At 54.1% G+C, this 57,671-nt stretch carries 50 protein-coding genes, 1 other RNA gene and 1 pseudogene (1 of these 52 running past the window's edge); 11 read left to right on the top strand and 41 right to left on the bottom strand.

From position 1 onward, the window contains the following. The 3 genes from HY272_09930 to HY272_09920 all read right to left on the bottom strand — a co-directional run. Window positions 1-3,035: the 5' portion of a hypothetical protein gene (locus HY272_09930; protein ID MBI3773004.1), read on the bottom strand. Its footprint begins 718 nt before the window's first position; the window shows 3,035 of its 3,753 coding nt (coding positions 1-3,035); its start codon is at window positions 3,033-3,035; its stop codon lies off the left edge, out of view. Window positions 3,036-4,321: 1,286 nt separating this feature from the next. Further along, window positions 4,322-4,612, bottom strand: a complete 291-nt coding sequence (locus HY272_09925) for a type II toxin-antitoxin system RelE/ParE family toxin (GenBank protein ID MBI3773003.1) — start codon at window positions 4,610-4,612, stop codon at window positions 4,322-4,324. Then, on the bottom strand, window positions 4,609-4,842 hold the full coding sequence (locus tag HY272_09920; protein MBI3773002.1) for an addiction module protein: 234 nt from the start codon (window positions 4,840-4,842) through the stop codon (window positions 4,609-4,611). Before HY272_09920 ends, HY272_09925 begins: the two co-directional genes overlap by 4 nt. A 587-nt stretch (window positions 4,843-5,429) precedes the next feature. Between HY272_09920 and HY272_09915 the strand changes: the two genes are divergently transcribed. Next, a complete protein-coding gene (locus HY272_09915) occupies window positions 5,430-5,675 on the top strand; it encodes a hypothetical protein (GenBank protein ID MBI3773001.1) in 246 nt (81 codons plus the stop codon). Window positions 5,676-5,718: 43 nt separating this feature from the next. Further along, a complete protein-coding gene (locus HY272_09910; protein MBI3773000.1) occupies window positions 5,719-6,090 on the top strand; it encodes a PIN domain-containing protein in 372 nt (123 codons plus the stop codon). 65 nt (window positions 6,091-6,155) lie between these two features. Here HY272_09910 and xth read toward each other — a convergent pair whose 3' ends face one another. Next, window positions 6,156-6,929, bottom strand: a complete 774-nt coding sequence (xth, locus tag HY272_09905; GenBank protein MBI3772999.1) for an exodeoxyribonuclease III — start codon at window positions 6,927-6,929, stop codon at window positions 6,156-6,158. Between the two features lie 88 nt (window positions 6,930-7,017). On the opposite strand from xth, the gene pyrE reads away from it, so the two are divergent. Next, entirely contained in the window at window positions 7,018-7,665 is a 648-nt protein-coding gene (gene pyrE, locus HY272_09900; GenBank protein ID MBI3772998.1) for an orotate phosphoribosyltransferase, read from the top strand. Window positions 7,666-7,770: 105 nt separating this feature from the next. Further along, entirely contained in the window at window positions 7,771-8,550 is a 780-nt protein-coding gene (locus tag HY272_09895; GenBank protein ID MBI3772997.1) for a sulfite exporter TauE/SafE family protein, read from the top strand. A gap of 113 nt (window positions 8,551-8,663) precedes the next feature. On the opposite strand, the gene HY272_09890 is transcribed toward HY272_09895, so the two are convergent. From HY272_09890 to coaBC, 5 genes are all read right to left on the bottom strand, one after another. After that, window positions 8,664-9,416 (bottom strand): sulfite exporter TauE/SafE family protein, encoded by a 753-nt coding sequence (locus tag HY272_09890; GenBank protein ID MBI3772996.1) that lies wholly within the window; start codon window positions 9,414-9,416, stop codon window positions 8,664-8,666. A 52-nt stretch (window positions 9,417-9,468) separates the two neighbouring features. Beyond that, window positions 9,469-10,362 carry an acetylglutamate kinase gene (gene argB, locus HY272_09885; GenBank protein ID MBI3772995.1) on the bottom strand — a complete coding sequence of 298 codons (894 nt, stop codon included), beginning with the start codon at window positions 10,360-10,362 and terminating at the stop codon, window positions 9,469-9,471. 21 nt (window positions 10,363-10,383) lie between these two features. Beyond that, a complete protein-coding gene (locus HY272_09880; protein MBI3772994.1) occupies window positions 10,384-11,775 on the bottom strand; it encodes a phosphomannomutase/phosphoglucomutase in 1,392 nt (463 codons plus the stop codon). 77 nt (window positions 11,776-11,852) lie between these two features. Next, window positions 11,853-12,308, bottom strand: coding sequence for a dUTP diphosphatase (gene dut, locus HY272_09875; GenBank protein MBI3772993.1), 456 nt, complete (start codon window positions 12,306-12,308; stop codon window positions 11,853-11,855). After that, window positions 12,280-13,569: a bifunctional phosphopantothenoylcysteine decarboxylase/phosphopantothenate--cysteine ligase CoaBC gene (coaBC, locus tag HY272_09870; protein ID MBI3772992.1), complete on the bottom strand. Its 1,290-nt coding sequence runs from the start codon at window positions 13,567-13,569 to the stop codon at window positions 12,280-12,282. The genes dut and coaBC overlap by 29 nt, the downstream gene beginning before the upstream one ends. A 24-nt stretch (window positions 13,570-13,593) precedes the next feature. Here coaBC and radC point away from each other — a divergent pair, with 24 nt between their 5' ends. The 3 genes from radC (at window position 13,594) to rpmG (ending at window position 14,980) form a co-directional block, all read left to right on the top strand. Continuing rightward, window positions 13,594-14,268, top strand: a complete 675-nt coding sequence (gene radC, locus HY272_09865; GenBank protein MBI3772991.1) for a DNA repair protein RadC — start codon at window positions 13,594-13,596, stop codon at window positions 14,266-14,268. 296 nt (window positions 14,269-14,564) lie between these two features. After that, window positions 14,565-14,801 carry a 50S ribosomal protein L28 gene (gene rpmB, locus HY272_09860; GenBank protein ID MBI3772990.1) on the top strand — a complete coding sequence of 79 codons (237 nt, stop codon included), beginning with the start codon at window positions 14,565-14,567 and terminating at the stop codon, window positions 14,799-14,801. 11 nt (window positions 14,802-14,812) lie between these two features. After that, entirely contained in the window at window positions 14,813-14,980 is a 168-nt protein-coding gene (rpmG, locus tag HY272_09855; protein ID MBI3772989.1) for a 50S ribosomal protein L33, read from the top strand. Window positions 14,981-15,238: 258 nt separating this feature from the next. On the opposite strand, the gene HY272_09850 is transcribed toward rpmG, so the two are convergent. The 9 genes and pseudogenes from HY272_09850 to HY272_09810 all read right to left on the bottom strand — a co-directional run bounded on the left by HY272_09850 (window position 15,239) and on the right by HY272_09810 (window position 28,181). Then, the gene (locus tag HY272_09850) at window positions 15,239-15,544 is read right to left on the bottom strand and encodes a hypothetical protein (protein MBI3772988.1); all 306 of its coding nucleotides are present in this window, start codon (window positions 15,542-15,544) and stop codon (window positions 15,239-15,241) included. A 554-nt stretch (window positions 15,545-16,098) separates the two neighbouring features. Beyond that, entirely contained in the window at window positions 16,099-16,515 is a 417-nt protein-coding gene (locus HY272_09845; protein MBI3772987.1) for a hypothetical protein, read from the bottom strand. Beyond that, the gene (locus HY272_09840; GenBank protein ID MBI3772986.1) at window positions 16,512-23,861 is read right to left on the bottom strand and encodes a type IV secretion protein Rhs; all 7,350 of its coding nucleotides are present in this window, start codon (window positions 23,859-23,861) and stop codon (window positions 16,512-16,514) included. The genes HY272_09845 and HY272_09840 overlap by 4 nt, the downstream gene beginning before the upstream one ends. A 103-nt stretch (window positions 23,862-23,964) precedes the next feature. Further along, window positions 23,965-25,707 carry a hypothetical protein gene (locus tag HY272_09835; protein MBI3772985.1) on the bottom strand — a complete coding sequence of 581 codons (1,743 nt, stop codon included), beginning with the start codon at window positions 25,705-25,707 and terminating at the stop codon, window positions 23,965-23,967. Window positions 25,708-25,739: 32 nt separating this feature from the next. Then, on the bottom strand, window positions 25,740-26,447 hold the full coding sequence (locus HY272_09830) for a hypothetical protein (GenBank protein ID MBI3772984.1): 708 nt from the start codon (window positions 26,445-26,447) through the stop codon (window positions 25,740-25,742). Between the two features lie 430 nt (window positions 26,448-26,877). Next, window positions 26,878-27,142 (bottom strand): annotated as a pseudogene (locus tag HY272_09825) (tyrosine-type recombinase/integrase). Window positions 27,143-27,394: 252 nt separating this feature from the next. After that, the gene (locus HY272_09820; protein MBI3772983.1) at window positions 27,395-27,610 is read right to left on the bottom strand and encodes a hypothetical protein; all 216 of its coding nucleotides are present in this window, start codon (window positions 27,608-27,610) and stop codon (window positions 27,395-27,397) included. Continuing rightward, the gene (locus HY272_09815) at window positions 27,583-27,774 is read right to left on the bottom strand and encodes a hypothetical protein (protein ID MBI3772982.1); all 192 of its coding nucleotides are present in this window, start codon (window positions 27,772-27,774) and stop codon (window positions 27,583-27,585) included. Before HY272_09815 ends, HY272_09820 begins: the two co-directional genes overlap by 28 nt. Window positions 27,775-27,854: 80 nt before the next feature. After that, complete coding sequence (locus tag HY272_09810; GenBank protein ID MBI3772981.1) at window positions 27,855-28,181, bottom strand: DUF883 family protein; 327 nt, start codon at window positions 28,179-28,181, stop codon at window positions 27,855-27,857. Window positions 28,182-28,579: 398 nt separating this feature from the next. On the opposite strand from HY272_09810, the gene HY272_09805 reads away from it, so the two are divergent. Continuing rightward, entirely contained in the window at window positions 28,580-29,101 is a 522-nt protein-coding gene (locus tag HY272_09805; protein ID MBI3772980.1) for a hypothetical protein, read from the top strand. A gap of 59 nt (window positions 29,102-29,160) precedes the next feature. Here HY272_09805 and HY272_09800 read toward each other — a convergent pair whose 3' ends face one another. Together HY272_09800 and HY272_09795 are read right to left on the bottom strand one after the other, a co-directional pair. After that, a complete protein-coding gene (locus HY272_09800) occupies window positions 29,161-29,730 on the bottom strand; it encodes a hypothetical protein (GenBank protein ID MBI3772979.1) in 570 nt (189 codons plus the stop codon). Between the two features lie 72 nt (window positions 29,731-29,802). Further along, the gene (locus HY272_09795) at window positions 29,803-30,978 is read right to left on the bottom strand and encodes a fatty acid desaturase (protein ID MBI3772978.1); all 1,176 of its coding nucleotides are present in this window, start codon (window positions 30,976-30,978) and stop codon (window positions 29,803-29,805) included. Between the two features lie 270 nt (window positions 30,979-31,248). Between HY272_09795 and HY272_09790 the strand changes: the two genes are divergently transcribed. Beyond that, window positions 31,249-31,761: a hypothetical protein gene (locus tag HY272_09790; GenBank protein MBI3772977.1), complete on the top strand. Its 513-nt coding sequence runs from the start codon at window positions 31,249-31,251 to the stop codon at window positions 31,759-31,761. An 18-nt stretch (window positions 31,762-31,779) separates the two neighbouring features. On the opposite strand, the gene argJ is transcribed toward HY272_09790, so the two are convergent. From argJ to HY272_09775, 3 genes are all read right to left on the bottom strand, one after another. Continuing rightward, window positions 31,780-32,997: a bifunctional glutamate N-acetyltransferase/amino-acid acetyltransferase ArgJ gene (argJ, locus tag HY272_09785; protein MBI3772976.1), complete on the bottom strand. Its 1,218-nt coding sequence runs from the start codon at window positions 32,995-32,997 to the stop codon at window positions 31,780-31,782. Between the two features lie 10 nt (window positions 32,998-33,007). Beyond that, window positions 33,008-35,713 (bottom strand): preprotein translocase subunit SecA, encoded by a 2,706-nt coding sequence (gene secA / locus HY272_09780; protein ID MBI3772975.1) that lies wholly within the window; start codon window positions 35,711-35,713, stop codon window positions 33,008-33,010. A gap of 199 nt (window positions 35,714-35,912) precedes the next feature. Then, window positions 35,913-36,863, bottom strand: a complete 951-nt coding sequence (locus HY272_09775) for a M23 family metallopeptidase (protein ID MBI3772974.1) — start codon at window positions 36,861-36,863, stop codon at window positions 35,913-35,915. Window positions 36,864-36,899: 36 nt separating this feature from the next. On the opposite strand from HY272_09775, the gene HY272_09770 reads away from it, so the two are divergent. Then, complete coding sequence (locus tag HY272_09770; protein ID MBI3772973.1) at window positions 36,900-37,340, top strand: DUF721 domain-containing protein; 441 nt, start codon at window positions 36,900-36,902, stop codon at window positions 37,338-37,340. A 188-nt stretch (window positions 37,341-37,528) separates the two neighbouring features. On the opposite strand, the gene HY272_09765 is transcribed toward HY272_09770, so the two are convergent. The 18 genes from HY272_09765 to rnpB form a co-directional block, all read right to left on the bottom strand. After that, complete coding sequence (locus HY272_09765; GenBank protein ID MBI3772972.1) at window positions 37,529-38,440, bottom strand: UDP-3-O-acyl-N-acetylglucosamine deacetylase; 912 nt, start codon at window positions 38,438-38,440, stop codon at window positions 37,529-37,531. Between the two features lie 282 nt (window positions 38,441-38,722). After that, on the bottom strand, window positions 38,723-39,919 hold the full coding sequence (ftsZ, locus tag HY272_09760) for a cell division protein FtsZ (protein ID MBI3772971.1): 1,197 nt from the start codon (window positions 39,917-39,919) through the stop codon (window positions 38,723-38,725). 57 nt (window positions 39,920-39,976) lie between these two features. Continuing rightward, entirely contained in the window at window positions 39,977-41,212 is a 1,236-nt protein-coding gene (gene ftsA, locus HY272_09755; GenBank protein ID MBI3772970.1) for a cell division protein FtsA, read from the bottom strand. A 39-nt stretch (window positions 41,213-41,251) separates the two neighbouring features. Further along, window positions 41,252-42,031: an FtsQ-type POTRA domain-containing protein gene (locus tag HY272_09750; GenBank protein ID MBI3772969.1), complete on the bottom strand. Its 780-nt coding sequence runs from the start codon at window positions 42,029-42,031 to the stop codon at window positions 41,252-41,254. Further along, a complete protein-coding gene (locus tag HY272_09745; protein MBI3772968.1) occupies window positions 42,028-42,963 on the bottom strand; it encodes a D-alanine--D-alanine ligase in 936 nt (311 codons plus the stop codon). Before HY272_09745 ends, HY272_09750 begins: the two co-directional genes overlap by 4 nt. 4 nt (window positions 42,964-42,967) lie before the next feature. After that, window positions 42,968-43,864: a UDP-N-acetylmuramate dehydrogenase gene (gene murB, locus HY272_09740; GenBank protein MBI3772967.1), complete on the bottom strand. Its 897-nt coding sequence runs from the start codon at window positions 43,862-43,864 to the stop codon at window positions 42,968-42,970. Continuing rightward, window positions 43,861-45,258 (bottom strand): UDP-N-acetylmuramate--L-alanine ligase, encoded by a 1,398-nt coding sequence (gene murC, locus HY272_09735; GenBank protein ID MBI3772966.1) that lies wholly within the window; start codon window positions 45,256-45,258, stop codon window positions 43,861-43,863. The genes murB and murC overlap by 4 nt, the downstream gene beginning before the upstream one ends. Window positions 45,259-45,265: 7 nt before the next feature. Beyond that, window positions 45,266-46,357, bottom strand: a complete 1,092-nt coding sequence (gene murG / locus HY272_09730) for an undecaprenyldiphospho-muramoylpentapeptide beta-N-acetylglucosaminyltransferase (protein MBI3772965.1) — start codon at window positions 46,355-46,357, stop codon at window positions 45,266-45,268. Continuing rightward, a complete protein-coding gene (gene ftsW / locus HY272_09725; GenBank protein MBI3772964.1) occupies window positions 46,354-47,514 on the bottom strand; it encodes a putative lipid II flippase FtsW in 1,161 nt (386 codons plus the stop codon). Before ftsW ends, murG begins: the two co-directional genes overlap by 4 nt. Window positions 47,515-47,546: 32 nt before the next feature. After that, complete coding sequence (locus HY272_09720) at window positions 47,547-48,884, bottom strand: UDP-N-acetylmuramoyl-L-alanine--D-glutamate ligase (GenBank protein MBI3772963.1); 1,338 nt, start codon at window positions 48,882-48,884, stop codon at window positions 47,547-47,549. A 45-nt stretch (window positions 48,885-48,929) separates the two neighbouring features. Further along, a complete protein-coding gene (locus HY272_09715; GenBank protein ID MBI3772962.1) occupies window positions 48,930-50,012 on the bottom strand; it encodes a phospho-N-acetylmuramoyl-pentapeptide-transferase in 1,083 nt (360 codons plus the stop codon). 1 nt (window position 50,013) lies between these two features. After that, complete coding sequence (murF, locus tag HY272_09710; protein MBI3772961.1) at window positions 50,014-51,453, bottom strand: UDP-N-acetylmuramoyl-tripeptide--D-alanyl-D-alanine ligase; 1,440 nt, start codon at window positions 51,451-51,453, stop codon at window positions 50,014-50,016. Next, complete coding sequence (locus tag HY272_09705) at window positions 51,450-52,931, bottom strand: UDP-N-acetylmuramoyl-L-alanyl-D-glutamate--2,6-diaminopimelate ligase (protein ID MBI3772960.1); 1,482 nt, start codon at window positions 52,929-52,931, stop codon at window positions 51,450-51,452. Before HY272_09705 ends, murF begins: the two co-directional genes overlap by 4 nt. Then, entirely contained in the window at window positions 52,931-54,694 is a 1,764-nt protein-coding gene (locus HY272_09700) for a penicillin-binding protein 2 (protein ID MBI3772959.1), read from the bottom strand. The genes HY272_09705 and HY272_09700 overlap by 1 nt, the downstream gene beginning before the upstream one ends. Then, window positions 54,691-54,996: a cell division protein FtsL gene (ftsL, locus tag HY272_09695; protein ID MBI3772958.1), complete on the bottom strand. Its 306-nt coding sequence runs from the start codon at window positions 54,994-54,996 to the stop codon at window positions 54,691-54,693. Before ftsL ends, HY272_09700 begins: the two co-directional genes overlap by 4 nt. Further along, window positions 54,996-55,898, bottom strand: a complete 903-nt coding sequence (gene rsmH, locus HY272_09690; protein MBI3772957.1) for a 16S rRNA (cytosine(1402)-N(4))-methyltransferase RsmH — start codon at window positions 55,896-55,898, stop codon at window positions 54,996-54,998. The genes ftsL and rsmH overlap by 1 nt, the downstream gene beginning before the upstream one ends. Before the next feature lie 35 nt (window positions 55,899-55,933). Further along, window positions 55,934-56,389 carry a division/cell wall cluster transcriptional repressor MraZ gene (mraZ, locus tag HY272_09685; GenBank protein ID MBI3772956.1) on the bottom strand — a complete coding sequence of 152 codons (456 nt, stop codon included), beginning with the start codon at window positions 56,387-56,389 and terminating at the stop codon, window positions 55,934-55,936. A 422-nt stretch (window positions 56,390-56,811) separates the two neighbouring features. After that, an RNA gene (rnpB, locus tag HY272_09680) (RNase P RNA component class A) lies at window positions 56,812-57,158 on the bottom strand. Between the two features lie 158 nt (window positions 57,159-57,316). On the opposite strand from rnpB, the gene HY272_09675 reads away from it, so the two are divergent. Further along, a partial coding sequence (locus HY272_09675) for a transposase (GenBank protein ID MBI3772955.1) occupies window positions 57,317-57,671 on the top strand: 355 nt, incomplete at its 3' end.

Genomic DNA, 57,671 nt, shown 5'->3' with positions numbered 1-57,671 from the left:
CGCGGTGTGTTGAGATGATCGGCGTAGAGGCGATAGACGACGTTGTTCTTCACGACAGCGACGGGCAAGTTACCCAGATAAATCGTTTCCTGGATCGGGGTGCCGGTTTGATCGTATTCGCCGATGAGTTGCCCTTGTTCGTCGTAGACAAACAATGTCTTGCCGCCTGCGGTTTGCAGCGCGGGGTTGATCTTGATGTTGATGCACACCAGATCCTGGACGTTGACCTGGCCGTCTTGATTGCAATCGGCGTCGTTGCTGGCAGGTGTGCCGAGGATGTGGTTCAAAATGGCGCTGTAGTCCTGGGCGTTAATTAGTCCGTCGCCGTTGGCATCACCTGCTGTTGTGTTGCCAGTGTCGATGCCGGGAATCGTTTTGGCGATGCGTTGGCCGAGGCCGTTGATCGTGTAGCTGACGCCGGTGTTGAGGCCGACGAGGCGGTTGCGGGCATCATAGTTGTAGCTGTGAACACCGTCGTTGGTGATGTTGCCGTTAGCATCAAACGTATAGGTCTTACCATTCGCGCTTTGCAGGCGATTGCTGGTGGCGGCGTTGGTGTAGCTGTTGGTAACGCCGTTGAGCGTGGCGCTGCTGCGGTTGCCGTTGGCGTCGTAACCGTAACTTTGCGCGCCGTAGACACCATTGGCGGTGGCGAGACGATACAAAGCATCGTAACCGTAGCTTTGATTGTTGGCAGCATTACCGGCGTCAGTGATCGTGCTGAGGTTGCCGGTGCTGGCGTAGCTCAGTTGTTGTGTCGCGTTGGCCAGCGTGTAGCTGGTGAGTTGGCCATCAAGATCATAGAGGCGGCTGACGTCCGTGGTGCTGTTGCTGCCCCAACTCCAGCCGGTGACGGGGCCAAAAGGAACGTAGCTGATGTTGCTGAGCAGTGGCTGGCCGTTGAGGCTGAGGCTGCTGGGTTTGCCGTTGCTGTAGCTATACCCGATGACGCTGGACGGATAGCTGATCTGGTCAAGCTGGCCTTGGGCGGTGTAGTGATAGGCGACGCTGAGGCTGATATTGCCCAGGGTTTGAGTCTTTTGGGTAACACGGCCGTGGGCATCGTATTGATAGGCGGTGCTGCCGCTGGGATCGGTGATGCTCGTCAGACGGCCGAGGGCGTTGATACCTTGATCGTAACTGTAGACGGTGGTGGTGGCATCACTGTACGTCGCCTGGGTCAGACGATTGAGCGCGTCGTAGTAATAGGTGGTGGTCTGACTCTTGGCGTCGGTCTGCGTGATGAGATTACCGGCGGCATCATAACCAAAGGCAGTGGCACCCGTATCGGGGCTGATCTGTTGCGTGAGATTGCCGAGGCCGTCGTAACTATAACGGGTGATGTTGCCGCGCGGATCGGTGACGCGGGTGAGCTGGTCCTGGGCGTTGTATTGGTATTGGGTGACGCCGCTCAAGGCATCGGTGACTTGCGTCAGACGATTCAGCGCATCGTAACCATTACGCGTGACATTGCTGGCGGGATCGGTGATTTGCGTCACGTTGCCGCTGGCGTCGTATTGATAGGCGGTGGTTTGATTCTGGGCACCTAAGGCTTGTGCCAGGCGGCTGAGGGCATCGAACACGCGGGAGCGGGTTTGGGTCAGGCTGTTGGTCGCGGTGGTGACATCTTCCTTCGTGCGATTGCCCATTAAGTCCAGCGTGTAGTGGATGCGGTTGCCGGCGGCGTCTTGAATGTCCGTCAGCCGATGCGCGGCATCGTAGGTGTAAGCGATGACGCTGTTGTCCGGCAGCGTGACGCTGAGCAATTGGCCGACACCATCGTATTGGAAGCCGGTGCTCTCGCCGCCGACGTTGCGACTCGTTAACCAGCCACGGGGTGAATAGGTCAGGGTGGTGACGAGGCCATTCGGATCGACGATGCGCAACGGACGGCCGGAGGCATCATAATTCGTGATCTGGGTGAGGTGGTTGAGGGCGTTGGTAACAGAGCTAACATTGCCCTGGGTATCATAGGTGTAGGTGGTGGTGTCGTTGACATCGGTGCGTGGGCCATTCACCGTCAATACCTGGCCGAAGGTGTTGTAGGTGTAAGTCGAGACGCGCGGTGAACCAACGAGCGTTGCGGCAAAGCCTTGGCTGCCGTTGCTATCAATCGTCGCTTGCTCGGTTTGGGTGAGCACGTTGCCGTTGGCGTCATGGGTATAGGTGGTGAGCTTCAAGGGTTCGGCGATAGCGGTGGGAAGCCGGAAGGTTGCGTGCCATTGGGTGTTGAGGGTACGGGCGTTGGCGGTGCCATACGCTTCGGTGCGCGCGGTTTCGAGATTGCGGGTGAGGTCGTAGGTGTAGGTGGTGACTGTGCCGTTGAAATCCGTTTTCGAGGCGATGTTGCCGTTGGGGTCGTAGGTGGTAGCCGAAGAGGCGGGACCACAGCCCGAACCACCGGGCTGCGACTGCCCAGTTTTTTTCACAACACCCAATATCGTTTGAAAACTGTAGGTGCGGGAGGTGTTTAGGGCATCCGTTACCGTGGTGGTGCCATCAGTGTTGTAAGCCAAACTGACCTTTTCTGTGCCACCAGCGTGTTCGCTGGAAATCGCGCGGCCTTGACTGTCATAGGCATAAGTAGCGAAACGATTGCCGTTTTCATCAATGATGCCGGTGAGTGCATGCGGGAAACTGGTATTTTCGTACAAGTAGGTACGTGTTTTGTTATCGGGATAAGCGACCGAGATTAAATTGTTGTTGACGCCGTAACCATAGATATAAACACCGCCCTCAGGATCAGTCATGGTTTGTATACGGTTTTGGGTATCGTAGGCAAAGGTAATCGCACGACTGAACGAATCGAAGACTTGGTAGAGGCGGTTTTGAGCGTCATATGTCAACGTCTGGGTTTCTCCAACTCGATTGGTAATTGAGAGGAGACGACCGCTGGCATCGTAGCTTTCGATGTCATTAGTATTAGTTGTTAACTGCCAGCCCGTTGTATTCCCGGTCAGATCACGGTATTCGGTGAGCTTGTCATTAATATCACTGTCCGCAATCCAGCGATCTCCTACCAATATATAAGACATCCCCATACCATCAGCTCTGGTAACGTAAGCAAAACTTGCGGAAGAATTGCGAAAGACTTTGATGGAACGATCATAGTTGTGTCGCCATAGCGACCCGAATGATCTGAATGCCCCTTGGGCATCGCTATGGTAGTACCGGGTAAATCGTGGCGATAACATAGATTCAACGCCCTGATAATCCGTCTCACTCTGGAATTTGTCCCCCATTCCAACATGAATAGGATTACCAATATAGCTACATGACGAACCAGAATAATTTTTGTTGCGGGGAGGAGTTGATGGGCTATAACTAATTGGGTAATAGTAATATGGGCCGTTCCCATAATTATAGTAACCCCACCAATAATTAGTCCAGCCTGCGGCGGGTTGAGCGCCGTCAGGCGCGTGTTTATAATAAACCACCCCTCCAAATGTATATGGAGATCCAGATGGGGATTGTGCTTTGAGAAGGGAGTTATCCCAACCCCAGGCGGCAGCTTCTTCTAATGTGAGAAAACCACATAAGCTTTCCCCCCCCAGATAAACCGCTTATTGCACAATAAGATCCCGCCGCGAAAGAAAGTTGTGGCGCCCACAACAAAATCGCCATGAATCCAACACCCAGGTAACTTTTACAGAAAAACCGGTTCCGAATTTGATCTATCGAAAGATATAACGATGCAATAAAGCCAAAACACTTCATTCGTCTCATCAAACCCTACCCATCTTCTTTAAACTTGTTATCCCTGCCTTGCATGACAGAGGCCACGGCGAGGGCTGAGCCCTCGATATTGAATGGCTACCAAAGCAATTACCATGCCATTTTTATAACAATATGGTTTATATGGCGTTTATTTTGCGCATCTGAATCCCCAGGTGAAAAGTGTAAAGTTTTCCGACACCTGAAAGGCTGAGAGGCCGAGTCTTGCACTCTGTTATTCAGCGCGCCCTTGAGTATTAAGGGGGACGAATTCGTAATATGCTGTTTTTTTAAGGAGTATGACCATGACGACCATAAAAATTACTTTGCCGGATCAATTGGCGCAGGAAGCGCAACGCGCCGGGCTGCTCACGCCCGAAGCGTTGGCCCAACTGCTGAAGGACGCATTCCGCCGATGAGCGACGAGGAAATCGTCGCCGAGGTCAAGGCGGTACGCGCTGAGCGCCGCACCCGTCAGGCCAACGCCGACGATGCGGATCGTTCTTGATACCAATGTGGTCGTCTCGGCGCTGATCTGGGGCGGCACGCCCTTCAAGCTGCTGCTGGCGACCACCGATGGTGACCTGGAAATTAGCCGGACACCCGGTTATACCCGAGCACTCCAATATCCGGGTTTTTGGTGACAATGCATGACTGCCACAACAAGCACATATTCGGGTTCCACGGTGTAAAGCACCGCATACGGAAATACCCGCGTGAGACAACGACGAACATCTTGGTGCAGAACCGGCCAGCGCCCGGGGTTTTCAATGATATTTTGAAGCGTTGCTTCGACATTTGAATAGAAACGAAGCCCCAGACCATGCTGGCATCGCTCGTAATAATGTGCAGCTTCCTCGAACTCGGCAAGCGCTTGGGGATGAAACTCAAACTTCATTTCTTGAGGGAATTTCGTACCTGCTCCAGGGCGGCCTCGCCAGAAATAGCGGGGATCTTCCCTTCACGAACCTCATCACGCCGACGGAGCGCCTCGGCAGCCCATAAATCACGAACATCCTCGTCCGCGAGAGGATCCAGGCTTTCTACCAAACGATCGGCAAGCAATGCCCGCGCCTCGCTCGGCAGCGATAAGACGGCTTCGGTCAGTTTTTCAACAGATATGGCCATAAATTACAAGATACGTCCCTTGGTTAAGATATGCAACTACAGCATAGGCAAAACAGCCTATTGATACGGCATTAATATATTTGAAGTCGCACCCTTGTCCCCAGCCCTCCCCCAAGCGGGAGAGGGAGTATCCGTACCGATCAAAGTTAAAACTTCATCAAGCCGGATCAATAGTTATTTATGGGTTTAGAACCGAGTGAACGTATTTAATCTTTAGGGCTGTCCTTCACGACAGAGGCCATGCCAAGAGCTTAGCCCTCGCAATTGGGGGGAGGGGGAGGAAAAGCAAAAGCAATTCCCATGCTAATTTTTATAACATCATGGTTTATATGGGGTTTGTTTGGTGCGACTGAATCCCCAGGTGAAAAGTGTAAAGTTTTCCGACACCTGAAAACCGGGGGTGCCACATTCCCTGTGTGCCGGTTTGTGCCCCGGAGCCCGTGGCGTCTTCTCCCTCTCCCGGCCCTCCGGGCCACCCTCTCCCACAGGTGGGAGAGGGAACAGGGGAATGGGCTCTTTTCATTGCACCTATTCTGTACGGGCTTTATCATGGTAAATATGAATTATCTTCTGTCAGGAGCACGGCCATGACAACCATAAAGATCACACTGCCGGACCAATTGGCGAAAGAGGCGCAACGCGCCGGGCTGCTATCGCAAAAGGCGCTGGAAAAATGGTTGCGCGAGCAGTTGCGGGCACAGCATCAGGATGAGTTCTTCACCGCATTGGAACGGATGGCTCAGAGCGAAGAGCCGCCTGCGATGTCACCGGAGGAAGTGGCTGAGGAGATACGCGCCATGCGCGCGGAACGCCGCGCCAAGACCAATAGCTGATGCGCCTGGTGCTCGATACCAATGTGGTCACCTCGGCCATGTTGTGGGGCGGCAATCCCTACCGGCTGTTGCTGGCGGGACGCGACAAACAGATCAAGCTATATACCAGCCTGCCACTGCTGGCAGAATTGACCGATATCCTGGGCCGACGCAAATTCGAGAAGAAGATAGCCGCCTCAATGCTCACCATCGATCAGTTAGTAGATCGCTATTCGGAGCTCGCCGCCGTGGTACACCCGCAACCCCTCTCGCGCCCGATCCCGATGATGATGTAGTCATCGCGACTGCCATCGCTGCCAAGGCGGACTGGGTCGTCACCGGGGACCACCCGTTGCTCACAGTGGCTGAGTATCAGAATGTCAGAATAATCGATGTGAATGAGGCGCTGCGCAGGATTGCGGCGAAGGAGATGTAAAGCGGGAACAAAATGCATACCACCCTGCTTAACTACAACATAGCAAAGCAATTCGTGAATCGCCCCTACAGCTTTCCTGAATAATCAATTATCAGCGGCGCATGATCGGAAAAACGCTCGTCTTTGTAGATCGCCGCCGCTTTCACTTTATCTTTCAATCCCGGTGTGATCACTTGGTAATCGATGCGCCAGCCCACGTTTTTATCCCATGCCTGACCACGATTTGACCACCAGGTGTATTGTTCCGAACGCGGCTCAACCACGCGAAACGCATCGACAAACCCCATCGGCCCGAACAATTGATCCAACCAGGCGCGCTCCTCCGGCAAGCAGCCGGAATTTTTCTGATTCGATTTGAAATTCTTGATATCAATTTCTTTGTGAACGATGTTCCAGTCGCCACAAATAATGTATTCGCGTTTTTTGCGGCGCATCGCTTCCAGTACCGGCGTGAAACGCGCCATAAAATCAAACTTCGCCGTCTGCCGGATATCGCCACTTGATCCCGATGGCAGATAGAGCGAGATCACGCTCAGATCACCAAAGTCGGCCTCGATGAATCGGCCTTCAGCATCGAAGTCCGGCCACCCCAACCCTTTGATCACACGATCCGGTTTTTTCCGGCAATAAAGCCCAACGCCGCTGTAACCCTTTTTCACCGCATCGTGAAAATAGGTGTGATAGCCCGGCGGGTGATAAACCTCGGGCGGCAACTGATCTTCCTGCGCCTTGGTCTCTTGCAGGCAAACCACGTCTGCGTCCTGCTTTAACATCCACTTGAAAAAACCCTTGCGCTCGGCGGCGCGGATACCGTTTAAATTGACGGAGATAATTCTCATAAATCCCTGCTATATTGGAAAAATTCTGGCTAGTGGTGGCCTAGATACATTAAAATTAGCCGCAACAACAATTCAATCCGGCCTGGCCATGCATATCTACCAACGCAAATTCCTTGATTTCATCATTGCCACCGATGTGCTGCGCTTCGGTGAATTCAAGCTCAAATCAGGACGCATCAGCCCCTATTTTTTCAACAGCGGCCTGTTCAACACCGGCGCCGCCATCGCCCAGCTTGGCCGCCATTACGCGACCACGATTATACAAGCCGGGGTCGAGTTCGACATGTTGTTTGGTCCTGCCTACAAGGGCATCCCGCTGGCGGTTACCACTGCCGTCGCACTTGCCGACCAGCATCAGCGCGATGTGCCGTATGCCTTTAACCGCAAAGAGGCCAAGGATCATGGCGAGGGCGGGGTCATCGTCGGTGCGCCCTTGCATGGACAAGTCCTGGTTATTGATGATGTGATCTCGGCCGGTACTTCGGTCCGCGAATCCATCGACCTGATCGAAGCCGCAGGGGCTGAAGTCGTCGGCGTGGTGATTGCCCTCGACCGCCAGGAACGCGGCAAGGGGCCGTTATCGGCCATCCAGGAAGTGAAACAGGACTACGACATCCCGGTATTCAGCATCGTCAATCTCGACGTTCTGCTGGAATACCTGGAAGACCACACCGACCTGCACGAGGCCAAGGAGCATATCCGGGCCTATTTGAAACAATACGGCGAGACCCCATAGTCTTTTTTGTTATAAAAATATAATCTAATATTACTTTTTCAAATAACGAATAGCCGTTATAGTGCGGAAAGTTTGTTTCAATCCGCAGAGATCGTAATGATAGATATCGAATGGGGTTACACCTTTGCCGGCCTGCTGGTGGGCTTCATCGTCGGCATGACCGGCGTCGGCGGTGGCTCGCTGATGACCCCGTTACTGATTTTTTTCTTTGGCATTAAGCCCGCCATTGCCGTCGGCACCGACCTGCTGTTCGCCGCCATTACCAAAAGCGGCGGCATTTTTGTCCACCAGCGTCGCGGCACCATCGAGTGGAAAATCGTCGGACTAATGAGTCTGGGCAGCCTGCCGATGGCGTTGGTCAGCGTCACGCTCCTCGATTGGCTCAAGGCCGAAACCGCTGCCGTCGCGCACCTCATCACCTTTACGCTGGGGGTCGCCTTGTTGCTCACGGCTACCGTGTTATTAATGCGCAGCCAACTGCATCGCCTCGGCAACGCATTAGGCCAGCGCTTTCCGAATCTCAGCAGCAAACGCAACTACGCCACCGTTGGCGCGGGTGCATTGCTGGGAATATTGGTGCCGCTGACCTCGGTCGGCGCGGGCGCGCTGGGTGCGGCGATGCTGACATTGCTTTATCCGTGGATGCCGACCAAACGCATCGTCGGCATTGATCTTGCCCATGCCGTGCCGCTGACGCTGATCGCCGGTCTGGGGCACATGCACCTCGGTACGGTAGATCTCACCTTGCTGGCATCGCTATTGATCGGTTCACTCCCCGGCATTTACCTCGGCAGCCACACCAGCACCAAGGTGCCGGATCATATCTTGCGCCCGGCGCTGGCCGGGATGTTGATCCTGATCGGCATGAAGTTCATCGTTGCCTGAAAAGAAATTCACCACAGAGGCACAGAGAACACGGAGATTTTTTTAGATTCATTTATCCCCTCACCCCAACCCTCTCCCTGAGGGAGAGGGCGTTTTTCAACAAGCTGAATTATTTAAAATAGTAATTTCAACCCCACCAACAAGGTCACAATCTCAAAACTGCGCTTGATCATGCGATTGCCTTTGACAATCGCAAAATGGGCGCCGAGATAACCGCCCACCACTGATCCGATCAGCAATGCCGGTAGCCAATCCCACCGAATTTCACCCAGCAGCCCCAGCGTCACTGCCCCGACCCCATTCCAGAACAGCCCTACCAATACCAGCGTATAGGCCACCGCCTGTTTGTAATCCAGACCGAACCAATGCACCAGCCATAAGGTGACAAACAATCCGGTACCCGAGGTCAGCGACCCATTCAACACGCCAATCAAACACAACACCAGTCCACCCACCAGATATCCGTGTCGATCGCGATGTCGTGTTTCCGCCACTAACCCAAGTTGCGGCGTAAAAAATGAGTACACACTCATACCGATCGTCAGCACCCCCAACGCCACCTGCGCGGCACGGTCCGGCACCTTGAGAATCACCGCCGCCCCAGCGATCACTCCGGGCAAGCCACTGGCCATGACAAAACCAGCGAATGGGAGATCGAGAGATTTCTCGCGCCAATGGCGTAATGTGGCGCCGACACCCAGCGCCACACTGGCCACTTTATGCGTCGCAAGCGCGATGCCGAATGGCAAGCCAAGAAAGATCAATGCGGGCAACTGAATCAGTCCTGCCCCACCTCCGGCCAGTGCCGAGAAGGCGTTAGCTGTCAGGGACACCAACAACAGCAAGAGCTGTTCACTCCAGTTCACCGCCACTCCAAATTACACATGAGAAGGCAATGAATAACAGCGACAGACACGTTCACGCCCGAATCAGCGTCCCTATTCCCTGATCGGTAAACAGCTCCAGCAACACGGCATGCTCGACGCGACCATCAATGATATGCACGGCACCAACACCATTCTGCGCCGCCTCAAGTGCGCAGCGCATCTTCGGCAACATACCGCCGTAAATCGTGCCATCGTCAATCAGACTCTGCACCTTCGCCGAATCCAGGCCGGACAGCACATTATCATTCTTATCCAGCACGCCCGGGATATTGGTCAACAAAATCAATTTCTCTGCCTTGAGCACTTCCGCCAGCTTGCCAGCCACCAAATCGGCGTTGATGTTGTAAGACTGACCATCTTCGCCCACACCCACAGGCGCAATCACCGGAATAAAATCGCTGCGGACGAGCATTTCGACAATGCCCGGATTAATAGCATCGACTTCACCGACATGACCGATATCAATAATCTCCGGCTCGCTCATTTCAGGTGAGTTACGGGTAAAGGTGAGCTTGCGCGCCCGCACCAGACCGCCGTCTTTACCGGTGAGCCCCACGGCTTTGCCGCCATGCCGATTAATGAGATTCACAATTTCTTTATTCACCAGACCGCCAAGCACCATTTCCACCACATCCATGGTCTCGCTATCGGTAACACGCATACCATTAATGAACTGGCTCTGCTTGCCAAACTTCTCCAGCACCTTGCCGATCTGCGGTCCGCCGCCATGCACCACCACCGGATTGATACCCACCAGCTTCATCAACACGATATCACGCGCAAATCCACGTTTAAGCCCCTCATCCACCATCGCATTGCCACCGTACTTGATCACAATGGTTTTGCCCGCAAAACGTTGTATGTAAGGCAATGCCTCCGTCAACACATGCGCCACATTCATGGCCGCAGCTTTATCCAGTGTCATAACTTCGTCCTTATAAAATCATTAAAACGGTAATTTCAGGGAAGAATCCAGTCCGGACAACACCTTCCGGAACAACTGCTTGATTCTTTCCAACGCTGCGGTGTTATCCGCTTCAAAGCGTAATGTCAGGCACGGCGTCGTGTTTGACGCGCGAACCAAGCCCCAGCCGTCGGCAAACTCTGCGCGCACGCCATCAATGGTGATCAACTCGGCATCAGGAAACTTCGCCTCTTTCTTTAAGCGCTCCATGAAAGCATAGTGCGCACCTTCTGCCAGATCCAGCCGCAACTCTGGCGTACTGATCGCATCCGGAATCAAGGCAAACACTTCTGCCGAAGAGCGATCCGAAGCGCTCAAGATCTCAAGCAGACGTGCCGCAGTGTAACAGGCGTCATCAAAACCAAACCAACGATCATTAAAGAAGACATGGCCGCTCATTTCGCCGGCCAGCAATGCTTTACTTTCCTTGAGTTTCGCCTTCAATACAGAATGACCCGACCGCCACATCAAAGGACGCCCGCCATACCCGGCAATCACACTCTGCAAATTACGACTACATTTCACATCATAAATAATTTGCGCGCCGGGATTCGATTTTAGAATCTCAATGGCATACAGCATCAACTGCCGGTCTGGCCAAATAATCTGCCCCCGCGAATCGATAACACCCAGGCGATCACCATCGCCGTCAAAGGCAAGCCCGACATCCACATGATTGCGTTTAACGGCAGCCATCAAATCACGCAGATTTTCAGGTTGGCTGGGATCAGGATGGTGATTCGGAAACTGGCCGTCGACATCGCAATAAAGGGCAATCACCTCACATCCAAGATTGCGCAACAATGCGAGTGCCAGCTCCCCTGACACGCCGTTACCGCAATCGACCACCACCTTCAGCGGCCGTTGCAAATGCACATCGGCACAGACGCGGGCAATATAATCGGCCACCAAATTTTGGGCACTTAAATTTCCAGCGCCTTCGGTAAAATCTTTCTTAACAATGCGTTGATACAGGCCTTGAATGTCATCCTCTGTCAGCGTGTCGCCCTTAAGTACCACCTTCAGCCCATTGTAGTCTGCCGGATTGTGACTACCCGTGACCATCACCCCGGAACGGGCACTCAAATAATGCGTTGCAAAGTAAAGCAACGGCGTCGGCGCCTGCCCCAGATTGATCACATTGCGGCCACTGGCGCGCAAACCTGCGATCAGGGCATCCGCCAATTGTGGGCTCGACAGGCGGCCATCACGCCCCACCACCAGCGTTTGTTCGCCTCGCTTCCATGCTTCGCTACCAATTGCACGACCGATGTCGTAGACAATCTCCGGAGTCAGCGTCTTACCAACAACACCTCGAATGTCATAGGCGAGAAATATTTCCTGCGACAACCCGCTGCACTTTCCTATAGACATATCATTCGTTTCTTCAACTGCGATAGCATCCTTATTTTTATGCGGAACATGAATTCACATTAATAACATGCCTTTTGTTAATGACGCCCAGTGTGTCCAAACCCACCCACACCGCGTTGACTGCTCTCGAAATCATCGACAACTTCAAAGGCTGCCTGCACCACCGGCACAAACACCATTTGCGCAATGCGCTCACCAATATTCACAGTGAACGGTTCCTTGCCGCGATTCCAGCATGACACCATCAACTGTCCTTGATAATCGGAATCGATCAAGCCGACGAGATTGCCGAGCACGATACCGTTTTTATGCCCCAATCCCGAACGCGGCAATAACACCGCCGCCAGACCTGGATCACCGATATGAATCGCGATACCGGTCGGGATCAACTGACATTCACCCGGGTTCAGTATCAATGGCGCTTCAACACAGGCACGCAAGTCCATCCCTGCCGAACCGCCCGTGGCGTATTGCGGCAACGGCAACTCTTTACCAATTCGTGAATCAAGAATTTTTACTTGGATTTTTGACATGATATCTCTCTGCAATGACTGTGATTAATTCCCGCGCCACGGTTTGTTTGTCCGCGCGTTCGATACGGCGTTGACCGCCATTCCAAAAAATCTCTAACGCATTATGCTCGGAATCAAAACCGGTCTCACCGCCCACCCAGTTGGCCGCGACCAGATCAAGTTTCTTGCGCGTTAATTTGTCGCGCGCATGTTTTTCCAATTCATTAGTTTCTGCCGCGAAGCCAACCACAAAACTTGGGCGTACTGCCGATTGTGCCACGGCGCTGACGATATCCACCGTCGGCGCCAATGCCAATTGCATCTCGCCAGTTTGTTTTTTGATCTTGTTCTCGGCAACCTGCTGTGGCCGATAATCTGCCACCGCCGCTGCCGCAATAAAAATCGCGCTGCCTGCAATCTCGGCCAACACCGCATCGTGCATCTGCGCCGCTGTTTCTACCGCCACACGACGCACGCCCTCCGGCACTGGCAAAGCCGTCGGCCCCGACACCAACACCACATCGGCACCCGCCGCCGCTGCTGCGGCAGCCACCGCATAGCCCATCTTGCCGGAACTGCGGTTGCTGATAAAACGCACGGGGTCGATCGCCTCGCGCGTCGGCCCGGCAGTCACCACCACCTTCAATCCGGCCAGCGGCCCGTGTTGCCACAATGCCGCCAATGCCTGCAGCAATTGTTCCGGCTCCAGCATCCGGCCCATGCCTATCTCGCCGCAGGCCTGTTCACCCGCCGCCGGGCCAAGTAGCCGCACGCCACGCTGTTGCAGAGTCGCGCAATTGGCCCGTGTCGCCGGGTGATCCCACATCACGCGATTCATCGCCGGCGCTACTAATAACGGTACCTCGCTCGCCAGACACACCGTGGTCAGCAAATCATCGGCCATGCCCTGCGCCAACCGGGCGATGACATTCGCCGTCGCGGGCACGATCAAAATCGCCTCCGCCCAGCGCGCCAGCTCGATATGGCCCATTCCCGCCTCGGCCGCCGGGTCCAGCAATTGGGTATGCACCGGCTTGCCGGACAGCGCCTGCAAGGTCAGCGGCGTGATGAACTGCATCGCCGACGGCGTCATCATCACCCGCACCTCAGCCCCGGCCTGGCGCAAACGGCGCACCAGCTCGGCACTCTTGTACGCCGCAACGCCGCCGCTCACCCCAATCAGGATGCGTCGCCCGCTCACGCCTTGGGTACTGATCTCAGACAAAAATAAGCCCCCCCTACTCGCCAATCCAAGCTCAATAAAATACCATTGCCGGACCATAATCGAAACGAAAAAGGCAAGGAAATGCCCATCACCGACTGGCCGGACGCCGAACGTCCCCGTGAAAAACTGCTGGAGCGTGGTCCCAGCTCACTTTCCGATGCTGAACTGCTCGCGATTTTCTTGCGCACCGGCATCCCCGGCAAGACCGCCGTCGACCTCGCCCGCGACCTGCTCGACGAATACGGTGGCCTGCGTGCCCTGCTCGAAGCCGACCGCAAGGGTTTCTGCCGCGCCAAAGGCCTCGGCGATGCCAAGTACGCGCAGCTGCAAGCCACGATGGAAATGGCTCGCCGTCACCTCGGCGAGACCCTGCAGCGCGGCGACGCCCTCAGCAACCCGGAAGACACGCGCCGCTACCTCAGCGCCAAGCTCCGCCACTACCCGCACGAAGTCTTCGCCTGCCTGTTTCTCGACACCCGCCTGCGGGTGATCCGTTTCGAAGAGCTATTCTTCGGCACCCTCGACGGCGCCAGCGTCCATCCGCGCGAAGTGGTGAAGAAAGCCCTCAGCCACAACGCCTCTGCCGTCATCCTTGCCCACAACCACCCCTCTGGCGTAGCCGAACCCAGCCAAGCCGACCTCAGCCTCACCCGCCGCCTCAAAGAGGCGCTGGCCTTGGTCGACATTCGGGTGCTGGATCACCTGATCATCGGCGACGGCCCCGCAACTTCTCTCGCCGAGCGGGGCTTGATGTAACTCATTGAATTATATGTAGGGTGGGTTAGCCAGCAAGGCTGGCGTAACCCACCAAGCCGTCGCCGCAGGCGACACAACCGAACCGATGCGCTTATCCCCTCCTCGCGCGCGAGGAGGGGTGCCGCAAGGGGTGCGAGTGCATGGATGCACGAGGTAGGACAACGCAGGAGCAGTTGCCGAGGGTGGGTCCAAATAAATATCAAACTTGCTCGCCCCGTCTAAATCTGGTATAAATTCGCGCTTTCCCCGCCACGGGAGTACGTGGCTATTTAAAAAGATTTTGTTGGAGAAGGTCCATGTCGAGAATCTGTCAGGTCACGGGCAAGCGCCCCCAGGTTGGAAACAACGTTTCCCACGCCAATAACAAAACCAAGCGCCGCTTCCTACCCAACCTTCATACCCACCGTTTCTGGGTTGAAGAAGAAGGCCGCTTTATCAAACTGTGTGTTTCTAACCACGGCCTGCGCATCATCGACAAGCAAGGTATCAAAACCGTGCTCGACGGCATCCGCGCCCGCGGCGAAAGCATTTAAGGAGATAACCCATGGCGAAGAGCGCACGCGAAAAGATCAAACTGGTGTCCAGTGCCGAAACCGGCCACTTCTACACCACCACCAAGAACAAACGGACCAAGCCCGAGAAGATGGAGATCATGAAATTCGATCCCGTCGTCCGCAAGCATGTTGTCTATAAAGAAGCCAAGATCAAGTAAGGCTTTCGTGCTTCAGGTTAAAAACGAGAAACCCGCCATTGGCGGGTTTTTTGTTTCTTGGCTGTAATGACTGCACGAAAACACAAAAGGTTATCTCTTTCGAACCTTAGTTTCCGCTCTCGACCCCATAGGAGACGGCCACAGTTGTGGAAAGCAGTCGTTTAAGTACTTTCGTGATCGAAACCTGTAACCCATGTCCTCAGACTTTTTTGTTACCCATCTTCCAGGCCGGTCACTACTAGTGTTTTTGTAAGATGACTATGCTCCTTTTCCATTTTGGCTGGCACCACTGAATTCAAACAGATTGCTCATCTGGGTGATGCGGGTTGCGGCTGTCGTAGTCGTAGGTGAGGGGCGGATGGTGTCTCGATCTACTGGCGGCGATTGGCGTATGCGTCGTAGAAATAGTATGGTGCAACTGGCTAGGGTAAAATCGGCGTTCCAGATGTAATGGGCGGTGACGCCGTTGGGTAACCATTTTTCCAGCAGCCGGCCACCGGCGTCGTAGCGATAAGAAACGGTGCCGTAGTGGGGGGCCCAGACTGGCGAGTCTGCCTGCGGCATCGTAGACGTAGTTGATTTCGTTGCCGTGGCTGTCTTTGAATTTATTGAGCAGGCCGCCGGGGCTGAAGTCGATGCTTTGTGACCGACGAACGGCGTTGGGTGCAAAGTTCTGGTTAAGGTCGCGCATCACCCTTCTCACCTTGTTTGCATCGGTTATTCCGGTAGGATAACAGGATGAAGTTGAACCTGGCCCTAATTCCCATCAATCGTGTCCTTCGCGATCGATGCGGTTCATTGCATTCACCGCATCCTACGCGGGCTGCCATCAATGATGGTTCTCTGAATGATGGTGAGGCGTCACGGCGCAGCAATTCATGGGACACGTCAACCATCCACGCTATGCAGGGCTGTTAAGTTGGGCTTCACAAAAAGCGTTCAGCGCCAACCTACCGCATCTCACAGCCCACGTTACGAGTTATGTAGCATGAGGGTTACCTCTTGAGTTGGTTTTGATTAAAGTTCGCACTTCAATCAAAACCGGTAACCCTCACTTTTTCAAGTCAGGTGTCAGATCAGATCGTGACTTCTACAGATAATGTGCCCACGCTACGGGGCTATGTGCTTCCGTAAATATCCAAAGATAATGAGACACCTTTTGCCGCCAGCCTTCTCATCAAATCCGTGTCGAACTCGATACCACCGTTATTTTCACAGAATATTCCTAAAAAGAATTCCAACCTACCTCCAGTAGAAACAAATTCACTAAGACGCGCCTCATCCTTCAAAAAATCAGCGTCGAGCATATGAAGAAGAAATTCTTCCACGGAATCGTATTCTTCAACATCAAAGGGAAATAAAACGGAGGTTCTTTCGTAAACTCCGTTTAGCAAATTACCTTTCGGAGTCATGCGCTGACTTCCCACAGAATGCATAACATCTGGTTGCAAGCCGAACTGATCAACAACTTCTTGAGCCGTTTTCGTGGGATGACGCGCCCTAAAAGAAGCGCTAAATCTTATGCCCCTCGTCATTTAATCAACCCCGTCCAATGACCATTATCAACGGCATTCCCCTTTCCGTCTCCGGTCCAAATATGTCCATTTGGTGATACTCCCGTCCAGTCTGTCGGATTGGCGTCAGCCCTTTTCTTAATCTTATGCACATCATCCTTATCCCACTTGAATTTCCCCTTTGCCTGGTCAATCGGAATAGTTCCAGTTGGACATCCATCTGGTTTTGACTGCCTCGATTTATCATTGAAATAGGGGCCAGGGGGAATGATATCCGAACCCTCACCCGCAGGTGTAGGGTATAACAACAGCCACCAAGGATTAGGTGCTGGCAATCGGAAATCGGGGATAACGACGGGGGCAGGCATTGGAACAGCCGCCGCCACCTGTATACGAGTATCCGCGAACCAATTATCCGGATACCAGCTCGAAGGCCAACCATTGGTGTAACTGCTGCCAAATCCCTGGCTTCCCCAGGAGCTTCCACCCAGGCTTTGCCTCCCCGCCGTCAAATCCGCCAACGAGAACCACTGGTCCAGGGCGGCGTAAACTGAGCTGCTGGTGTTAGACGCGCCCTTACTCGCACCACCTCCCGACCCTAAGAACGAGCCCGCGTTGATCGATGAGAACGAGGAGATGAACAAGCCCCTCGGATCGGTGTAATTAACCGGATTATTCCCCACATACGCATACCGATTAATTCCACCTGCCAGCCCAATCGGATCCCGCTGCGTGAACCGTCCGATGGTGGGATCGTAGTACCGCGCGCGGTAGTAGATCAAGCCGGTGGCATCCGGCTCTCTTCCCGTGTAGCCATACTGGGCGATGGCGCCGCTGGCGCTGAGGACGTTGCCCCAGGCGTCGAAGCGCTGGCTGGCGGCGACGGTGCCGGTGCTGCTGCTGGTGGCGACGACACTGCCGAGGCCGTCCTGATGATAGTACGTGGGAACGGCGGCGGTGCCCGTGCCGGTGAGACGCATGATGGGGTCGTCGTCGTTGGGGCCGTGGACGGTGATTGCGTTGGGCGTGGTATACGCCGTGCCGTATTCGGCATGAATATCGGGGCCGGTGTAGAGGTAGTTCGTTGTGGTGGCACCGCTGATCTTGCGGATGCGGCGGCCTTGTTCGTCATAGGCGTAGCTTTCAGTAGTGGCGCCTTTGACGGCTTGGGTGAGGCGGTTCAAGGGGTCGTAGCTGAGGCTGGTGACAGTGGTGCCGCTGCAATCCGTGGCGGTGCGGGTGACGGTGCCGCCTTCGCACTTTTTGGTGAGGGCGCCGTTGGCGTCGAGCACAAAGGCGCTGAGCAGGGTGCTGGTGGCATCGCGGGTTTCGAGCAGTTGGTGGGCGACGTCGTAGGTGTAGTTCGTGGTGGCGGTGACGGGGGTGCCGAGGGTTTTGCTCGTGAGATTATTGAGCGGATCATAACTGTAACCCTGATCCTGGGTGACGGTGCCGTTGGCGGCGGTGAGCAATCGATTGAGGCTGTCGTAGGTGTAGTTGTTGGTGAGCGCGGCGCCGTTGATGGTTTCGACCTGCTGGCGGCGGTTGGCGTAGGCGTCGTAGAGGTAGCTGTGCTGGCTGATGATGGCCGTGCTGGTGCGGCGGTTGATGAGGCTGGCGAGCGTGTTGTCGGCGTTGTACGTGTAACGGGCGCTGACGCCGTTGGGTAACCATTTTTCGAGCAGGCGGCCACCGGCGTCGTAACGATACGAGACGGTGCCGTAGTTCGGGGCCCAGAGACTGGCGAGTCTTCCGACAGCGTCGTAGACATAATTGGTTTCGTTACCGTGGCTGTCTTTGAATTTGTTGAGCAGGCCGCCGGGGCTGAAGTCATAGTCCAGCACGATGCCGCCGCGATTGTCAGTGATAGTGTTGAGCCGATTGAGGCTGTCGTAGGTAGAGCTGTAGTTGATCAGGTCGGTGGTGGCGCTGCCGGCTGTCTTGGTGTTGGCGGTTTGCACTTGGCCGAGGTTGTTGTAGGTGAGCGCGACGTTGCCGGCGGCAAGGTTGGTGCGCGTCGCCAACAGATGGCCGTAGTTCCAGCTCATTGCGGTGAGCTGGCCTTTGGCGTCGGTGATTTGCGTGGGGTTGTTGTTGATGTCGTAGCTGGTGCTCCAGAACTTGCCGTTGGCGTCGGTCTCTTTGATTTTGCGGCCGAAGTCGTCGGCAACCGTGGTCAGTTGCGGGCTCAGCACTGCGGCGGCGGCACAACCGGTGGTGCTAGAGGCGCAATAGCCAGCCTGCACTTGAGTCAAATGGCCGAGCAAATTGTAGCTGTATTGGGTGACGGGGCGGATGCTGCCGAGCGTGGCATCGGTGTAGGTCGGGCCGATGGCTTGCACAGGGCGGTTGAGTTCGTCGTAGCTGGTGAAATGGGTACGGGTAGTGTTGTCGCTGCCGATCTCGGTGGTGGCGATGACATTGCCGTTGGCGTCGTAGTCGTACTCGACCGCGCGCACGCCAGTGGTGGGCGCACTGCCGGGGCAGGCGTTGGCACTCGGTGCGGTAACCCGTTTCAGGCGGCCGTCGCGGGTTTTATCCCAGTAGGTGTAGAAGACGGCATTGCCGTTGGGGTCGCGGGTGCATTTGGGTTTGCCGTCGATATCGCGACTCATATAGACATGATTACCTTCCTTGTCGAAGGCACGCACGGCGCGGTTAGCTTCGTCATATTCAAAGCCTAGCGAAAATCCGTCCGGGTCGGTGATCTTGACCAGATTGCCGGTGGCATCATAGACGGTAGTGCTGACGGCATTGCCGCTGCCATTACCGAAATCGGTCACCTGGGTGCGGCGGTCTGAGAGATCGTAACTGTACACCGCCCGGTCATAGGTGACGGCACTGATGACGAGTTTGTTTTCAGTCAGATTTCCGTTTTGATCATAGCTGTAACTACGTGGCTTACCGATGGCATCGGTCCCTGAAGTGACACGGTCGACGGTGTCATATACAAAGGTGGTGGTGTGCCAGTCAGCGTCGATATCGGTCGTGACGCGACCCACAATATCGTAAACCAGCGTTTTGGTATCGGCGGCATCACTCACCCCATCGCCATTTTTATCCCCTGTCCGGCTGATGCTGGTGGGATAAAGACTATTGGCGTCATAGGCATAAGTAATAACAGGCCCTTGGCCGGCAGGGCTGGCGGCATTTTTCACTGGCTTGGCGGTGAGCAGATTGCCATAGGCGCCATAGGTATTGATGGTCCAGGCGATGACGTCTGTAGCGACTGGGGTATAGGGAATCACCGGCACTATCCCGGTCTTGAGCTTGATTGATTCAAGCAGATTGCCCTTGGCATCGTATTTCATCACCGTATAGTTGCCGCGTGCGTCCTTAACGCGCTGCGGCTGATTGAACGTGTTGTAATTGTCGAAGGTAACGGTGGCCAATCGTGGCGTGGTGATGCTGGTGACGTTGCCGCTGGCATCGTAGGCATACAGCGTCTTGTAGCCGAGGGCATCGATCTTGCTCAAACGATTGTAGGGATTGGCGGCGTCGTACGTGTAATCATGGGTAGCGCCGTTTTCTTCGACGATCTGTAACGGATTGCCGTATTGATCAAAGAAGAAACGCCGGGCATAACCACGTTCACTGACCTGCACCGCCTCGCGGCGGAAGTCATTGTAAGTGAAGGTGTTGACCTGGCACGTCGGCGATGTTGCAGCGGTCGCGCACGCCAACGTGGAATGGCGGAAAGCACGGCTATCGGCATAGTACTCGAATTTCATGCCGTTGCCGCGTGGCAGCGTATAGGTCTTGAGCGCGTGATTTAGATTCGCGCCATCCGCCGTCGTGTAATAGGCGTAATTCACCGGCGGCTGCGTCGCAGGCGAAGACACGGCCAGGGGATTTTTGAACGACGCAAGATCGCCATCGGCCTCATAGCTGTATTGATAACTGCGTACCGGCGAGGCGAAGTCGGTGATTTGGGTAATGCGTCCACCGGTATAGGTAAACGTCAATGCACGGCCGCTGGCACCGACAGTATCTTTGACTTGCGTGAGCTGATTGGATGCGTCATAGACCAGGTTCAATGTATTGCCATTTGCGTCCACAATCTTATCCATCCGCGCGCGCTGGCCACCGGTTGATGTCCCCGCGACATTGGCGAAGGTGTACGTCAAGCCGTTTTTCTCGCGGAGGGTATAGACCCCGCTCGCTTCACGTTTAAAGGTAGCGAAAATACCGGGCGGATTACTCAGTGTGGTACCGAGAGTGATATCGCCATTAGTATGGGCGGTAGTTGAGAAAAACTTTTCGCCACCTGTGCCATCCACCCAGGATACTTTGGCCATCCCACCTTCCACGCCATAGAACTTGAGATAGTGATTGAAGCTATGGGTCCGACCACAGCCCATTGGTGCACATGTGGTATCCAGGGTTGCTGCACGACTGTTATAAGACCGCTCGAATACGATCGGCAACCCGCCGCGACCCGGAATCGAAATATCGCGCTCGGTGTGGTAAACGTTCCCCGTGACCATGTTGACCGGATCACCGGCCCAGGAATTGTAGTGAGTCCGGCCATTACCCACACCGCCGCCGCCGATGGTGATCAACGGTAAACCCAATGGGTTGGCGGTCGATGGCACCGTGCTGGGGTTGAAATACCCAGTATTGAGCGTGGGCGAGTAACTGAATATCAGTGGCGTGGTAGTAGTGTAACCACCCGCATAGGTGCCACCAATGATGAATGATGCCTGTGCCGAAGTTGGCAGTGCATTTTTTTCCGCGACATAGACTGATCCTTTCCAATTGTTATACAGGATCAGGCTGCGCGGAATGGTGACCGTCCTGCCATCATCTATGTAGTTGGCCTTGATGGCGTTGACTTCAGCGGTGGAATAATTGAGAGCCGCATTGGTATTGTGGGTAAACTTGTAACACTGGCTAGTGGTGTTGGCGCAGGCGGTGTCACCTGCCACACTCCAATTGGCTGTCGTTAGTGTCAATACCTCGATACCGGTTTCGCGCGCATACTGAATACCACGCACCGTCGAAACGGCATCCATGCGGGAGTTTTCCTGCCAGATGTATGACTCATAGGCCGACGCACTATACCCAGACAACAGGAAGGTCTTGTAGACCAGTGCACCGGACGTTAAATCGACGTTGCGGCTACGCCCACCCGGCACATCGACCAGAAAACCGCTACGATTCACCGCGAAGGGAAGATCGAAGAGATAAGCCACCTTCATCTGCGATGAGATCAATCCCAGATGATTACCACTCTCACCAGACCCACCATCCAGCCTACCGACAGTCTTATTGGCATCGCTGAAATAACGCATGTACTTGAGACCAACCAAATTCAAATACTCGCCTTCGGTCTCTTCAAGATTAGTATTGGGATTGGCAATATTCCTGACCGCCGCCAATAGCTTCTCCCCCCGCGCCGCCAAATGTTGATTGGAAGCCTGAAAACCGTAGGCCTGCAAGGCATGATAATTGGCGGCGCCGATGTTCGTGTAGGTCACGCCGTTCAAACAGGCCGCACTCGCGGGCACGGAATTGCAGTCACCGGCTGCGAGCTCGGGTAACAGCATCTGTAAATTTAAACGGTTATTTGTCGTACATAAGCCCACTGCTGCTGTACCAGCCACCACGTCGACGCCCTCTGATTTCACAACGGGCAACGTATTAATCGTGCACGGCGCAGCAGAGCTCACACTGCCATCCAGGCGCCAGCTGTCAAGTGCGGTCTGATCCGCAGCCGTCGCACCCTTGGGCGACAAGGTAATGCGCTTTAAGATATGTTCCGGTAATTGCAGTGTCGTAGCAGCAAGCTGTGTATTGGCTGAATTGCTTACTTTAATACTAAACTTGTATCGATGACTATCGGGCAATGACGATGTCTCAGCAGAGGTACTGCCTGCCCACGCCAGGAATTGGTTGACAGAAAAAGGTAAACTGGCCGGCATCACATCGATCCGCATTGGATTAGTCCGGCCGCTATAGGGAACATCCTCTAACGTCGCATTCGCATTGGAAGACTTGATACTGGTCTCGACCTGCTGCGCATAGGCTTCATGCGGCAGACTGTCAGGGCCGTTTTTGCGATTGGCTAAATAGCTGTTGTAATCGAAACTGACATTGGTAGCGATGCCTGCCTGATAAGTCTTTTCTTTGAACGCGGGATCCAGCGGTATCCAGCGATTACCGCTGGTGTCGACCCTCGCCCCACGATAATGCGCATATGGCACACAGGCTTCGACCCACACATGCACAAACGAAACTCCAATCTTTTGGCTGCTGGCATTGGTAATAAACCCAACACTCGGATTACGTCCTTGCGACAACATGTTCGCGGCGGCATCGTAGCTCTTGGCGCCCAACCATTTGGCGATCTTCGCATTCGCGCCCGCTGATGTCGCATCCATTGCCCAGACTTGCCCTTTGACATAACGGGCAGGAATATTGGAAACGCGCAACAAAGCGATTAACAACGAAGCCTGATCAGTATCATTCCCGGCGCGCGACAACAACGCACCCTGTGCACCCTTAAGTGAGCCGTAGTAAGGCTCATAGGCAATATTGTCGTACACCCACTTGTATATTTTGACAGGAGAATAATCGAGCGAATCGGCAAGCGCTGTGATTTCAGGGGTGGCACGCACCTCGAATTGAGCCGTGGCGCTCTTGTCCAAATCTGCCGCGGTGTAACTGCACTGTGTTGCTTCTGGTGGCGTTACAGGCGGAGTACCCGCCAACAATAGAAGATCACCATTAAAGGCTAGTTGCACACCTCGCGGTGAACCCAACGCCAGATAGCCAGGCAAATCCGTCGCGGGCTGTTGGGGCTTTGACTTCAGTGGAACATCATAGCCAAAGGTAGTAATCGGATGTTGAAATGCTGTTGGATCCTCAGGTTTGTGCAATTTGCGCAGCACACCTTTTAGCTGTTCTTTGGCATTCTTGCGTCCAGCATCATCTTTGGCATTATGCAATGATCCTAGCGCTTGAGCGACGCGCTCAAAACGATCTTCCACCATCACCGCCATTGCATCCAGCTTTTTGACTTGCGAGGTCAAACCGGACTTAAGCAAACGGCTTCGAGCCGCCGTTAATTGACTACGCGCTTCTAAACGTAGCGCTTCGAAATCCCTGCTGTTAACTGACAAACTGGCAGCATCGGCCTGCGTCAGGTTTGCGGAAATACGGCTACGTTCGAGCCGATCAAGCTGTTCCAAGGTAGCATCTAATTTTTGCTCAACCCGCAGTGGCAACAGATTTCCCCCGCTCTCTAGAGGACGCGCCACTACTTTATCAATCACTTCCTGAGGGATTGGCGCCGGATCATTGCCATCCGCCCAAACTGGCGTGGTCAATAGACTAAGCATAAGTAACTTGGCAATAACGCGCATATGGTTTTCCCCTAAATCTTCCTGATTTCGATCGTTTAACGCAACCGGAGTATCCACCGAATCCCTGGCGGTAAGTTAAGTTCATTCGGAAACATAACTTTGATTAGCGCAGCGCCCGGCAAGAATCTCCACCACGGCTCACCCACATTCCCTCAGTTCCGGCGAGCGCAACTGTCCCCGGCAATCCTCTGAGCACATCAGGGCTAGCTAACTGCCCGCGCAGCACCTGGAGCGCAGCAAGCTTAATTCCCGAAGGTGGCGCGACTTCATTTACTGCCTCTCGACGCCATTGCATCCAGGTTTCGGTAAATTGGTTATAAACTCCGGTCATCGCATTAAACTTGGTCGGGCTCATACCGTTCAAGGCAATATAATCAAACTGATCGCCATGTCCAGGCTGATGATCAACACTGAGCACACCGATAGCAAAACCGCCTGGGGCGACGCGCGCTTCATGGCCAGCCACTTCGAAGCTACCACCACTATTCGCTGTATTCAGACAAGTGATAAGTTTATCGACAGTCGCATTTTCGACGACCAAGAGTCCTGCACTACCCAAGCCATCGTTGCTCATGCCTGAGAATTCCGATCGCGGTGCCGGAGCAGTTTCATCACACCCGGCATTTAAGATGAGCGCATTACTTGCTGGCTGCGCACCATCTACAAGCCGGCAGACAATAATCGGCTGCTGAGGCAACGTGTGATCTATTATTTGCCAGCTTGAAAGCTCATTTTTACCGAAAATTTGAGCAAGCGTGACATTATTCAAATTACGCAATCCTGCGTTTATTAATGACTTACTCACCGCGACACCGGAAACCATTGCGTTTACTCGTGCCGAATCAAGGCGTGTAGCTTCCTCGGCCGTCACACCTTGTGCACCCGCAGGCACATTAACGCCCACGTGCAGTAGTGGCTCGACATCAGATACACCCGCATCTGGAACTGCCAGAATCATACGACTAGAGGGACACAGCCAATGATGATCTACATCCCCGGCTATACAGAACTTATCTGCAATCATGCGCGGCACTCCTCCTGCACGAGCTACAGATGCGACACCATTGTATGATCCACCGTTTACGCTGAAGTGAATCAGCAGCGTCTTACCCCATAATCCTTGATAGCTGCCCGCAACCACCGTACCGAAATAAGCGCGATACATCCCCCCATTTGCTTCCCCGTCTGTTGTTAACACATCCATACCCCCAGGAACAAATAAGCTGGCTATCGCCGCCTCAATCGCTGGCAATTGCATTGATGAACCTACCAGGAAAACCTCAAAATCAGCCGTTTTTTCCCACGTGCGAGAAAGTTTTATATTGTTTGCGGTGGATGATTGTACCGATGTCCCGGAAATAACAACGTTGATGACCTTGTCGGGCATAGCATTAGTCAGCGCACGAATCTTCCCGCCAGAACTTTTTAATTTAACGGTAGGAGATGTTAGCGATGCCAACATCTGCGTCTGCACAGGCGCCGTCACCGTACTGCCAGCGCCATCCGCGAGAACACGCGAATCTGCCAGATTGGCGTTCATACCAAGAAGTGTTTCAACGGCATCTGGCACACCGTCTTTATCAGTATCCGTAATTACCGTAGCCGAGGGTCTTTGCGTCACTGCCGTGGTCGGCGCAGCCAAGGCCATCAGCGCTTCTGCTGTCTGCAAGGCATCACCACGCCAGCTTCCGTCCGCCGCTTGTTGAGCAATCAAATAGTCGATGGCGGTGGGCGCATTTACGTTGGCGGGGTCTGCTGCTTTAAACGCGCGCAATACCAGCGCCGTCTCCAGCACGCCGCTGCTGCCATTATCACCATAACCATTATCTGCGTTCTTTTTGGCCACCAATCCTGCTATGGCTGCGATAATACGGTCACTTAATGTGTACGCAACGCCATTTCCGCAAGTCCGCCCGTAAAACGGGTATTAGCTTTGCCGAGAGCAAGCACGGCATGAACGGTCGGGATTATTGCACCGCCAGTTTGACTCGCCGGGGCCGTAGTTACAGCCGTCACCGAGTAGGACCAGAGATTATTGGGGGCAGCCAGCTGTGCCGGCAGAATTTGACACAAGGCATTGAAGATATCGCTATTAGTATAGGAGGTGCCTTGCACATCAATGAGTGCTGCCACACCTAAACCTGTATCGGGCAAACCAGGCTCATATCCAGAATATGCACCCCAAGCCAAGCGCTCATTACGCCAAGAGGCAAGCCGTGTGCCATATGCTGTCGCATCCTCCCCCGAGTTTTTTATGGCCGCCGCCTGACGTGATAACGCGTCGACGCTCACGGCTTCAGCATTCGACAACCACGCAACACCCGCAGAATACGTGTAATTACTTTTGAATCCCATCGCATTCAAGGCATCTAACACAGCCGCAGTCGTCTGTATTCCAAGCCCTTGCTGAGTGGGATTGCCGCTAGTGATAACGGAACTCCATCCGCCATCGCCATGCTGATTGGGCATCAGCCATGAAAGACCTTTGTTCCATGCCTGATCGATCTGAGCCTGAGTAGCGGCCAATCCACTCTGACCAAAACCAATGAGGCCCAACAACACTGAACTCCGCACAATCCATTTCATCCCTGTTCTCCCGAACGATTTTCTCGCAACATTTTCTCGCAACCTTGCGCAAAGGTCAGAGTTATTCATCCTAATGATGTTAGATCACAAAACACATCCTTCCGCTGGCACTATTTAGCCGCCAATGAAAAACAAATGTTATTTCTCGATTACAGAACTACACGGAATTATGTAATTTAGTCGGGCTTTAATCACCCAATCATATTTTCTAATATTATGAATACATTAATTGTTACGAGCCTACGCACACAAAAACCGTAGGCTCGATGAAACAAAATGTCAAGGTGGAATGTATTATTTGTCGTCAAATATGTTCATGCGAATTTAATTATATTCTGACTAGCGATTTAGGCGATGCGCCGATTCAACTCGCTAGTACAATCGGAGAACGACCGCAAAGAGTGCGGTCGCTGCCTAATAAATGGATTAAAACTGCTGTCTGCTCTGACATCTCAAAGGCATCATCGACCTTTATTCCAAGATATCGGACTGTACTTTCCAGCTTAGTGCGCCCAAGCAGCTGTTGAACGGCACGAAGACTCTTTGTTCGCCGGTAAATCAAGGTGGCCTTGGTGCGCCGCAGCGTGTGCGTCCCACCTCTTTAAGAATACGCGCGTATGCCGTGTCGAAAGATGCGGCGACTGCCGCAACCGGCTCGGGAACAGGTACTGATCCGAGGGTTGTGTTGTCTTGATGGGTGTACATGGTGTGTTTCCTCCGTACTAGGCAGGGAAACATATATTTAGCTCATCGCAGCGTCGGACGCATGGCGACCTCTTCCGTATCCGCGTGAGCTGGGCATTTCGGCATGTGAGGCGCTTCTTAGAAGCCTAGCTCAGAGCTAGCGTTTTGAGTGAGATAGCGACCAAGTGCAGACGCCCGCTCTTAGCCGGAAATGGTGGACATCAAGAATTAGATTTTCGTGCGCACGGTGGCACCCTGCAGTGCTAAAACAACCCCATCCCGCCCCGCATCAAACCTTTTGTGACAATTTTGCGTAAACGCGGGCTAACCCCAAACAGTGCGCCCGCGGCACATGCCAGCATCAGCGCCGTATACGGCCGCCGTTTGACGTAGCCGGCCAAGCTTAACTCCTCGGCCGCAGCAATCAAGCGGGCCTTTGCTTCTTCAACACTCAGTTCGTCAGACGGCGTGCACCCCATGCCAATCCTCCTGCCACCAGCAGACATCCCAGTCCTGTCGCCATGGCGGCCGCGATCGAGCCTGCCGCCATGGCAATGGATTGATAAAGCGCCCACAAGAACAGGCCGCCGCCCAATGCAAGAAACAGCACGGCCACGAGCGTCAAGCCTAGCGCCCAACCCAAGCGCGCCGTGGAACGACGCAGCGCCCGCCCCTCTGCCTCAATCAGGTCGGCGACGGCAATAACAAGATCGATCAGCCGCTTCAGTGCCGCCCCCTCATATCCAACAACTTGGCAATGAGAAATCCGACGCCGAAGGCCACACCCACGCTCGCGAGCGGGTGCTCACCGATGTACTCCTCTGTATCGTCAACCGCTTCCTTCGCTCGCTTCTTGGCCGCCGATGCTTTTTGCTTCAGCTTCTCGCTGCCCTCATGCCAGTGCTCCTGGAATGCGCTTTTCACGCTTTCGCCCTTACTCACACCCAGGTCCTTCATCAGACCCACCAGATCACCCAAGTCATGCTTTAACGTCGCCAAATCCGCCTTGAGCGTCTTGAGTTCCGCGCGGATGTCATCTGCCTCTGCCATATGCTGCTCCTTATTCAGTGAAATTATTTTTCGTTCACCCATTTATAAAGATAGCCGCTTTCATTCTGAAGTGTAGTACCTAAATTACTATCCAACAAACAGCGGGGGCATAATTAATACACTTTCATCCGGGTAGATGCGGTATACGTTCGCGCTCGAATCAATGAGATATCATCATATTTTTCGGTCATGAGTCATGTGAACACGGTTGTTCATATCTTCAAAACGAATACATAAAGTTGTGGTTAACTACGGCACCCTTATCTCTGTATGGTCACAATTCATCGACTCACATCATTTTTAAGCAAGGATTAATGTTACTCATGACATCCTTGCGTCTATAAATGGGTTCTATACTTTGAAATAGGCAATATCATTTAACATCATGGAGGCAATATATGACTAAACTTCTCAACTTCATCGCCGCACTTGTCGTTTCTGGCAACGTGTTCGCAGCACAGGAGACATTCACCACTGCAGGCCCGTTGGACTGCACTGCAGTCATCTATTGCGTGCAGAACACCAGTGACAATCTGTTTACGCTTAAGTTTGTTCCGACCTATCCGACGTCGGCACCGTCAGCCACAGGGTTTAATGTTAATGAACCATCGATCGAAGTGTCGAACGCTAATGGCGGCCTACTCGATCTCACAATCATGCAGGTCTCAATGACGGGGTCTAATGCGTACAACGGCATGAATTTCATCGGCGCGATCATGCTTGAAGTTCAGGATTCGCTAGGCAACTGGTCCTATGCGTCACAGTGGTCGACCTATATCGGTTCAAAAGGGATTTACGTCATGTTCAATGGCCGCAACGCGTCATCACCCCTCGTCAAAGGTGTAAAAGCAATACGCCTGACGGGAGTTAATGGTGCAACCGCGTTCAGGATTGGAATGATGAATCTCATTCCGTACTGATGAAGAAATCGGGATAATCAGGCAGGGTGCGCACGGCGCATCCTGCAATGAGAGAACAATTATTTCACCCGATCCATCAGCACCTTCAACGTCCCACCCGCACGCAACACTTCCTGCGCAACTAACGCCCCTAAGCCATTGCGCCCCTGAAAACTTTTGGCGATTTGCTTCACTTGCGGCAGTGAGGCAACGGTATAACGTGTGACGATCCCGCGGGGGGCCAGATCATGAACATCCATGTGAATCACGGCATCCGACTCCGGGATCATCACTTTCACGATACGCGATTCCATATTTAAACCAACCGCCAGGGTGAAACGGCCGTTGAGATAGGGAATCCTCATTTGCAGTAAACCACCGGCTAGTTTTCCGGTGCTATCTTTCGCAAAATAGACATCGAAGGGTTCAACGGGTGGATCAACACCATAGATCGCGCTCACGCTGGCGCGCAAAGCATCATCGACGGTGATAGTTTGTTTTTCGAACGTTAAGCCGGGAAATAAGGCTTGCTCCCAGCCTGTTTGAACCAGGGGTTCAGATTTAGGTGATGGTGTTATTTCCGGCTCGGCAGCTGCGGTGGTCAAACAGAACATCAATCCGAAACCGAACAACGCAATCCTTTGCATCATCGCGCATTTGATCCTTTTTTAGTGAACACATCCGGCGCATTACGGCTTGCACCTCGTGAGCCCTATCTTGATCTATGCAGTCGCCAGACTGTATCCCTTCAGATTCCGGGAAAACTCTTGCAAGGCGCGTATCCCGGTGGCTTCTGCCTGTTGACACCATTCCTGCAATGCCTGCACCAGGGCTTCTTGTGACTGCGCCGAACGCCTCCACAACTGTTGCAACTCCATCTTGTGGCGATACACCGTTTGCAAGGCATGGCTACGTTGCAGCAGTGCATTCAAGCGATTCTGCGCCACCTCATCCAGCAAAATTTGTTCACGGACCAATAATCGCTGTGCCCGTTTAAGGAAAGGGCGTCGTACACTGTCGGCCATTTTTAGCTCGTCTTTCAGCACCGGCGCGATCACTTCACGGCAATAACTCGCCAATACGTGAAAGCGATGGGTAATAATCGCCTTCAGAGTTTCAATATCGACAGCCTGCTTATCGGCAACAATCACCGGCAGAATCGCGATTTTTTTCACCTTGGCAAGACGCAACTTTTCAAACAGGCGGATGTACATCCAGCCGATATCGAACTCCCATGGCTTTGATGATAAACGGGCGGAACTGGGGAAGGCATGATGATTATTATGCAGTTCTTCACCACCAATCAAAATTCCCCAGGGCGAAATATTGGTTGCCGCATCGGTGGTTTCAAAGTTGCGATAGCCACGGAAATGGCCAAGGCCGTTAATCACACCAGCTGCGAAAAACGGAATCCAGATCATTTGGATCGCCCAAACGCTAATCCCGATCACACCGAACAACATCAGATCAAACACCAGCATCAGCGCCACGCCCAAACCGGAGTAGCGTGAATAAATTTTTCGTTCAAGCCAATCGTTCGGCGTCCCGTGACCATATTTATCCAGCGTCTCTTGATTAAACGATTCTTTGCGATATAACTCAGCACCTTGCCACAGTACTTTGCGGATACCAAGAATTTGCGGGCTGTGCGGATCGTCGACTGTCTCGCAGCGAGCGTGGTGTTTACGATGAATGGCTGTCCACTCTTTGGTGACCATGCCTGTGGTCAGCCATAACCAGAGGCGGAAAAAATGCGCCAACGCCGGATGTAAATCCAGAGCGCGATGCGCTTGATGGCGATGCAAATACACCGTCACACTGACGATAGTGATATGCGTCATCAGCAGCACTGCCGCCAATACACCCCAACCGGACAAATCGAGAATTCCGTTCAACATTGACACCTCGGCAAAATAGGATAAATATTACTTATAAAGTATAAGGCCATAGCCCACAAGCGTGGGGGCAGCAAGCCCTTGTCTTAAATGATTATAGATGCTGATCTGGCGAGCTGACTTAATCATTAGGCTTCAATATAATACTCGCCAATAGTAGACCCATCCTCATCCCGGAAGGTTCCTGCCCCCCTCCCAAAGAAAGTCTTTGCCTCTCTCGATATGAATAAGCAAATCGCACGTCTCACAGTCTTTCTTTACGCTCTGAAAACAATGAACCGACACACGTTCGCCAAAGAACTTAGCGAGCTGTTCTTTTTTGTGAAAAAACAGTCACTTAGTCAAATTCCCAGCATCAGCGGCGTTGTCGGTATTTTCGTTGGGTCATGGGTGGCATCGACGTTCACGACATCGCCATTCAGGGGATTTCTGGCATCCTGGGGCTTGGTTAAGGGCGGCACCCACGTCGTCAGTCCCACGACGTACAAGTTCTTGATAGTCTGCCTGCCCATTGTGACGACAGCCGTGACTGCCTACCTCGTGCACAAACTGTTAAAAACCTATCGGGAATGGCAATTGAAGCGGGACATGGGCTGGGTGGCTCAGTTAGAGATCGAAATACAAACCGCCGTCCAGGTGAAGATGACGATCCTGCGTCAAGCCAGAGACGCGAGGCTGATCTCGCAACGTGAATTTGATACAAAACAATCCAATCTATATCAATCGTACACGCGAGCGAACAGCGCCAGGATCAAACAATTGTTGCTGGATAAGTTGGGTGGCTAGCAAAAACCACAACACACCTTAGGTACGATATTCAGCGTTGATCTTAACGTAGTCGTAGGAGAAGTCACAGGTCCAGACGTGGCCACGGTGTTGGCCACGATTAAGATTAATGCGAATGGTGATTTCTTCGTTGGCCATCACTTTTTGTCCCGCCTGCTCGGTATACTCCGGATCGCGACCGCCATTACGGACAATGCAGACATCGCCGAGGTGGATCACAATTTTGTTGATGTCGAGATCCGCCACACCAGCGCGGCCAACCGCAGCGAGGATGCGCCCCCAGTTCGGATCAGAGGCGAAAAATGCCGTTTTCACCAACGGTGAGTGCGCGACGGCATCAGCCACCTGGCGGCATTCAGCAAAACTGGACCCGCCTTCGACATCAATAGTGATGAACTTGGTAGCGCCCTCACCATCACGGACGATGGCTTGCGCCAAGGTCTCGCAAACTTCGTTGAGTGCCTGCTGGAATTGTGCGAAACCCGGTGCTGTGAGCGATTCAAAACGGACACCGGATTTACCGGTGGCGACAAGCACACAGGAATCGTTGGTCGAGGTATCACCATCGACAGTGATGCAATTGAAGGAGCGATTCATCGCTTCGCTCAATGCCTGTTGCAACAATGCCATAGGCATTGCAACGTCGGTAGCGATGTAGGCGAGCATAGTGGCCATGTCGGGGCGAATCATGCCCGCGCCCTTGGAAATGCCGCTGATAGTCACAGTGACACCGTTGATCCTGATTTGTTTAGATGCGGCCTTGGGCACGGTGTCGGTGGTCATGATGCCGCGCGCCGCTTCGGCCCACAAAGCTTCGTTAAAGCTGGCTTTGGCTGTGGGCAATGCCGCAAGAATTTTATCCACTGGCAACGGTTCACCGATAACACCCGTCGAGAACGGCAATACCTGCTCTGGCTGGCAACCCATCAATTCGGCAACGGCCTGACAACACTTTTCCGCATCTTTGAGACCACGCTCACCGGTGCCGGCATTGGCATTACCGGTGTTGATCAGTAAATAGCTGGGCGTAGTTACAACACCGTGACGTTTGGCGACGATTACTGGTGCGGCACAGAAGGCATTGCGGGTGTAAACAGCGGCGCAGGTCGAACCGGCTGCAATTTCCATTAACACCACATCCGTACGTCCGGGCTTTTTGATGCCGGCCTGCGCCGTACCCCAGCGGATACCGGGAACCGGATGCAGGGTGGGCAAACCCATCAAACCAACTGCCATGCGCTTACCCTCAGCTCAACTGGCCGTGACAATGTTTATATTTTTTGCCGGAACCACACGGGCAAGGATCGTTACGACCGACCTTGGGTTCTTCACGGACAAAGGGAGCGGCTGCACCTTCTTCAACAGCAACCCCACCTTCTTCATCAGCCACTGGCGTAGCGGGATGTTCAAAATGCAGCTCACCATGACTGCGGCGCTGCTCATCAACCGCCGCCACATCTTCTTCGGCCCGCACCTGCACTTTGGACAACAGTGCGACAACTTCATGTTTGATGCGCTCCAACAATTGCTGGAACATTTCGAACGCTTCGCGTTTATATTCCTGTTTCGGATTTTTCTGGGCATAACTACGTAAGTGTATCCCCTGGCGCAAATGATCCATCGCCGCCAGATGTTCCTTCCACTGGGTATCCAGCACCTGCAACATCACCGCCTTTTCAAAGTGCCGCATCACCGGACTACCGGCATGTCCTTCCTTATCGGCATAGGCCTGCTCGAAACTCTCTAAAATACGTTTGCGTAATGGCTCTTCGTGCAGGTTTTCGTCCGCATCGAGCCATGAGCGAATTTCAAGATGAAGCCCAAATTCTTCACGCAGCGCATTCTCAAGCCCCGCCACATCCCACTGCTCTTCGAGACTGTTCGGCGCTATAAAGCTATTGATCAGATTATTCAGCACACTGCGACGAACGGTATTGATCGTTTCCGAAATATCGTCAGACGCCATCAATTCATTACGCTGCTCGTAAATCACTTTACGCTGGTCGTTGGCCACATCATCATATTCGAGCAATTGCTTACGAATATCAAAGTTATGGCCTTCCACCTTGCGCTGTGCGTTTTCAATCGCCTTGGTCACCCACGGATGCTCGATCGCTTCCCCCGCCTGCATGCCGAGTTTTTGCATTAGCATGGCGACACGATCCGAGGCAAAGATACGCATCAACGAATCTTGCAATGACAAATAAAAGCGTGTGGATCCGGGATCACCCTGACGACCAGCACGGCCGCGCAACTGATTATCGATGCGCCGTGATTCATGGCGTTCGGTGCCGATAATGCGCAACCCGCCCTTTGCCAGCACTTCGTCGTGACGCTTGTTCCATTCTTCACGAATATTGTTCAAGGTCGCCTCGTCGGCACCCTTGGCCTGTGCAGCATGCAACTCCACTTCAAGACTACCGCCCAGCACGATATCGGTACCGCGACCGGCCATATTGGTGGCGATCGTCACCGCACCTGGCCGCCCAGCTTGAGAGACAATCTCGGCTTCGCGGGCGTGTTGCTTGGCATTCAAGACCTCGTGCTTGATCTTGGCTTTTTTCAGTTGCGCAGAAATGAGTTCTGAATTTTCGATCGAGGTCGTACCCACCAGTACCGGCTGACCGCGCTCGTAACATTCCTTAATGTCTTCGACAATGGCATTGAATTTATCCTGCTGTGTCAAAAACACCAAATCGCCCTGGTCATCGCGCACCGTTGGTTTATTGGGCGGAATGACCACCACTTCGAGATTATAGATTTCCTGAAATTCGTAAGCTTCCGTATCCGCGGTACCGGTCATGCCTGACAGTTTTTTATACAGACGGAAATAATTCTGGAAAGTGATCGCTGCCAACGTCTGATTTTCTTTCTGAATCGGCACGCCTTCTTTCGCTTCAAGCGCCTGATGCAAACCGTCGGACCAGCGGCGGCCAATCATGGTGCGGCCGGTGAATTCATCAACGATAACAATTTCTTGATCCTTGACGATGTAATGCACGTCACGCTGGAACAAGGCATGTGCGCGTAATGCGGCATTCAAGTGATGCAACAAGGTGATATTGGTCGCGTCGTACAGGCTCTCGCCCGGCTTCAGCAAGCCACTTTCTTCCATCAATTCTTCGACATGTTGATGTCCGATCTCAGTCAGGAATACCTGACGTGCTTTTTCATCGACACTGTAATCGCCAGGACCCTCTTCCTTTTCCTGTTTGACCAACCTTGGAATCAGGGTGTGAACCTTCGAATAAAGCTCGGCATTATCATCGGCCTGACCGGAAATAATCAGCGGCGTACGCGCCTCATCGATCAGGATCGAATCCACTTCGTCGACCACGGCAAATTGCAAACCGCGCTGCACCTTGTCGGTGATGCGAAACGCCATGTTATCGCGCAGATAATCAAAACCGTATTCGTTGTTGGTGCCGTAGGTGATGTCGGCGCCATAGGCGGCGCGCTTGGTGTCCTGATCCTGGCCGGAGAGAATCACGCCCACCGTCAAACCGAGGAATTCATACAACTTACCCATCCAGGCAGCGTCACGCTGGGCCAGGTAATCATTGACCGTGATCACATGAACGCCCTTGCCGGCCAAAGCATTAAGGTATACCGGCAGGGTGGCGACCAGGGTTTTACCCTCACCCGTGCGCATTTCGGCGATCTTGCCGTCGTGCAGCACCATGCCACCGATGAGCTGGACATTGAAATGGCGCATGCCGAGCACACGCTTGCCCGCCTCACGCACCACGGCAAAGGCCTCAGGCAACAGGGAGTCCAGACTCGCGCCCTTGGCGATGCGTTGGCGAAACTCTTCAGTCTTGGCTCGCAGATCGGCATCGCTCAGCGCTGCCAGCCCCAGCTCCAGGGCATTGATCTGTGCTACTACCTTGTCCATCTGCTTCAACAGGCGCTCGTTGCGGCTGCCAAAGACTTTCTTTAATAATCCGGTCACCATGGGAAAGAAAAAACGCCTTCTTTTACAAGAAAGCGTCGATCATAAAGCAATTGCGGCTATTCTTAAATAGTAACCATTCACCACAGAGGACACAGAGATTTTCAATCAATCAGTTAGCCGCCAGATCACTCCCCCACCTCTTAAATAGCACTACTCTGTGTACCCTGTGCCTCTGTGGTGAACAGAGACTTTAAGCTTAATTGGCGGCGACCGCCGCGGTTACCGTCGTAGCCTGGACATATTTCAGCGGATCGACCACTTGGCCGTTGCGCCAGACTTCGAAGTGGACGTGATGCCCCGTCGAACGGCCGGTCGAACCCATCAAGGCAATGGCCTGCCCTTTCTTTACGGTTTCACCCAGCCTCACCAAAGTCTTTGAATTATGAGCATATCGAGTGACATAACCATTGCCGTGGTTGATTTCGACCATGGTGCCATAGCCATAACGCTCGCCCGACCAGGTCACCACACCAGAGGCTACAGTCAGGATTTTGGTCCCTAGCTTACCGGCAATATCGACCCCCTCATGGCGCGCCGGACGCCCGGTAAAGGGGTCGGCACGAACACCAAAATAAGAACTCAACCAGCCGTGCTCCGCCGGAAACCCGGCCGGATAGACTTGCGATTGCAGATTACGGGTCATCAGCATCGACTCCAGCACCCCAAGCTGCTGCTCACGATCCGCCACCTGTTTTGACAACACATCCAGGGAGCCAAGAAAATCTTCGACTCCCGGCTGATCCAGCGTCGCACTTGGGTTTTCAGGCCCACCGACCGCTGGACGTTTGGTGAAGTCAAACTCGCCCTTATCCAAATTCGCCATTTCGGTGATCCGCTCACCCACGGCATCCAGGCGCACGACACGCGACTGTAAATCCGACAAGCGCAGAGTCAACGCATTGAGATTTTCCTGGGCATGGCGTTTAGCCTCGACGATATCCTGCTGCTGGGTTTTCAACTCCTCCCGCAACCAGCCCATCGTCCCACCCTGACCACCTGTGCCAGACCCGGCACCCAGCCAATATCCCAAATACATGGCAATTCCCGGCAGCGCCACCAATAATGCTGCGCACAAGGCTATACTGGCACCGCGATTCAAATGCAGCGCCGGACCCTTGGAGCCTTTTGGCAGTAGTATAATCGCCATGGTCATCTGCCTCTCTTGTTGAAATTGGCCATCTTCATGTCACGAAAACGCCCGTCACTAAAATCATGCTTGGCCAGCCCCTCACCAGAACTGGGCCGTCTGCTTGGCCGGGTTCAGGAGCTTGAGCGCCTGACTCGCCTTGTGCAATCCTTACTGCCAGAGTCACTGCGCGCCCATTGCCGGGTGATCAGTGTTCGTGGCGCCACCTTGGTCCTCCAAACGGATTCCCCTGTCTGGGCCACCAAACTTCGTTTGGCCGGACCCTCCCTGGAACGTGCTTTACAGTCGGCCAACGTGCGCCAGATTGAAATCAAGATCCAGCCGATCAGCGGCCCACGCCCTGTACCTCCCCGTCACCCCGCCTTGATGTCAAAAAGCACAGCCACGCTATTACTACAACTGGCTGGCACCATGAACGATCCAAAACTCAAAGAAGCCTTACATCGCCTCTCCCGTCATGGACGCAAATCATCCTGAATGCCCAAGGGATATAACAAAGGGCATAAAGGTTATCGACGTCCCCCTTGTTCCGCTTAACAATGAAATTGGGATTTTGTGAACTCGGTCTACTAGAAAAATTACTTATATTTCAAATAGATAAAAAATACCCCTTGTTTTTCAAGCGGGTATTCTTAATATTTAACTAAGTAATTTAACAGAATTGACTAAACAGCCGTAACCGGCTGCATAAAGGAGATAGGGGCTTCAGCTTCGTTTTCGAACGTGACCAGTTCCCAGGCAGCCTCATCAGCCATCAGTGTCCGCAACAGACGATTATTGAGGGCATGGCCAGATTTATAGCCGCTAAAGGCACCGATCAGGCTACGTCCCAACAGGTACAGGTCACCGATCGCATCCAGTACTTTGTGTTTGACGAATTCGTCGTCATAACGCAGACCTTCGCTATTAAGTACACGATAATCATCGACCACGACAGCATTATCCATGCTGCCGCCAAGCGCCAGATTGGCAGCCCGCAAGGCCTCGATATCACGCATGAAGCCAAAGGTACGGGCACGGCTGATTTCTTTCACAAAAGAAGTCGTGGAAAAATCGACTGTTGCCTCTTTGGAACGGTTTTGGAAGGCCGGGTGATTAAAGTCAATGGCGAACGAGACTTTAAAACCTTCAAAGGGGTCAAAGCGCGCCCATTTGTCGCCATCTTCGATGATCACGCTGCTTTTGATACGAATAAAGCGCTTTGGAGCTTCCTGTTCCTGCACCCCGGCCGACTGAATCAAAAAGACAAACGGACCGGCGCTGCCGTCCATAATCGGGACTTCGGCGGCACTCAACTCTATAAAGGCATTATCAATCCCCAGCCCGGCCAGCGCTGACAACAGGTGCTCTACAGTGGAAATCCTGACATCACCTTGAACCAAGGTGGTGGAAAGACGGGTATCACCGACATTTTCAGCCAACGCCGGAATCTCAACCGCAGGATTAAGATCTACCCGGCGAAAGATAATGCCGCTATCCACAGGCGCGGGACGAAGAGTCAGAAATACCTTCTCTCCGGTGTGCAAACCCACGCCTGTTGCACGAATCACATTTTTTAGGGTACGTTGTCTGATCATTCCCACTTGCTCTTTGTTTTCCAATCGTTACACAGACCGCACAAACGCCCCGAGTGTTTTACCCGCCGCCGAGTCTAATTAAAGCGGGCAAGTATATCACAAAATAACTCGCACCCAGGCGATGGCTGCCCTAAGAGACGGAGGAGTATCCACGCGAAGTGAGTTCCCCAGCAGTCCATCGCTTGCCGCCCACCGGCGGTCGCATCCCCGGCTTTCGCCGGGGCCCCTGCTCGACGCCTCGGACGCCACCATCGCCATGCTCGGCTTTAGAGATCGACCGCGTTAATCCGCCTGCCGCCGTAAAAAGGCCGGGATATCGAGATAATCCAGGCTCGTATCCAGCGCTGCGGCAGTGGCGACACGGCTGGCGACCACTTGATTACGCATCACGGTCGGGCGCTCAAATTGCTCGTACCGCACCGTTTCCGCAACCGGGGCCGGGACACGCTCTTCTTCCTTTTCCTTGTGGAAGACCAGCTTGACCGAGGCCGCCTTTTCGGCAGCCTGCTGCGCCGCTTTGCCTTGTTGCCCCAATCCGGTGGCGACCACCGTCACGCGTAATTCGTCGCTCATTTCCGGATCGATAACCGTACCAACCACAACTGTAGCGTTCTCGGAGGCAAATTCTTTAATTGCATTACCCACCTCTTCGAACTCACCGATCGACATATCCAGGCCGGCAGTGACGTTGACCAGGATGCCGCAAGCGCCGGAAAGGTCGATATCTTCCAGCAACGGACTGGCCACCGCACTTTCAGCCGCGCGACGGGCGCGATCTTCACCACTGGCGCGACCTGAACCCATCATCGCCATTCCCATTTCGGACATGACGGTGCGAACATCGGCGAAGTCAACGTTGATCAAGCCCGGACGGGTGATCAAATCCGCGATCCCCTGCACTGCGCCCAACAACACATCATTCGCGGCACCGAAGGCCTGCAACAACGAGGCGTTCTTGCCTAACACGTAGAGTAGTTTCTCATTTGGAATCGTAATCAGGGAGTCTACATATTGCGACAGTTCCTTGATCCCGGCATCGGCAATCGCATTACGCTTCTTGCCTTCGAAGGGAAACGGACGGGTGACCACGGCGACCGTCAGAATGCCCAGCTCCTTGGCGACTTGCGCCACAATTGGCGCGGCGCCAGTACCGGTACCGCCGCCCATACCAGCGGTGATAAACAACATATCGGCACCTTGAACCAGCTCGATGATGCGTTCACGATCCTCCAATGCGGCTTTGCGACCGATTTCCGGATTCGCCCCAGCGCCGAGCCCTTTGGTAATACCGCCACCCAGTTGCAACAGGGATTTGGCGCCGGATTTCTTCAGCGCTTGCGCGTCGGTGTTGGCGCAAATGAATTCCACGCCATCGATATTGGCGGCCACCATGTGGTCAACCGCGTTACCACCACCACCACCAACTCCGATCACTTTGATTACTGCATTTTGTGTGTAGGTGTCCATTAATTCAAACATGTTTACGACCTCCTGTGCCGACGACCCAAATAACTAAAAACATCCCTAAACCAAAAACTAAAAATTTCCCTTGAACCAGCCCCGCATCCGCCCCCACGCCCCTTTGGCGCTGCTGCCCATAAATGATTCTCCACCCCGTTCAAACCGTTGTTGCCTGCCGACAAACAGCAAACCGACGCCCGTGGCATGGATCGGGTTGCGCACCACATCCACCAAACCGGAGATGTGTTGCGGCACGCCCAACCGCACGGGCATATGAAAAATTTCTTCCGCCAGATCGATCACGCCTTCCATCTTGGAACTGCCGCCCGTCAGCACAATGCCGGCGGCAACGAGATCTTCAAACCCGCTACGCCGCAATTCGGCTTGCACCAGCGTCAACAGTTCTTCGTAGCGCGGCTCAACCACTTCGGCCAGGGTCTGGCGTGCCAGACGCCGCGAAGGACGATCGCCAACACCGGGGACTTCGATGGTTTCATCCGGACTGGCCAGTTGCGTCAGCGCACAGGCATACTTGATCTTGATATCTTCGGCGAATTGGGTTGGCGTGCGTAGCGCAACGGCGATATCGTTGGTGACCTGATCACCGGCAATCGGGATCACGGCAGTGTGACGAATCGCGCCATCGGTGAAGACGGCAATGTCAGTGGTACCGCCGCCGATATCGACCAGGCACACACCCAGCTCGCGCTCGTCTTCGGTGAGCACGGCATGACTGGAGGCAATCTGTTCCAGAATGATGTCTTCGACTTCCAACCCACAGCGTTGCACACACTTGATGATGTTCTGGGCGGCGCTGACGGCGCCGGTTACCATATGAACCTTGGCTTCGAGCCGTACGCCGGACATGCCGACGGGCTCGCGGATGCCTTCCTGTTTGTCGATGATAAATTCTTGCGGGATGACGTGAATGATGCGTTGATCGGCGGGGATTGCGACGGCCTTGGCGGCATCAATCACGCGCTCGACATCGGCGGCAGCGACTTCGGTGTCACGGATGGCGACGATACCATGGGAATTGAGACTGCGAATGTGACTACCGGCGATACCGGCGTATACCGAATGGATCTCGCAACCAGCCATCAACTCGGCTTCTTCGACGGCACGCTGGATCGACTGCACGGTGGATTCAATATTGACGACCACTCCCTTTTTGAGACCGCGCGAGGGATGCGAACCCAAGCCGATGATCTCCATTTCGCCGCTCGCCGTAATCTCGGCAACGATGGCGACGACCTTGGAGGTACCGATGTCCAGTCCTACGATCAAATTCTTGTCCGACTTTCGTGACATCTTAAAACATTCTCCAGTTTTTCATTCTTTACATTAATCTCACGCTTGTGGCAAGTGTCGCCATTTCACAGCGAATCCATTTGTGTAACGCATATCGATTTGCTGCACGTTATCTGCGCGCGCCGCGAGTTCCGGATAGAAGCGAACCAGGCGTTGCAAACGCATCTCGGCATCGGCACGGCCGACTACGATACGAATCCCGTTGTTAAGTTCCAGCTCCCAGGCGCGGCGCGGCGTCAGTGTCATGCGCTTTACCGCAACACCCAAATTCTGCAATGGTGCTTCAACGCCTTTAAACAGCATTGCCATTTGCGCAATCGTGGTTTCAGGCCCCGTCAACTCGGGTAAACCTTCAGGATAGCTGGCAGGATCAGGCAAAAAACGTTCACCACGGACATTAACCAAGCCACCCTCCGACCAGCGCGCCAATGGTTGCTGTTCGATCACGGTCACTTGCAGTGCATCAGGCCAGACACGGCGCACGGTGACATGATCAACCCACGGTAACGTCGCCACTGCCCCGGTAATCGACGCAACATCAACATTAAAGAATCCACCCTGGGCCAGCGGTTGCACCACCTGATACACCTCCTGCGCCGAAATTTTCTTGAGCGGCGCCTCAAGTATGACTTGGCGCATCGGCAGAATTTCAGGATTGGTCAGCAACTGCCAGCCACCGATCACCGCGACTAGCGCTCCCGTCGCCAATACGCCGCGCACCAGCCATGTCAGACCGGTAGTTACAATAGGACGGGCGTCAGCACGGGGGCGACTGCTCGCCTGAGGCCGTCCTTGATCGCGGCGTCGAAATAATTTCACAGACTCGTCTCCAGGATCCGCCACACCAGATCTTCAAAACTGATGCCTGCCGTGCGCGCTGCCATCGGCACCAGACTGTGATCCGTCATGCCGGGCACGGTGTTGATCTCCAGAAAATAGGGTTTACCGTCTGGCGTGATAATCAAATCGACGCGCGCCCAACCGCGACAGCCCGCCACATCGAAGGCACGCAAGACGATCTCGTGCAGCGCCTGTTCTTCGGTCGGAGGCAGACCGGGACAGGTATAGCGCGTATCGTTGCGAATATATTTGGCCTCGTAATCGTAGAATTCGCAGGGCGTTTCGATGCGAATCGAGGGTAATACCTGGCGGTCGAGAATCGGGAATTGCACTTCCTTGCCGGCGATGAATTCTTCCACCAGCACCAGATCATCATATTGGCGCGCCGCTTCGTACGCCGTCCGCAATTCAGCAGCCGTCTTCGCCTTGGCGACACCAATACTGGAACCCTCGCGCGCCGGTTTGACAAACAAGGGCAAACCGAGCTGCTCGATCACTGCGTCAAAATCGCTTTCTTCATTGAGCATGGTATAGCGCGCACCGGGAATCCCTGCCGCCTGCCACAACAACTTGGTGCGCCACTTGTCCATCGTGACCGCCGAGGCCATCACGCCACTGCCGGTATAGGGGATGCCTAGCATCTCCAGCACCGCCTGCATCACGCCATCCTCGCCGCCACGACCATGCAGCACAATGAAGGCGCGATCGAAATGACCGCGTTGCAATTGCTCAACGACATCATTGCCGACATCGACACCCACAGCATCGACGCCCTTCGCCAGCAGCGCAGCCAATACCGCCGTGCCGCTCTTGAGGGAGACAGGACGTTCGGCAGCCAAACCACCATACAAGACGGCGACCCGGCCAAAGTCCTTTGCATTTTTGATTTTGCTTGACTGCAATGCGTTCATCGCGTTATTTCGCCTCCCCGACGATATGAACTTCCTTCACCAGACGAATCCCATGACGCTGCTCGATCTCGGCGGCGACCTTTTCGATCAGCGCTTCGATGTCGGCCGCCGTGGCGGTGCCGGTATTGATAATGAAATTGGCGTGCTTTTCCGAGACAATGGCGCCGCCGATCCGGGTACCCTTGAGTCCGCTGATCTCGATCAAACGCGCGGCATGATCACCCGGCGGATTACGGAACACGGAACCACAGCTGGGTAAGCCGATCGGTTGCGTGGCCGAACGTTTTTCCAGCAATGATTTGATGTGAGCGGTGCTGGCCTCAGTATCCCCCGGCTGGAGACGTAAATGTGCGGCCACAAACCATTCACCGGCGGGTCCACGCACATGGCGATAACTGATGTCGTATTCAGCGGGGGCGCGCTGATGCCGTGCGCCACTACGATCAATAGTCTCAAGCGCCACCACATGCGGCCAGGTCTCGCCACCAAAGGCACCGGCATTCATCGCCAGCGCGCCGCCCATGGTGCCGGGAATTCCGGCCAAAAATTCAACACCGACCAACCCCTGACGTGCGCAAAAACGCGCCACCTTGGCACAGGCAATACCGGCCTCGACGCGCACCAGTCCGGGTTCCAGCAATGAGATCTCATTTAATAAGCCACTGGTCATGATCACTGTGCCGCGTATGCCACCATCGCGCACCAGCAAATTGCTGCCCAATCCGACAAACATCACCGGCTCAGAAGCGGGCGTTTGCTGCAAAAATTCGCACAAATCGGCGAGATCAGCCGGCTCATAATAACGATCGGCCGGACCGCCAGTACGCCAGCTGGTGTGCCGCGCCATCGGCTCGTGATATTTGATTACGCCGCGAAGCACATTCTTCTGCGCCGCCATCATGCGCTGCCTCCCGCCAGATTCGCTGCCAGTTTGGCAGCGGCGGCGCCGATGTTGCCTGCGCCCAAAGTCAGCACGATATCGCCATCCTTGATCACACCGAGCAAGGTGGCCGCCATTTCATCCGGCGATTCGACAAACACGGGATCGACCTGGCCACGCGCGCGAATTGCGCGTGACAAACTGCGCGAATCGGCGCCGGGAATCGGTGCTTCGCCGGCCGGATACACTTCCAGCAGTAGCAGTACATCGATTTCAGACAGCACGACGGTAAAATCTTCGAACAAATCACGGGTGCGGCTATAACGATGCGGCTGGAAGGCGACAACGATGCGCCGTCCCGGCCAACCGGCACGAATTGCAGCCACCGTTGCCGCCACTTCGCGCGGATGATGACCGTAGTCGTCGACCAGCATCACCTTGCCTTTGGCAGTTTGAATCTCGCCATTGATCTGGAAACGACGGCCGATCCCCTGGAAATTGGCCAAGGCGCGCACGATAATATCGTCGCTGATACCCAGTTCGTGTGCCACGGCGATCACCGCCAAGCTGTTGAGCACGTTGTGACGGCCGGGCAAATTCAAGGTCACCGCCATCGGATCTTTGCGATCGGCACGAATTACATTGAACGTCGTCGCCGACTTGTCGTGACGGACGTCCACCGCCCGCAAATCCGCATCTTCTGCAAAACCGTAGGTAATCATCGGCCGGCCGCAGAGATCGAGAATCTCGCGCACACCCGGATCATCGATGCACAACACCGCCAGCCCATAAAACGGCAAGTGATGCAGGAAATCGATGAAGGTCTGGCGCAGGCGACCATAATCACCGCCATAGGTGCTCATATGATCGACGTCAATGTTGGTGACGATGGAGATCATTGGCTGCAGATATAAAAATGAAGCATCGCTCTCATCTGCTTCGGCGACCAGATATTCACCGCCACCGAGACGGGCGTTGGCGCCGATGCTGTTGAGACGACCACCGATGACAAACGTCGGATCAAGCCCGGCCTCTGCCAGCACGCTGGCAACCAGACTGGTCGTCGTTGTTTTGCCGTGCGTCCCCGCCACGGCGATGCCATAACGGAAGCGCATCAATTCGGCCAGCATCTCGGCACGCGGCACAACGGGGATTCGATGCTCATGCGCGGCGACAACTTCAGGGTTATCTTCTGTCACGGCCGAGGATGTCACCAGCGCATCGCAACCGGCAATGTGCTTAGCTTCATGGCCGATGGCCACTTCAATACCCATTTTTTGCAAGCGCTGCGTGGTCGCGCTTTGACCAAGATCGGTGCCTGAAACGCGGTAGCCAAGGTTATGCAACACCTCGGCAATCCCCGACATACCGGCACCGCCGATGCCGACAAAGTGGATATGCTTAATCCGACGCATTCCCTTATTAAGCACGCGCCACCTCCAAACAAATATCCGCTACCCGTGTCGCTGCACTGGGCATTGCCTTGCGGCGCGCATTTTGCGCCATTGCCAACAACCGTTCACGGCCTGTTTGGCAATCGCGTGCAAATTCTTCCAACAAAGCCTGTAACCCTGCTGCACTCAAATCACGCTGCTGGACGAGTATTGCGGCGCCCGCATTGGCGAGATACGCTGCGTTCGCCGTTTGATGATCATCGACGGCGAACGGAAATGGCACTAATACTGCCGCCACACCCGCCGCCGCCAGTTCAGATACTGTAAGCGCGCCGCTACGACACAACACCAGATCTGTCCAGCCATACGCCGCAGCCATATCATCGATAAACGGCTCAACGCGACCTTCGACATTCAGAGTTTGATACTGCGCGCACGTGGCATCGATATTGCGCTTGCCTGCCTGATGCCAAATCTCCGGCCGTAATTCTGGCGCCATTTTCGCAACGGCTTGTGGCACAACTTCATTCAATCCCTGCGCGCCGAGACTACCACCGACGATCAACAATCGCAGACGGGCAGGACGTTGCGCCAAACGCACTGCGGGCTCAGGCAATGCAGCAATCACAGCACGCACCGGATTACCAATCTCGATCACATTTTCCCTTGCAGAAAACGTCCCGGGGAATGCCTCAAGCACCTTGGTGGCCAGCTTCGCCAATAACTTGTTGGTCAACCCGGCAATCGCATTCTGTTCATGAATCAATAAGGGTTTGCGCAGCAACCAGCTCATCACGCCACCCGGTCCCGCCACAAAGCCGCCCATACCCAAGATCACTGCCGGACGGCGGCGCATAATCACGGCCAGCGATTGTATCAATGCCGTCGCCAAACGAAACGGCGCCAGCAGCCAGCCGCCGATTCCCTTGCCGCGCAGACCGCTGATTGAGATGCACTCCATCTCGACACCGGCCTTTGCCACCAATTCCGCTTCCATCCCACCGCGCGAACCGAGCCACACGACATCGACACCACGGGCACGCAACTCGTCAGCCACTGCCAACCCTGGAAACACATGGCCACCCGTACCACCTGCCATGATTAAGACACAGGCCGTCATCGCAGCATCTCCCGCGCCGACTGCCGCCCCATCTGCCGCGTTTCACGATCGGCGCGCAACAACAATGCCACTGCTGCGCAGCTGACAATCACACTACTGCCACCATAACTCATCAGCGGCAATGTCAAACCCTTGGTTGGTAATACACCCATGTTGACGCCAATATTCACAAACGCCTGCAAACCCATCCACAAGGCTACGCCATACACGACGTAGGCAATAAAATACGCCCCAACCTGCTCCGCCCGCCGCGCAATGGCAAAAGCACGAAATACCAGCATCACAAACAGACCGATCACCAATACCGAACCGATGAATCCAAGCTCTTCTGCCAATACCGAGAACACGAAATCGGTGTGCGCCTCGGGCAGGTAGAATAATTTCTGTACCCCGGCACCGAGACCAACACCAAACCACTCACCGCGACCGATAGCGATCAATGCCTGTGTCAATTGAAAACCGCTGGCGAAGGGATCGGCCCAAGGATCAAGAAAAGTGGTCAGCCGCTGCACACGATACGGCGATGAAAAAGCCAATACCGCCAGAATCATCGCCACCAGCGACGCCAACACACCGTATTGCCAGAGCCGGACACCCGCGAGAAAAATCATGCTCAGCGCCGTCAGCATAATGACCGTCGTCGCGCCGAAGTCCGGCTCCAACAACAACAAGACACTGATAACGCCAAGCAAGGCCAGCGGCTTCACAAAACCTTTTACCGAGGCACGCAGCTCATCCCCACGCCGCACCAGATATCCCGCCAGATAAATAATCACAAACAACTTCACCAGCTCTGACACTTGCAGCTTAAAAAGAATCAGATTCAGCCAGCGCTTAGCGCCGTTAACTTCCCGTCCCAGAACAGGTAGCAAGACCAACGCTAACATCACGATACCCGCAATCAAGAGCGCGGGGGCGATCCGTTCCCAGAAGGCAAATGGCATGCGGCCGATTATCAGCATCACGCCAACACCCATTCCAATAAACGCCAGTTGTCTGATGGTGTAATGCCAGGGATCCCCAAACTGGCGCTCCGATAAATGCAATGATGCAGAACTCACCATCACCAACCCCAAGGCCAGCAACAAAACAATAGTGCCCACCAGCCACGGATCGAATCCAAGACGCGAGGTTTCCGTTCTGGAACCCCAGTTCATCGCCGCCAGCTTTTGGGTAATGCTCATCACAGTCACATCAACGTCCTCAGTACGGCCGCTGCAAACTGTTCGCCACGATCTTCATAACCACTAAACATGTCAAAGCTGGCGCAGGCTGGCGATAACAACACGGCATCGCCCGGCTGCGCCAGGGTTCGCGCTTTGGCCACTACTTCGCCCAGATTCGCTGCGAAAAACACCGGCACTACATCACCTAGCGCCGCTTTCAACTGCGGCGCATCTTTACCTATCAAAATAACGGCCCGACATTTATCTGCCGCCACGGGTTGCAGGGGGCGGAAATCCTGGCCTTTACCTAAACCACCGGCCACCAACACCACTTTGCCCGGCATGCCGTTAATCGCCGCGACAGCTGCACCGACATTGGTGGCTTTTGAATCGTTGTACCAGGTAACACCCTCCTGCTCGGCTACCCACTGGCAACGATGCGGCAACCCTTTAAAAACACGCAGTGTTTCAATCATCGCCGCACACGGCAGACCAATCGCCGCGCCCAAGGCCAATGCAGCCAACGCATTTGCCACGTTATGCATCCCGGCGATACGCAATTCTTTCTGCGGCATCAATAGCTCATTGCCCTGCGCCAGCCACGACTCCCCCTGATATTGGCGCAACCCAAAATCGCTGCCCAACTCAGGCTCTTTCAAACCAAAACGCAAACAGTTCCGCCCCGGGAGTTGCCATTGATTTACCACAGGGTCATCTAGATTAATAATGACTACGCCACCGCCCTGAAAGATGCGATATTTGGCAGCGATATATTCATCCATATCTTGATAACGATCCAGATGATCCTGGCTGATATTCAAGACCGTTGCTGCAACAGCATTCAAGCTATGGGTGGTTTCAAGCTGGAAGCTTGATAGCTCCAGCACATATAAATCAGGTTCATGATCCTGCAACAAATCCAAAGCCGGAGTACCAAGATTGCCGCCAGCGCGGACATTACGCCCCGCCTGACGCGCCATTTCATATACAAGTGTTGTGACCGTGCTCTTCCCATTCGATCCGGTAATCGCCACCACAGGGGCAGTGGCCGTCTGAGCAAATAATTCGATATCACCCACCACCGGCACACCGCGCGCGACGGCCTCGGCAATCGCCGGCTGATTAAGCGGGACACCGGGGCTGATCACCAATAACTCCGCCTTTGCCAAAACGGCCGGCTCGAAGCTACCGAGAATCACTGGGATATGCGGCAATTCAGTTTTCAGGACTTCCAAACCAGGGGGTTCCTTGCGGCTATCGACCACCGTGATATCGTAACCCTGCGCGGTTAAATAACGCGCACAAGACAGGCCTGTTTTTCCCAGGCCGATGATCACAGTTTTCACCGCCTCACTCGCCATGACTCGCGTCTCGCTCAATGCCGTCAGTCCCATAGCCTCTCCCCATCAACGGATCTTCAATGATGCCAATCCAATCAATACCAAAATGACCGTAATAATCCAGAACCGAACAATAACTCGCGGCTCCGGCCAGCCTTTTAATTCGAAGTGATGATGTATGGGCGCCATACGAAAGATGCGCTTGCCGGTTAATTTGAATGACACAACCTGCATGATCACGGAGACTGTCTCCATCACAAACACGCCACCCATTACAAACAAGATCAATTCCTGACGCACAGTCACTGCAATGATGCCCAGCGCCCCGCCTAAAGCAAGCGCACCAACATCACCCATGAACACCTGGGCAGGATAGGTATTGAACCAAAGGAAACCAAGCCCCGCGCCGACGATGGCCGAGCAAAAAATGGCTACCTCGCCAACACCGTTGATATGAGGAATTCCAAGATATTCAGCAAATTTAATGTGACCGGTAACATAGGCAAAAATCCCCAGCGCACCCGCCACCATTACCGTAGGCAAAATCGCCAAACCGTCCAGACCATCGGTAAGATTCACCGCATTGCTGGTCCCGACAACCACAAAATAAACCAGCAGTATGTACATCAACCCAAGATCAATCGCCGTGTTCTTCATGAAGGGGATGAGCAACTGTGTTTCGGCGGGTGTTTGTGCCGTAGTATAGAGAAATACCGCCGCCGCCAACCCGATCACAGATTGCCACAAATATTTATATTTCGCCGCCAACCCGCGCGAATCTTTCAGCACCAGCTTTTTGTAATCGTCATAAAAACCGATCACACCGTAGAGCAGTGTGACGATTAACACCACCCACAGATATCGATTGGCAAGATTTCCCCACAACAATGTGCTGATCGCGATGGATACCAATATCAATGCCCCCCCCATCGTCGGCGTGCCCGCCTTGCTAAAATGGCTCTGTGGACCCAGCTCCCGAATTTGCTGTCCCACTTTATATTGACTCAGCTTGCGGATCATTGCCGGCCCAATCATGAAACAGATGGCAAGCGCCGTCAGCACCCCGAGTATCGCCCGCAGGGTAAGGTACTGAAACACCATGAACCCTTTGTAGTACTGCGCCAGCCAATCCGTTAGATAAAGTAACACCCTAAACTCCTCCTACTGCTCGCGCCGGAGACGCACCGGAACTACCACCGCCTTGCGCCGAAACCGTCCCCGTCACCAATGCCGCCACAACATTTTCCATTCGCGCACTGCGCGAGCCTTTGACCAACACTGCAACCTCACTACCCGCCTGCGCCAAATCTTTCACCAATGCCTCAATCAACGCCGCCTGAGTCTCAAACCAGAATCCATCGCCCGCAAAGGCGCGAACCGCTTCCTTACTGTAAGAGCCTGTGCCATAAAAACGCGTCACGCCACGCTGACGCGCATGCTCCCCCACCAGATGATGCAACTGCAGTGATTCAGACCCCAATTCACCCATATCCCCGAGCACGAATATTGTTTGTTTAGCCAACTGCACCAAAACATCAATCGCCGCCGCCGCCGAACTGGGGTTCGCGTTGTAGGTATCATCAATCACCATTTGCTGCCAACGGCTCAATTGCGGCTGAAGCCGTCCTTTGACTGGCTGCATACTTTCTAAACCCACCTTGACCTGCGCCAGAGTTGCGCCCGCTGCCAATGCAGACGCCGTTGCTGCAAGCGCGTTCAAAACGTTATGGTGTCCCGCCAAGTGCAAGGCAACTTCAACTTCACCCTGGGGGGTCTTGATCACAAAACGATTCTGGATACGACCGTTTTCAATCAACCATCCCTTCTCTACGGCCACACTCACATCAGCCTGCCGCGCGCCGAAAGTGACAATTCGATGTCCTTTTACCAGTCCCCGCCAATAGTTGGCGAAATCATCATCCGCATTGATGACTGCCACGCCATTTTGTGCCAACCCTTGCCAGATTTCGCCCTTGCCGCGCGCGATATTCTCAAGACCACCAAACTCACCAATGTGCGCAGTCCCCACGTTATTCACTAGCGCGATATCAGGGCGCACCAAACTAGTCAAATAGGCAATCTCACCGAGATGATTGGCACCCATTTCGATCACGGCGCTACGATGCACACCCGGATTTAATCGGAATAAAGTCAGAGGCACCCCGATGTCATTATTCAAATTGCCTTGTGTTGCCAGAACAAAACCCGTCTGCGACAGAATTGACGCAATCATTTCTTTAACTGTTGTCTTGCCATTACTTCCGGTCAAGCCAACAACCATCCCTTTAAAGCCGGCGCGCCAGCCTGCTGCCAGGCGACCCAACCCCAGTCGCGTGTCATCTACCACCAGCTGCGGCAATGACACGCCGGCAACGTGCCGCGAGACCAACGCCGCAACCGCGCCCTTCTCCTGCACCTGCACCAGAAAATCGTGACCATCGAACCGGTCACCGGTCAGCGCCACGAACAGCTCGCCTGCCTTCACACTGCGGCTATCCGTGGAAACACCCGTAATATTCACATCCACCCTCGGTGGCGCCAGATCCAACAACCGCGCTGCTTGCGCCAGGGTCATCATCACTTCACTCATGCGGCCATCCCCAGCAAAGCCTGTACCTGAGCACGATCGCTAAACGGATGTCGCACGTCACCTATTTGTTGATAATCTTCATGCCCCTTGCCTGCAATCAGCACCACGTCATCGATACCCGCCTGCCGCACAGCGTGTGCGATTGCAGATGCGCGATCCGCAATCACGGTCACCGTCTTTGAATGTTTCATACCACTGCGAATCTCATCGATGATCATTTGCGGATCTTCGCGACGCGGATTATCGTTAGTAATCACTACTTGATCTGCATATTGCTCCGCCACCTCGCCCATCAGCGGCCGCTTGCCACGATCACGATTACCTCCGCACCCAAACACACACCACAACTTGCCCGCGCAATGCTCACGCAAAGTGGTCAGCACTTGATACAAAGCATCAGGTGAGTGGGCATAATCCACCACCACCAAAGGCTGCCCCTCTTTACCAAAGTGCTCCATGCGCCCCGGCACTGTATTTAACCGCTGTAAACGCTGCACCGCTGTCTCGAACTTGATACCACTCGCCAGCAAGGCACCCAACACGGCCAGCAAATTACTGGCATTGAACCGCCCCAGCAATGGACTTTTGATCATGCCTTGACCCCAGGGCGTATCCACCGCCAACACCAACCCCTGACGATCAAGACGTATCAACTGTCCTTGAATGCGATCACCACGCAGCACGCCGGGCTCTTCCATGCCATAAGTCACTACACCTACAGACTCCGGAATTTCATCCACTAAACTGTGACCAAATGCATCATCGGTATTGATCACTGCCCAACGCAGTCCGGGCAAGGAAAACAAACGACTCTTGGCACGGCCATAAGCCGCCATGTCACCGTGATAATCCAGGTGATCGCGACTGAGATTGGTAAAAACAGCGACATTAAAATTGACACCCGCCACACGTCCTTGATCCAGACCATGGGATGACACTTCCATCACTACCCGTGTCGCCCCCTGATCACGCAGCTGACGCAATAAACGATGCAGACTCACCGCATCCGGCGTCGTGTGACTTGCCACATCCAGCGCGCCATAAAAACCATTGCCAATCGTGCCGATGACACCGCAGGGCGCATCATCGTGATAAGCCTGCGCCAGAAATTGAGTGCATGAAGTCTTGCCATTGGTGCCGGTGACCCCCACCATAAACAACTCACGCGAAGGTTCGTCAAAGAAACGCTCGGCGATTATTCCTACCTTGTGTGCCAAACCCGCCACTGCTATACAGGGCACTTTGCAGCCCGCATTTACAGCGCCGCTGTCCGCATCATAAAGCACCGCAACGGCGCCGTTTTCGATCGCCGAATCAATAAACTCATGGCCACGCGCCTGCACACCGGCCAGCGCCAAAAACACATCGCCGCGTTGCACCTGACGGCTATCCAGGGCCAACCCCGTCACCGTCACTACGGGCACAGATGCAGCAATCAAACCTCGTAACAAATCGGAAAGCAGTTTTGGCTGTACCATCAATGCACGCCTCCCACTGCCGCCGTCTTGATCAATCCGCTGCCAAATGCCGGCGCGGACTCAGTAGCCGCCTGCCGCAATTCCGGTGCTGGCAAATTGTCTGGCGGAATATCCAACAGCCGCAGTGCACCCGTCATCACCCGCGCAAACACGGGTGCCGCAACCGTTCCGCCATGATATTCACCGCGCTGTGGATCATGTATCACGATCGCCATCACCAGCCGCGGACGTGATGCTGGCGCCATACCTACAAACAGGGAACTGTAACGATCATCGGCATAACCGTTATTATCCATCCTGTGCACAGTTCCGGTCTTACCCGCAATTCGATAGCCATCGACGCGCGCCGCCCGGGCTGTACCCGCATCGGCAACAACACTTTCCAGCATGCTCCGCACTTGAACTGCCACCTTTGCGTCCATCACCTGCACACCCTCAGACGTCCTCTCAAGCTTTTCAAATGAAACCGGCTTGAGCATGCCATCATTAGCCAACACCGAGTACGCGCGCGCCAATTGCAGCGCCGTTACTGAAAGACCATAGCCGTAAGAAAAACTTGCTTGCTGCACATCATGCCAATGACTGTAGTCGCCGACCTTGCCTTCTACCTCACCCGGAAACTGACTGCTGCTCCTCATGCCGAATCCGACACGCGAAAATCCTTTCCACAACTGCTCGGGGCGCATCGTCAACGCAATTTTACTGGCGCCGATATTGCTGGATTTTTGCAGAATAGTCGTAACATCAATCGTGCCGTAATTGACCGCATCGCGAATGGTATAACGGCCCAACTGAAGATACCCCGGCCCTGTATTGATCAACGTATTAGCCTTGATCTTGCCCGCCTCCAGCGCCGCCGCAACGGTAAATGGCTTGACCGTCGAACCCGGCTCAAATACATCTGTCACCGCACGATTCCGGTAGTAATCACTTTTCAAGGTGTCGCGATTATTTGGATTAAAGGTAGGCTGATTGACCATCGCCAGCACTTCACCCGAGCTGGCATCCAACAACACAGCCGATGCCGAGCGCGCATCATTTGCCTGCACCGCCGCCTTTAACTCACGATAAACAAGATATTGCACCCGACGGTCGATACTGAGCGTGACATCATGCCCGGGTTGTGGATCGGCAATATGCTCGACATCCTCCACCACTTCACCGAGACGGTCTTTTAACACGCGCTTGGCGCCATTGACGCCGCGCAACTGCGAATCAAGGGCCAATTCCATACCTTCCTGGCCACCATCATCGACATCGGTAAAACCAACAACATGCCCTGTCACTTCACTGGTGGGGTAATAGCGGCGATACTCACGTTGCAAATGCACGCCTGGCACTTCCAGCGCTGCAACCTTGTCTGCCAATTCAGGCGCCACATGGCGCCGCAAATAGACAAATTCACGGCTGCCGCGCGCCTTAATCCGGCGACGCAACTCATCCTTCTTTATCTCTAATAAACCCGACAACGCCGCTTCTGACTTTGGCTTGACCTGACCCAGATAGGCCTTAGGGTTTACCCAGATTGAATCCACTGGCGTACTGATTGCCAACGGCTCACCGTTGCGGTCAAAAATAATTCCCCGTGTTGCCGCCAATTCAATCACCCGCAAATGGCGCGCATCGCCCTGATTCAGCAAAAACTCTTTATTCATCCATTGCAAATACAGAGCACGCCACACCAACCCCGCCGCCGCCAATAACACCAGGCCCAGCAGAAACCAACGCCGCAATTGAAATAATTTTGGCTCAAACTTGTTCATCGCCTGACAATCACCACCTGTTTCTGCGTTGGCAACGTCAATCCAAGGCGACTCCGGGCAATGCCCTCAATCCGCCCATGCGCAGTCAAGGTGCTCTGCTCCAGTTGCAATTGTCCCCACTCAACATCAAGACCATCCTTCTCTGCCTGCAACGCCTGCAACTCAGAAAACAGGGTCCGACTCTTGAATTTGGCGTACACCACCGTCAGCGCCGACAACAACACAGCCACGCCCATCACAACCAACAACGGCCACAGCCAGGGCGATTGAGACTGGCGCGCCGTTGCCCGCAGCGCTGCCATTAAACTTTCTCCGCAATACGCAGCACGGCACTGCGCGCACGGGGATTAGCATCAACCTCTGCCTCTCCTGCCCGCACTGCTTTACCCACTAACCGCAAACGTGGATTTAATTGATCTGCCGTCACCGGAAAATCTTCCGGAAAATCGTCGCCACGCGCCTCATCACGCATGTAATTTTTGACAATGCGATCTTCCAAGGAATGAAAACTGATCACCGCTAACCGACCACCCACACGCAACACGTCGACAACCTGACCAAGACAAGCTTGTAAATCTTCCAATTCCTGATTGATGTAGATACGGATCGCCTGAAAACTACGCGTCGCCGGATGCTTGTCCCGCTCCCGCGTCGGAATGGCCGCCGAGATTACCGCCGCCAGGCGACCCGTGGTATCGATCGGTGCTTCCTGGCGCGCCTGGAGAATGGTGCGGGCGATACGCTTTGCAAATTTCTCTTCACCCAACTCACGCAATACACGCGCAATCTCACCTTCACCCGCTACTGCCAGCCACGCAGCCGCGCTTTGCCCACGCGAGGTATTCATTCGCATATCGAGCGGCCCATCGCGCATAAAACTAAATCCACGCGCCGCATCATCCAGTTGCGGCGAAGAAACGCCCAGATCAAGCAGGATGCCATCGATTTGCCCTTCCAACTCAGACTCATGAACCACTTCACGCAAATCGGAAAAGCTGCCATGATAAATTGTAAATCGCTTGTCATCGGCGAATTGGATGCGTGCCGCCGCTACTGCTTGCGGATCTTTATCAATCGCGATCAAGCGTCCGCCGGCACCCAGCTTTTGCAAAATGGCCGCAGCGTGGCCGCCACGACCAAAGGTCGCGTCAACGTAGTTGCCTCCCGCCTTGAGCTGTAACGCCTCCACCACTTCCTCCAGCATGACTGGGCGGTGCTCGAATTCAGCGCCCCCCTGCTTCAAAACGACAACGATTCCAGTTCAGCGGACAGATCCCCGGCGGCACTCGCTTCTTCCGCCAACCAGGATTCACGCCGTTCATTCCACGTCTGCTCGTTCCACAACTCAAATTTGGCACCTTGCCCGACTAACACGACTCGCTTATCCAAATTTGCATATTCACGCAGCAACGCCGGCAACAAAATCCGGCCATGACTATCCAACTCCAATTCCGAAGCATGGCCCAGCAACAAACGCTGCAAACGCCGCGCGCGCGGTTGCAATGTTGGCAAGCGCACGAGCTTGCGCTCGAACTGTTCCCACTCGGGTTCTGGAAATAACAACAGACAACGATCGAGATCGACCGTCAACACCAAACGACCGGCGCAACACTCCTGCAAACGATCCCGGTACTTCGCCGGAACCGCCATCCGCCCCTTGGCATCCACAATGATGGCGCTTACCCCACGGAACAAGTACGGTCTCCCAATTTATCCCCGTCTATCCCACTATCGACCACTTTCACCCACTTCTTAACACTATAGGAATTCATCTGCCCACCTGTCAAGAATTTTTACCCCCTGAAAGGGAAAATCTTTCTTTAATGACAGTGACTTAGCGAATTCACGCATAGCTGAAAGGTAATTTATTTTGCGTTGAAAAAAACGGAGAACGGAAGCAAATCAGGCGCTTGGGAAGGACTGCTAAACCACCATGTTAAAAAATTGACGCCTTTTGAGCGCTGGCGTCATGAGATAAAAACAATAATTCACCCCAGAGACACCGAAAACACAGAGATTTTGTGGCGCGGACTTAATCGATTTCACTGAATACAGAGACCTGCGCCCACCTGAAATCACTCTGTGCGCTCTGTGTCTCTGTGATAAAGCAGTATTAAATTTGGAGTTGGCCTGTAAGCCGGGTTCTGTCGAGAACAGCCATTCATCTGGGACACGCGTCACCGCGAACCTCAAGCGACCTACCCGGAAACAGCGCGGGCCACGCCTATGTTTCCCTATTTGGTCTTGCTCCGAGTGGGGTTTTCCGTGCCGCCGAGTGTTACCACCGGCGCGGTGCGCTCTTACCGCACCTTTTCACCCTTACCGGCCCCTTGCGAGACAGGCGGTATATTTTCTGTGGCACTTTCCGTAGGCTCACACCTCCCAGGCGTTACCTGGCACTCTGCCCTATGGAGCCCGGACTTTCCTCCATGCCGTTAGGCACAGCGACTGTTCGGCCAACTCCAACGCCTATGATACGCGCTATTGGCCATAAATCGTAGGGGCGATTCATGAATCTGGCCCAAGGGACTTGCCCGCTTATCATTTCGGTAGGGTGCGCCATGCGCACGCGATTTTTGCAGCCCGCGTGCGCGCAGCGCACCCTACCCGACTGAATGCGTGTTGAAACCGACAAGTAAACCCCACTACCAAAACAACCAATGGCAACAGTGCTACGCTAGCCTGAAGTCCGATTGTCGCCATTGTACTATTCGTGAGCAATGTCTCTCACCGAAGAGTAAGAATCGGCGGATTTCGAGGGGTGAGCATGAAGAGGTACTTGCTGCGCACCTTGAGTACATGGTAAAGCATCCGGGCATCATGCGGCAGAGATCAGCATCAGGGGAACACCCCTTCGGCACACTCAAACGCCGAGCAGGCTGGGACCATTTTCTGTTACGTGGTTTGAACAAAGTGAGGGGTGAGTGGAGTCTTATGGCTTGGGCTTATAACTTTACCCGAGTGATGAATCTGATAG

It is taken from the genome of Gammaproteobacteria bacterium (assembly GCA_016200485.1).
Lineage (GTDB): Bacteria > Pseudomonadota > Gammaproteobacteria > Tenderiales > Tenderiaceae > JACQEP01.
The sequence above is the reverse complement of the archived record's forward strand: the minus strand, read 5'-3'. Positions and strand labels throughout refer to the sequence as shown.

Excerpts from the sequence above, each read along its gene's own strand:
- HY272_09795 (MBI3772978.1), bottom strand. The coding sequence starts at position 30,978 with ATGTTGAACGGAATTCTCGATTTGTCCGGTTGGGGTGTATTGGCGGCA.
- pyrE (MBI3772998.1), top strand. The coding sequence starts at position 7,018 with ATGCATATCTACCAACGCAAATTCCTTGATTTCATCATTGCCACCGAT.
- HY272_09790 (MBI3772977.1), top strand. The coding sequence starts at position 31,249 with ATGAACCGACACACGTTCGCCAAAGAACTTAGCGAGCTGTTCTTTTTT.
- murC (MBI3772966.1), bottom strand. The coding sequence starts at position 45,258 with ATGCGTCGGATTAAGCATATCCACTTTGTCGGCATCGGCGGTGCCGGT.
- argJ (MBI3772976.1), bottom strand. The coding sequence starts at position 32,997 with ATGGCAGTTGGTTTGATGGGTTTGCCCACCCTGCATCCGGTTCCCGGT.
- xth (MBI3772999.1), bottom strand. The coding sequence starts at position 6,929 with ATGAGAATTATCTCCGTCAATTTAAACGGTATCCGCGCCGCCGAGCGC.
- HY272_09840 (MBI3772986.1), bottom strand. The coding sequence starts at position 23,861 with ATGCGCGTTATTGCCAAGTTACTTATGCTTAGTCTATTGACCACGCCA.
- HY272_09700 (MBI3772959.1), bottom strand. The coding sequence starts at position 54,694 with ATGAACAAGTTTGAGCCAAAATTATTTCAATTGCGGCGTTGGTTTCTG.
- ftsZ (MBI3772971.1), bottom strand. The coding sequence starts at position 39,919 with ATGTTTGAATTAATGGACACCTACACACAAAATGCAGTAATCAAAGTG.
- HY272_09770 (MBI3772973.1), top strand. The coding sequence starts at position 36,900 with ATGTCACGAAAACGCCCGTCACTAAAATCATGCTTGGCCAGCCCCTCA.
- murB (MBI3772967.1), bottom strand. The coding sequence starts at position 43,864 with ATGATGGCGGCGCAGAAGAATGTGCTTCGCGGCGTAATCAAATATCAC.
- HY272_09765 (MBI3772972.1), bottom strand. The coding sequence starts at position 38,440 with ATGATCAGACAACGTACCCTAAAAAATGTGATTCGTGCAACAGGCGTG.
- HY272_09805 (MBI3772980.1), top strand. The coding sequence starts at position 28,580 with ATGACTAAACTTCTCAACTTCATCGCCGCACTTGTCGTTTCTGGCAAC.
- HY272_09810 (MBI3772981.1), bottom strand. The coding sequence starts at position 28,181 with ATGGCAGAGGCAGATGACATCCGCGCGGAACTCAAGACGCTCAAGGCG.
- HY272_09775 (MBI3772974.1), bottom strand. The coding sequence starts at position 36,863 with ATGGCGATTATACTACTGCCAAAAGGCTCCAAGGGTCCGGCGCTGCAT.
- ftsW (MBI3772964.1), bottom strand. The coding sequence starts at position 47,514 with ATGAACTGGGGTTCCAGAACGGAAACCTCGCGTCTTGGATTCGATCCG.
- HY272_09745 (MBI3772968.1), bottom strand. The coding sequence starts at position 42,963 with ATGAACGCATTGCAGTCAAGCAAAATCAAAAATGCAAAGGACTTTGGC.
- rpmB (MBI3772990.1), top strand. The coding sequence starts at position 14,565 with ATGTCGAGAATCTGTCAGGTCACGGGCAAGCGCCCCCAGGTTGGAAAC.
- HY272_09880 (MBI3772994.1), bottom strand. The coding sequence starts at position 11,775 with ATGTCTATAGGAAAGTGCAGCGGGTTGTCGCAGGAAATATTTCTCGCC.
- HY272_09830 (MBI3772984.1), bottom strand. The coding sequence starts at position 26,447 with ATGAAATGGATTGTGCGGAGTTCAGTGTTGTTGGGCCTCATTGGTTTT.
- HY272_09720 (MBI3772963.1), bottom strand. The coding sequence starts at position 48,884 with ATGGCGAGTGAGGCGGTGAAAACTGTGATCATCGGCCTGGGAAAAACA.
- rpmG (MBI3772989.1), top strand. The coding sequence starts at position 14,813 with ATGGCGAAGAGCGCACGCGAAAAGATCAAACTGGTGTCCAGTGCCGAA.
- radC (MBI3772991.1), top strand. The coding sequence starts at position 13,594 with ATGCCCATCACCGACTGGCCGGACGCCGAACGTCCCCGTGAAAAACTG.
- rsmH (MBI3772957.1), bottom strand. The coding sequence starts at position 55,898 with ATGCTGGAGGAAGTGGTGGAGGCGTTACAGCTCAAGGCGGGAGGCAAC.
- HY272_09915 (MBI3773001.1), top strand. The coding sequence starts at position 5,430 with ATGACAACCATAAAGATCACACTGCCGGACCAATTGGCGAAAGAGGCG.
- HY272_09925 (MBI3773003.1), bottom strand. The coding sequence starts at position 4,612 with ATGAAGTTTGAGTTTCATCCCCAAGCGCTTGCCGAGTTCGAGGAAGCT.
- HY272_09820 (MBI3772983.1), bottom strand. The coding sequence starts at position 27,610 with ATGGGGTGCACGCCGTCTGACGAACTGAGTGTTGAAGAAGCAAAGGCC.
- ftsA (MBI3772970.1), bottom strand. The coding sequence starts at position 41,212 with ATGTCACGAAAGTCGGACAAGAATTTGATCGTAGGACTGGACATCGGT.
- HY272_09850 (MBI3772988.1), bottom strand. The coding sequence starts at position 15,544 with ATGCCGCAGGCAGACTCGCCAGTCTGGGCCCCCCACTACGGCACCGTT.
- argB (MBI3772995.1), bottom strand. The coding sequence starts at position 10,362 with ATGACACTGGATAAAGCTGCGGCCATGAATGTGGCGCATGTGTTGACG.
- coaBC (MBI3772992.1), bottom strand. The coding sequence starts at position 13,569 with ATGGTCCGGCAATGGTATTTTATTGAGCTTGGATTGGCGAGTAGGGGG.
- HY272_09845 (MBI3772987.1), bottom strand. The coding sequence starts at position 16,515 with ATGACGAGGGGCATAAGATTTAGCGCTTCTTTTAGGGCGCGTCATCCC.
- murG (MBI3772965.1), bottom strand. The coding sequence starts at position 46,357 with ATGACGGCCTGTGTCTTAATCATGGCAGGTGGTACGGGTGGCCATGTG.
- dut (MBI3772993.1), bottom strand. The coding sequence starts at position 12,308 with ATGTCAAAAATCCAAGTAAAAATTCTTGATTCACGAATTGGTAAAGAG.
- ftsL (MBI3772958.1), bottom strand. The coding sequence starts at position 54,996 with ATGGCAGCGCTGCGGGCAACGGCGCGCCAGTCTCAATCGCCCTGGCTG.
- HY272_09800 (MBI3772979.1), bottom strand. The coding sequence starts at position 29,730 with ATGATGCAAAGGATTGCGTTGTTCGGTTTCGGATTGATGTTCTGTTTG.
- HY272_09920 (MBI3773002.1), bottom strand. The coding sequence starts at position 4,842 with ATGGCCATATCTGTTGAAAAACTGACCGAAGCCGTCTTATCGCTGCCG.
- HY272_09705 (MBI3772960.1), bottom strand. The coding sequence starts at position 52,931 with ATGGTACAGCCAAAACTGCTTTCCGATTTGTTACGAGGTTTGATTGCT.
- murF (MBI3772961.1), bottom strand. The coding sequence starts at position 51,453 with ATGAGTGAAGTGATGATGACCCTGGCGCAAGCAGCGCGGTTGTTGGAT.